This is a genomic window from Pseudomonas sp. efr-133-TYG-23, assembly GCF_030209215.1.
GTDB lineage: Bacteria > Pseudomonadota > Gammaproteobacteria > Pseudomonadales > Pseudomonadaceae > Aquipseudomonas > Aquipseudomonas rhodesiae.
Window position 1 is genome coordinate 57,672 of sequence record NZ_JARVSL010000041.1, and the last position, 57,671, is coordinate 115,342.

Consider the following 57,671-nt stretch of genomic DNA (forward strand, 5'->3'; position numbering starts at 1 on the left):
CGGCCAGGTCGGTTTCGGCACCGGCGGCTGGGACTCGGACTTCCCCAACTCGATGTTGGAGATCTTCCGCGTGGTGATGACCAACTGCGACGACCACCAGCACCTGGTGGTCGGCGGCGTGGCCCAAGTGCCCATGGGCATCTGGCGCCATGTGCCGGAACGTTGCGCCCACTGGCCGGCGGGCACCAGCCTCAGCACACTGCACCGTGGCGCGCCACGGGCTGGGGTTAAGCGTATCGCCCACGCCGCCAATGGCCGCTTTGCCGTCACCGACACCTACGGCGACACCCGCGAATACGCTGCCGTGCTGACCACCTGCCAGAGCTGGCTGCTGACTACCCAGATCGAGTGCGATGAAACCCTGTTCTCGCAAAAGATGTGGATGGCACTGGACCGCACTCGCTACATGCAGTCCTCGAAAACCTTCGTAATGGTCGACCGCCCGTTCTGGAAGGACAAAGATCCGGAAACCGGCCGCGACCTGATGAGCATGACCCTCACCGACCGCCTGACCCGGGGCACTTACCTGTTCGACAATGGCGACGACAAGCCTGGGGTGATCTGCCTGTCCTACTCGTGGATGAGCGATGCGCTGAAGATGCTGCCGCAGCCCATCGATAAACGGGTGAAACTGGCTCTGGACGCGTTGAGCAAGATCTACCCGAAAGTCGACATCAAGGCGCGCATCATCGGCGACCCGATCACCGTGTCCTGGGAGGCCGACCCGCATTTCCTCGGTGCTTTCAAAGGTGCGCTGCCTGGGCACTATCGTTATAACCAGCGCATGTATGCGCACTTTATGCAAAAGGACATGCCTGCCGAACAACGCGGGATCTTCATCGCCGGGGACGACGTGTCCTGGACACCCGCATGGGTGGAAGGCGCGGTGCAAACCTCACTGAATGCCGTATGGGGCATCATGAATCACTTTGGCGGTCGCACTCACCCCGAAAACCCGGGGCCAGGAGATGTGTTCGACGAGATCGGGCCAATCGCCCTCGCCGATTAAGGAGCCAGGCCATGCGTGTTGCGATCTACCAATGCCCACCGCTGCCGCTGGATGTGGCCGCGAACCTTAAACGCTTGCACACCGTGGCGCACGAGGCATCCGGCAGCGCCGATGTGCTGGTGCTGCCGGAGATGTTTCTGACCGGCTATAACATCGGGGCCAAAGCCGCCGGGGCGCTGGCCGAAGCGCCGGACGGGGACTCGGCGCAAGCGATTGCCAAGCTGGCGAAAAACGCCGGCCTGGCCATCCTGTATGGCTACCCGGAACGGGCCGATGACGGGCAGATCTACAACGCCGCGCAACTGATCGACGCCAACGGTCAGCGTCTGTGCAATTACCGCAAGACTCATTTGTTCGGCGATCTGGACCACTCGATGTTCAGTGCCGGGAACGATGATTTCCCGGTGGTGGAACTCAACGGCTGGAGGCTCGGGATACTGATCTGTTACGACTTGGAGTTCCCGGAAAACACCCGGCGCCTGGCCCTGGCCGGCGCCGAACTGATTCTGGTGCCCACCGCGAATATGGTGCCGTTCGATTTCGTCGCCGACGTAACCGTGCGTGCGCGGGCTTTCGAGAACCAGTGCTACGTGGCTTACGCCAACTATTGCGGGAACGAAGAGGACATTCACTATTGCGGGCAGAGCAGCCTGGCAGCACCGAATGGCGAGCGCATCGCCCTCGCAGGTCTGGATGAAGCCTTGATTGTCGGCACCGTTGATCACCAGGCAATCCTCAACGCGCGCATGGCCAATGACTATTTGCAGGACCGTCGCCCCGAGCTGTACGGCACGCTGCACAAGCCCTGATCCCGCAGGTTTGCTAGCATGAGCGCTTCCCACGCTTTGGAAGTGCCCATGCCCGCCCCGGCCTACCCTCACCCTGCCACCCTGACTCTGGCCAACGGCCTGCGTGTCACCCTGCACGCTGCACCCCATTTAAAGCGCTGCGCCGCTGTGGTGCGGGTGGCCGCCGGTAGCCATGACGCGCCCTTGGCGTGGCCGGGGTTGGCGCACTTTCTGGAACACCTGTTGTTCCTGGGGACCGAGCGCTTTCCGACGGGCGAAGGGCTGATGACCTACGTGCAGCAGCATGGCGGACAGGTCAACGCCAGCACCCGTGAACGCACCACCGAATTTTTCTTCGAACTGCCGGTGTCGAACGTTGCACAAGGGCTGGAGCGGTTGGCGGATATGCTGGCGCGCCCACGCCTGGCACTGGACGATCAGCTACGGGAGCGCGAAGTGCTGCAAGCGGAGTTCGTCGCCTGGTCCCTAGACGCCAAGGCCCAGCAGCAAGTGGCCTTGCTCGAAGGTGTGGCGAACGGCCATCCGCTGCGCGACTTCCATGCCGGCAACCGGGATAGCCTGCCGGTGGAAACCGAGGCCTTTCAGCAAGGCTTGAGAACATTTCACGCGCAGTTCTATCAGAGCGGGCAGATGACACTGAGCCTGGCCGGGCCCCAACCGCTGGATCAACTCCAAGCCCTGGCGCACCGTTTCGGCGAAATCATCATTCCCGGTTCCGGACACCCACAGGTGGCACCACCAGCCCTGATGCAAAGCCAGCCCCAGGCTTATCGCCATGTCGCCGGAAAGCATCTGCACCACGTCATCGCCTGCAACGCACCACGCGAAGCCCTGGAGTTCCTGTGCACCTGGCTCAACAACCCAGCGCCCGGCGGACTATTGGCTGAACTGCAAGCCCAAGGCCTGGCCACCGCGTTGCACGCCAGCGTGCTCTACCACTTCGCCGGGCAGGCGCTGTTGGACATCGACGTTACGCTCAGCCAGCCAGGCGAGCCGGCGGCTCAGGTTGAAGCGTTGCTGCACGACTGGCTGGGCTTTTTCGCACACAGTGATTGGACGTCACTGCGCGAAGAGTTCACCCGATTGACCGCGCGCCAGCGGCAGGTCCAGGGCGCATTGGCCCTGGCCCGCAACGACCGCGAAGCCCTGTCGGATCAGGACATCACCGCGCTGCACACGCTGCTGGATTCACTGCACCTGCCATCCGCTCGACACTTATGGCAACTGCCCCCCCACAACCCTTTCCTGCGCCCGCCGGTCAAAGACCAACGCGCCGGCTTGATTCGTGGCCAGACCAGCGCCCATCGCGGCTTGCGCACCTTTGCCCAGGACCGCTCGCGGGGCCGTAGGGACGCAGCCGCGCTGACCTTCAGCCAGGCCCTACCCATAGACAGCCAGGAAGGTGCGCTGTATTTGAACTGGCGATTTGACTCGCACGCGCCATCCGGGCTGGAAGGTGCGCTGCATGCTTTGAGCGAAAACGCTCGCCAAGCGGGGCTTGAGTTGACCGTTGAAACGATCGGTCATGATTGGCGGGTCAGTCTGGTCGGGCTTCACGCGCTCATGCCGACGGTACTTGAAGCGTTAGCGCAAAATCTGACGCAAGCACAGGAAACACCCGACACCACGCCGCCGCTGCTCGCCATTCGTACGCTGCTTAAAGCGCTGCCCGCCTGCTGCGCAGAGACCACGGCCGCAGATGCAAATAACACCGTGTCCTGGAGCACCGCGCGTTGGCATGGGCTGGGAGTAGGTTTGCCGCCGGCGTGCGAGGCGCTGATAAAGACAGCGGCCGCGCGACTGCCGGGGCAACCGACGAGCATTGAACGCCATACCCGTGACCTCAAAGGCCAACGCGTATGGCATGAGGTCAACACTGGCGCCAGCGAAGCGGCCCTGCTGCTGTTCTGTCCGACACCCAGCCCCTCCCTGGCGGATGAAGCCGCGTGGCGCCTGCTCGCTCATCGGGTCCAGGAGCCGTTTTACCAACGCCTGCGGGTGGAACAGCAGATCGGCTACGCCGTGTTCAGTGGTATCCGACAGATCAGCGGGCAGACCGGCCTGTTGTTTGGCGTGCAATCGCCCCATCTGTCGCTGGATGAAATTGTGCAGCACCTGCACAGTTTCCTGGCGCAGCTGCCTGGGCTGATCGAAGGCGACACCGACTTGGGCAACGCGGCCCTGGCGCAGCAGTTCGCTGTCGATACCCTTCCCACCGCACAGGCGGCGCAACTGATCTGGCACGCGCACCTGGCGGGCCATCCGTCGGATTACCTGGCGCTGCTTCAACAACACATCCGCGACTGTACGCCCCCAGACCTGCAGCACGCCGCCCAGCAGTTGAACCACGCCGTCGGTGGCTGGCACTGCGTAGCCAACGGCCCACACACGACGAACGCCTGGCCGCTCAAAAATTGATCATTGCCAACCCTGCAACAGCCTTTTTCCATCAAGACAGCGCTAACTTGAAAAGAATTAAGTAACATTCCCACGCACGCATCTGAACATCTCCGACAGGAGGTGGACTATATGTATTACTTGGTAGTAAACGTCCCATCACTTCGTAGGAGTAAGAATATGACCTGGTCCAAACCTGCTTACACTGATCTGCGCATCGGTTTCGAAGTCACCATGTACTTCGCCAGCCGTTAATCCGCTGGGTATTACAACGCCTCGGTTCGCCCGGGGCGTTTTTGTTTTGAGCTTTGTTTGATGGAGCGACCATGTTTGTCCAGATCCTAGGTTCCGCCGCCGGCGGCGGTTTCCCGCAGTGGAACTGCAATTGCGTGAACTGCGCAGGCTTTCGTGACGGTAGCCTGAGGGCCCACGCGCGCACCCAGTCGTCCATCGCGATTTCCGATGACGGCGTCAATTGGGTGCTGTGCAATGCCTCGCCGGATATTCGTGCGCAACTGCAAGGCTTCGCGCCCATGCAACCGGGCCGCGCCCTGCGTGACACCGGCATCAGCGCGATCATCCTGATGGACAGCCAGATCGACCACACCACCGGCCTGCTGAGCCTGCGCGAGGGCTGCCCGCACCAAGTGTGGTGCACCGACATGGTCCACGAGGACCTGAGCAGCGGCTTCCCGTTGTTCACCATGCTGACCCATTGGAACGGTGGCCTGGCCTGGAACCGTATCGAATTGGATGCCAGCTTCACCATCCCTGCTTGCCCCAACCTGCGTTTCACTCCGCTGCCCTTGCGCAGCGCGGCGCCGCCCTACTCGCCGCACCGCTTCGACCCACACCCGGGCGACAATATCGGTCTGATCGTCGAAGACCTGCGCACCGGCGGCAAACTCTTCTATGCCCCGGGCCTGGGCAAAGTCGATGCGCCATTGCTGGACATCATGGCCAGCAGCGATTGCCTGCTGGTGGACGGCACGATGTGGGACGACGATGAAATGCAGCGCCGTGGCGTCGGCACCCGTACCGGCCGCGAGATGGGCCACCTGGCACAGAACGGCCCCGGCGGCATGCTGGAAGTGCTTGAGCAGTTGCAACAGCAGCGCAAGGTGCTTATCCACATCAACAACACCAACCCAATCCTCGACGAAGATTCCCCCGAGCGGGCTGAGCTGGTACGGCGCAATGTGGAAGTGGCTTACGACGGCATGAGCATTGAATTGTAGGAGCAAGCGAAATGACTGATACACCGCTGACGCGCGAAGCATTCGAACAGGCCCTGCGGGCCAAGGGCGCCTTCTATCATATTCATCACCCCTACCATGTGGCGATGTACGAAGGCCGCGCCACCCGCGAGCAGATCCAGGGCTGGGTTGCCAACCGCTTCTACTACCAGGTGAACATTCCGCTGAAGGACGCCGCAATCCTGGCCAACTGTCCGGACCGTGAAATCCGTCGCGAGTGGATCCAGCGCCTGCTCGACCACGATGGAGCGCCCGGTGAAGACGGCGGCATCGAAGCCTGGCTGCGCCTGGGCCAGGCCGTGGGTCTGGACCCCGACCAACTGCGTTCCCAGGAACTGGTACTGCCCGGCGTGCGCTTTGCGGTGGACGCTTACGTCAACTTCGCCCGCCGCGCCAGCTGGCAGGAAGCGGCCAGCAGCTCGCTGACCGAACTGTTCGCGCCGCAGATCCACCAGTCGCGCCTCGACAGCTGGCCACAGCATTACCCATGGATCGACCCGGCCGGCTACGAATACTTCCGTACCCGTCTGGGCCAGGCTCGCCGCGATGTGGAACACGGTCTGGCGATTACCCTGCAGCACTACACCACCCGTGAAGGCCAGGAGCGCATGCTGGAAATTCTCCAGTTCAAACTGGACATTCTGTGGAGCATGCTGGACGCCATGAGCATGGCCTATGAACTGAACCGCCCGCCGTATCACAGCGTGACCGACCAGCGGGTGTGGCATAAAGGGATCACCCTATGAGCTTTGATCGCAGCAAGACACCCACCTGGCGTCCGGGTTATCGATTCCAATACGAGCCGGCGCAAAAGGGCCATGTGCTGCTCTATCCCGAGGGCATGATCAAGCTCAACGACAGCGCGGCGTTGATCGGGGGGTTGATCGACGGTGAGCGCGACGTCGCGGCGATCATCGCCGAGCTGGATAAACAGTTCCCCGGCGTGCCAGAGCTGGGTGACGACATCGAGCAATTCATGGAGGTCGCCCGTGCAGAGCACTGGATTACCCTTGCCTGAGAAACCGCCGATTGGTCTGCCGCTTTGGCTGTTGGCTGAGCTGACCTATCGTTGCCCGCTCCAATGTCCGTACTGCTCCAACCCGCTGGACTTCGCCGAGCAGGGCAAGGAGCTGAGCACTGAGCAATGGTTCAAGGTGTTTCGCGAAGCCCGCGAGATGGGCGCCGCGCAACTGGGTTTTTCCGGGGGCGAACCGCTGGTGCGCCAAGACCTTGCGGAGCTGATCGGCGAAGCGCGCAGGCTAGGGTTCTATACCAACCTCATCACCTCCGGCATCGGCCTGACCGAGCAGAAGATCAGCGACTTCAAGAAAGCCGGCCTGGATCATATCCAGATCAGCTTCCAGGCCAGCGACGAACAGGTGAACAACCTGCTGGCCGGCTCGAAAAAAGCCTTTGCGCAAAAGCTGGAAATGGCCCGCGCGGTAAAGGCACATGGCTATCCGATGGTGCTGAACTTCGTCACCCATCGGCACAATATCGACAAGATCGACCGCATTATCGAGCTGTGCATCGCCTTGGAAGCGGATTTCGTCGAACTCGCCACCTGCCAGTTCTACGGCTGGGCGCAGCTCAATCGTGTGGGGCTTTTGCCGACTCGGGAGCAACTGGTACGCGCCGAGCGCATTACCAATGAATACCGCGCCAAGCTCGAAGCCGAAGGCCATCCGTGCAAATTGATCTTCGTAACGCCGGACTACTATGAGGAGCGCCCGAAAGCCTGCATGAACGGCTGGGGCAGTATCTTTCTGACGGTGACGCCGGACGGCACTGCACTGCCTTGTCACGGCGCCCGACAAATGCCGGTGCAATTTCCCAATGTGCGCGACCACAGCATGCAGCACATCTGGTACGACTCTTTCGGTTTCAATCGCTTTCGCGGCTACGACTGGATGCCCGAGCCGTGTCGTTCATGCGATGAGAAGGAAAAAGACTTCGGTGGCTGCCGCTGCCAGGCGTTCATGCTCACGGGCGATGCCAGCAATGCCGACCCGGTGTGCAGCAAGTCCGAGCATCACGGCATCATCCTCAATGCACGGGAAGAAGCCGAACACGCCACCCAGACCATCGAGCAACTGGCCTTTCGCAACGAGCGCAACTCACGGCTCATCGCGAAAGGCTGAAGCCTCAACGCTTGGCGATGATATACACCGCATGGACGATGCCTGGGATGTAACCGCACAGGGTCAGCAGAATATTCAGCCAGAACGCGCCGCCGAAACCTACCTGCAGGAACACACCCAATGGCGGCAACAGAATGGCGATGATGATACGAATGAAATCCATGGGTCAGCTCCAATCAATCGGCTCGTGCGAGCCGTGTAGCTAATCGACCTTGGGTGTTCGTGAGGGTTCAGTGGATCTGGCACGAAGCCATGCGTTAACGATCAGGCAAAAAAACACCCCCAGCCAAAAGAATCAGGCTGGGGGCGTTGCGGATACCGCGAGACGGTTCAGGAATTGGGGTTAAACGGCAATGCCTTTGCGGCACTGCAATTGCGCGGTGCGCACGCGGGAGAAGGCGCGGGCCAGACGCAGGAGCATTTCGTCGATGTTGCTTTTGCTCACGGTCAGCGCGGGGGTGAAGCGCAGGCAGTCGGGCTGTGGCGCGGTGAGGATCAGTCCTTCATGCAATGCCGCGTTGACCACTGCATCCGCGGAGTCTTCCGACAACGTCAGCCCCCATAGCAGGCCTTGTCCGCGCAGGGCGCCATGGTTATAGCGGTAAGCCAGGCGAGCCAGGCCTTCGCTCAGATAGAGGCCGGTCTCACACACCTGCTCAAGAAAACCGTGTTCCAGCACGCTGTTGAGAACGGCGACACCGGCCGCCGCCATCAGCGCATTGCCATGATGGGTGCCTTCCAGCTCGCCGACGTCGAAGCAGCACGCGTTGCCACGCGCCAGCAGCGCCGCCAACGGCACACCGCCGCCCAAGCCCTTGCCCAGGGTGATGATGTCGGCGCGCACGCCATAACGCTGCTCGGCCAGTAATGTTCCGCAACGGCCGATGCCGGTTTGCACCTCGTCGAGGATCAGCAAAATCCCTAATTCCCGGCACAGCCGTTCGACGCCCTTGAGGTAGTGCTCGCTGGCGGGCACCACGCCGGCGCCCTGGATCGGCTCAAGCATGATCGCCACCGTCTGAGCGTCCACGGCCGCGTGCAACGCCGGCAAATCGTTAAATGGCACATGACTGAAGCCTGGCAATTGCGGCTCAAAGCGGTTTTCCTGGGCACCAGCCGAAGCGGCGAGTGCCGCAAAGCTGCGGCCATGTCGAGCGTTGCTCGCACTGATAATGCGATAGGCCCCGCCGCGGTGCAGTTGGCCCCACTTACGCGCCAGCTTGACGGCGGCTTCACACGCCTCCGCGCCGCTATTAAGCAGGTACGCCTGGTCGCTGCCAGTGCGATGGCACAAGCGTTCGACCAAATTGAGTTGCGCACGGTTGTGCAGGGCCATGCCGGGGTTGATCAATGCTTGGGTCTGGTCGGCCAGGGCGTTGATCAACACCTGTGGGCTGTGGCCGAGGCTGTTGGCGGCATTGCCCTGACTGAAATCCAGATAGGCGCGGTCGTCGCTGTCCCACAACCAAGAGCCCTGGCCGCGTACGAACACTTGCGGGGGCTTGGCAACGGTGGGCATCAGCGCATCACTGGACGATTCATCAGGCGCCGAATCCAGTACCAAGTCATCCAGGCTTGGCGCGGGCCGGCGCAAGGTAAACAGATTCACACTTCACCCCCGACAGCAAGCGGATATTGCCCACTCACGACTTGGATGTTTTTTGAGTTGCCTATGTAAACGCTATTAAAAAGAACGCTGCTCATTGCACGATCCGGCCCTGTAAGCCCTGCGAATAGGCGCTAGACTAGGCGCCCCGGCGGCCTTCGGCCATTTCGTTTTTCCAGCTTTTTCGATAAGCAAACCTTATGGATTTTAAGCAACTGCGTTATTTCGTCGCGGTGTATGAAGAAGGCCATGTGGGCCGAGCCGCAGAACGTCTCTCGATCTCTCAGCCGGCGCTGTCGCAGCAGATCCGCCATCTGGAACAGCACTTGGACGTAAGCCTGTTCGAACGCAGCAGCAAACGCCTGCTGCCGACGCTGGCGGCGCACACGCTGTATAACCATGCACTGCCGCTGATCGATGGCATGCAACACGCCGTCGAAGCGTTGCGCAACTTCAAAGGCCAGGCATTGCGCACGTTGGCCATCGGCGTGCTGCAAACCGTGCATACCAGCCTGGTGCCACAGATGCTCGAACGGGTGCGCAAGGCCCAACCGCATCTGGTGGTGCAAATCTACGAATTGACCGGGCTGGAGATTGAACGGCGACTGCTCAACGGCTCGCTGGACATAGGCATCAGCTACCTGCCGCCGCGTCAGCCGGGGTTGCAAGGCGTGTTGCTGTACGAAGATGAGCTGAAGATGGTGATCCCTGAGGATCATCCTTTGCGGGAATTCAAGAAAGTGTCGCTGAAACAGGCGGCTGAGTTGCCGATGTTGCTGCTGGGGGAAGAGTTTCAGATCCGACAAATCTGGCAAGGCCAACTTGCCAACCTCGGGCGGCGCCCGCAGGTACAGGCCGAACTCAATACCATGGTGGGGATTCTCGACAGCTTGCCGCACACCCGGTTGGCCACCGTGCTGCCGGGACGCTCCCAGGACGAACACAACAGTCAGTCACTGCTGTGGAAACCCTTGAGCGAACCAAGGGTGCCCTTGAAAGTCGGGCTGGTGTGTCGCGATGTGCAGCGCCAACAGGCAACGATGGCTTTGTTGCGCACCTTGCTTGAAGACGTGATGAACGCCCCGCAGACGCCCGCCTGACTTTTTCGCGGGCAAAAGAAAACCCCGCCGAAGCGGGGTTTTGCAGACTGTTTCCCTGACATCCATTTCACTCCGCCGTCCTGGCAGAATCCTACGTGTCCGTGTTGTTGCTTTGCGCTTCCTGCGCGACGTCCATGTGAAGTAGATTATCGATGGATCCAATGTGGCGATAGAGGACGATTAGCAGCACGTCATGTAAGAGATTGCTTACACGCCCTCCAAGCCTTTAGAACTGGGCTTCATCCAGCAAAAATAGCGATTCGCTACCGGCTTTTACCGACGCACACAACGAGTGGATACGCGGCAGCAGGCGCGCAAAGTAGAAGCGTGCTGTGCCCAATTTGCTGGCGTAGAAGTCGTCCTCGGTTTCCTTGCCCCATGCGGCCTTGGCCATGCGTGCCCACATATAGGCATAGGCCATGTAACCAAACGCATGCAAATACTCCACCGACGCCGCGCCGATTTCGTTCGGGTTGGTTTTGGCGCGATCGAGCACCCAGGCCGTCAGCTCATCCAGGTTATCCACCGCCGTATTCAACGGACGGATGAACTCGCCCAGCTCAGCCCCGGCGGTCGCGGTGAACTGGCGAACCTCGTCGGCGAACAAACGATAGAACGCGCCGCCGCTGCCAACGATCTTGCGCCCCATCAAGTCCAGGGCCTGGATGCCATTGGTGCCTTCGTAGATTTGGGTGATGCGCACATCGCGCACCAATTGTTCCTGGCCCCATTCGCGAATGTAGCCGTGGCCGCCAAACACTTGCTGACCCAGCACGGTGGTTTCCAGGCCCAAGTCGCTGAGGAACGCCTTGGCCACCGGCGTGAGCAAGGCCACCAGGTTGTCGGCGCGCTCGCGGGCGGCGGCATCGTCGCTGAACTTGGCGATATCCAATTGGGTGGCTACGTAGGTGGAGAACGCACGGCCACCTTCGTTCGACGCTTTCATGGTCAGTAGCATGCGGCGCACGTCGGGATGCACGATGATCGGGTCGGCCACTTTGTCTTTGGCCTGGGCGCCGGTCGGCGCACGGCTTTGCAAGCGGTCACGCGCGTACTCGATGGCGTTCTGGTAGGAACGCTCACCGGACGCCAACCCCTGAATACCTACCCCCAGACGCTCGTAGTTCATCATGGTGAACATCGCCGCCAGACCACGGTTCGGCTCGCCCACCAAATAACCCACGGCTTCGTCGAAGTTCATCACGCAGGTAGCGGACGCCTGGATGCCCATCTTGTGTTCGATGGAGCCGCAGCTCACTGGGTTACGCGCGCCCAGGCTGCCATCGGCATTGACCATGAACTTAGGCACCAGGAACAGCGAGATGCCCTTGGGACCGGCCGGCGCATCGGGCAACTTGGCCAACACCAGGTGGATGATGTTTTCGGTCAGGTCGTGCTCGCCGCCGGTGATAAAGATTTTGGTCCCGCTGACCTTGTAGGAACCGTCCGCCTGCGGCTCGGCCTTGGTGCGGATAATCCCCAGGTCGGTACCGGCATGGGCTTCGGTGAGGCACATGGAACCGGCCCACTCGCCGGAATACATCTTCGGCAGGTAGGTGGCTTTCAAGTCTTCGTTGGCGTGGGTCGCGATCGACACGCAGGCGCCGGAGGTCAGCATCGGGTACAGACCGAACGCCAGGCTCGACGAGTTGATCATCTCTTCAACCTGAGCCGACACCGCCTTGGGCATGCCCATGCCGCCAAACGCGGGGTCGCCACCCACGCCCACCCAACCGCCTTCGGCGTAGGTTTTATAGGCCTGTGGGAAACCATCCGGCGTCGATACCACCGTGTCCGCCCAGCGGCAACCTTGCTCATCACCGCCGCGGCTAAGCGGGGCAATGGATTTGGCGGTAACTTTGCCGGCTTCTTCGAGGATCGCCTCAACGGTTTCGGCATCTACGCTGTCTGCCAACGCCGGCAACTGAGCCCAGGTGTTGGCGACGTCGAACACTTCGTTGAGGACGAAGCGCATATCCCGCAGCGGCGCTTTGTAATCAGCCATGGCAAACCTCGTTAGAACGTAAAAGGTGATTCGGTAGGATCGGTTTTACAGGCCCCGAGTGTAACCGAACAACTTTTGAGACACATAGGGTCTACTTGTGACTGACAGGTATTTTTAAGTCACCCAAGCAAAAAAGCTTCCGCAGGCAGACTCATCAGGCAGTCACTCCCCGCCTCCACCGCCGCACGATGGGTGATGGTGCGCGGCAACAGGCGTTTGAAGTAGAACTCGCAGGTGGCCAACTTGGCCTTGGCGAACTCGCCGTCGCTGTGGGACTGCGCGGCAATGGCCATGCGTAGCCACAAGTAGGCGAGGATGATGTACCCGCTGTACATCAAGTAATCCACAGCCGCCGCGCCCACTTCGTCCGGGTTCTTCATCGCGGCCATGCCCACCTTGGTGGTTAACTCGCCCCATTCCTGGTTCAACTGATTGAGCTGCGCCACATACCCCTTGAGCTGCGGGTGCTCGGCATTCGCAGCGCAGAACTTATGCACGATCTTGGTAAACCCACGCAACAACTTACCTTGGCTGCCCAGCACCTTACGGCCCAGCAGGTCGAGGGCCTGGATGCCGTTGGTGCCTTCGTAGATCGGTGCGATCCGCGCATCCCGCGCCAATTGCTCCATGCCCCATTCGCGGATATAGCCGTGACCGCCGAAGATCTGCATGCCGAGGTTGGTCACCTCCAGCCCGGTATCGGTCATGAAGGCTTTGCAGATCGGCGTGAGGAAGGCCAACAGGTCTTCGGCCTCCTGGCGCTGGGCGGCGTCGTCGCCCAGGTGGGCGGTGTCCAGCAGTTGAGCGGTGAAATAGGCCAGCGCCCGATTGCCTTCGTTGAAGGCCTTCATGGTCAACAGCATGCGCCGCACGTCGGCGTGCACGATGATCGGGTCGGCAGGCTTGTCCGGGGCCTTGGGGCCGGTCAGAGAACGCATTTGCAGGCGGTCATTGGCGTACTTGATCGCGCCCTGGAAACTCGCCTCGCCATTGCACAGCCCCTGCATGCCGGTGCCCAGGCGCGCGTGGTTCATCATGGTGAACATGCAGTTGAGGCCTTTGTTGGCCTCGCCGATCAGAAAGCCTTTGGCGCCGTCGAAGTTCAGCACGCACGTAGCCGAGGCCTTGATGCCCATTTTGTGTTCGATGGAGCCGCAGTGCACCGCATTGCGCTCGCCGGAATCAGCGTGGAACTTGGGCACGATAAACAACGAAATACCTTTGGTACCTGCCGGTGCGTCCGGCAGTTTGGCCAGCACCAGGTGGATGATATTGGCGCTCAGATCGTGCTCGCCGGCCGAGATGAAAATCTTGCTGCCGGTGACGGCGTAGCTGCCGTCCGCCTGGGGCACGGCGCGGGTCTTGATCAGGCCCAGGTCGGTGCCGCAGTGGGCTTCGGTCAGGCACATGGTGCCGGTCCATTCGCCGGCGGTGAGTTTGCTCAGGTAGGTGTCTTTCTGTTCGGCGGTGCCATGGGCGTGGATCGCCGACATGGCGCCGTGAGTCAGGCCGGGGTACATGCCCCACGACGTATTGCTGGAGCCGATCATCTCGCTGAGCACCAGGCCCAGTGATTGCGGCAAGCCTTGACCGCCGTAGGCCGGGTCGGCCGCGACACCGTGCCAGCCACCTTCCACATACTGGGCGAACGCTTCTTTGAAGCCCTTGGGTGTGGTCACAACGCCATTGTCGAAATGGCAGCCCTCTTCATCACCGCTACGGTTGAGCGGCGAGAGCACGTTCTCGCAGAATTTCGCACCTTCTTCGAGGATTGCACTGACCATGTCCGGACTGGCGTCCGTCGCGCCCAATGCCGCGTAGTGACCGTGGAAATCAAACACGTTGTCGATCAGAAAGCGCATGTCGCGCAGGGGAGCTTTGTACTCAGGCATGGCGATGTCTCCGGCGGCAGATCGCTCCAACCTACCGCCGGCCGGCACGCCGTTCAATCACTGTAGGGCCGCTGAATACACCGCCATCACTCAACCGGCAGCGCTCTGGGTGCGTACCGCGCCACGGCGGTTCTGGCCGGCCGCGATCACACAGTTACGTCCCGCGCCCTTGGCCGCGTACAGCGCCTGGTCGGCGGATTTGAGCACTTCTTCCGGCGTGCGCTGCTCCATCTGACGCTCGGCCACACCGATGCTGACCGTCACCGAGACACTCGACGCCCCGCTACCCGCCCGACGTTGACGGCCCTGTTGGTCATCCTGCGGGCGGTCCGAGTTGCGCAGCTTGATATCGTAGTTGGCGACGATCTCGCGGATTTCCTCCAGGTGCGGCATGCACTCATCCAGGGTCTTGCCGGCGAATACCACGGCAAACTCTTCCCCGCCGTAACGGTACGCGCGCCCGCCGCCGTTGACCTTGGACAGCTTGCTCGCCACCAGGCGCAACACCTGATCGCCCACATCATGGCCGTGGGTGTCGTTGAAGCGCTTGAAGTGATCGACGTCGGTCATCGCCAGCACATAGTTGCGCCCTAGGCGCTGCATGCGCTCGTTGAGGGCCCGCCGCCCGGGTAGGCCGGTCAACTCGTCACGGAACGCCATTTGATACGCCTCATGGGCCACGCCGGCGGCGATCATCAACATGACCTGGCTGCACATGATGTTCAGGGTGAACGGCAGGATGAACGTTTGCGGCAGCATCCAGAACAACCCCATCACACCCACCAATTGCGCCGCATGCAGCGGACGCGGCTGGTACCAGTACTGCGCGGCAAGGGTGACGAAACCAATCAGAAACATCGGGTATGACAGTTGAATCAAGCTCATCCAGTTGCCATGCAGCGCCGGCCAGCGAATTTCCGCCAGCCAGTTCAGCAGCGCCTGGGGATAACTTTGCTCCAAGGCCAGCGCGACACTGCCGACGGCCAGCAGCACGGCGCAGCGTGCGACAAAGTCGCGGAACAGATGGGTTTTTTCCTGCCACAGCGCATAAATGCTGAACAGCAACGGCAACAACAGGCAGCACAGATGAAACACCACCGCCGCGTCTTCACGCACGCGGCCGTTATCGCGGTAGTAATCGGTCTGGGTATCGAGCAGGAAGTAAGCGACGTACACCGTGATCATCAGAAACAGTTCGCGCTGACGGCGGTACACCGCGCAATACGAGCCGCCGAGCAACAGCACCAGGGTCGGCAACACGTTGAACAACGACGTGAAGAACACGTTGAGGTCCTTGACGTACGCAGCCGAGAGCCCGGCCAGTAAAAGCAGCAACGAAGGAAGGAAATGGCTGAAACGTACAGCGGACACGCGTGACAAGGGTAAAGCTCCGACCCGCAAAAAGTAATGGCACTTTGCCGTAGCGCAAACAGTTAAGCACACCTTGCGCGGGATGCGTCACATTGCCATCACTGTAACGGCAGCCAGGCGCAATCCCTGAGCGCTGAGCTGCGTTTTTTAACCGTCGAAAAAAAACCGCCGCAGCCTGTGGGCTGCGGCGGTTTCCAAGAAACCCGGTAAGGCTTAGTAAGCCAGGCCGAAGTTTTCTTCTTTCATATCCATCAGGTTGCTGGCGCCCGACAGCATGGTAGCCACATGAGTACGAGTACGCGGCAGGATGCGCTGGAAGTAGAAGCGCGCGGTCTGCAACTTGGCGGTGTAGAACGCCTCGTCGGTAGTCCCGGCGGCCAGCTTTTCAGCGGCAACCCGTGCCATATCGGCCCAGAAGTAAGCCAGGCAGGCGTAGCCGGAGTACATCAGGTAGTCCACCGACGCGGCCCCGACTTCTTCACGGTCTTTCATCGCCGCCATGCCGACCTTCATGGTCAGTTCGCCCCACTCTTTGTTCAAAGCCGCCAGCGGTGCGACAAACTCGCTGACCGCTTCGTTGCCTTCGTTGGCCTGGCAGAACTTGTGCACGATCTTGGTAAAGCCCTTGAGCGCTTCGCCTTGAGTCATCAGCACTTTACGACCCAGCAGGTCCAGGGCCTGGATGCCGGTGGTGCCTTCGTACAGCATCGAAATGCGGCTGTCGCGAACGTTCTGCTCCATGCCCCACTCGGCGATGAAGCCGTGGCCGCCGTAGATCTGCACACCGTGGTTGGCGGATTCAAAACCGACTTCGGTCATGAACGCCTTGGCGATCGGGGTCATAAAGGCCAGCAGGCCATCGGCCTGTTTCTTGGCTTCGTCGTCGGTGCCGTACTTGACGATGTCCACTTGCTTGGCGGTGAAGTACACCATCGCACGGTTGCCTTCGGCGAAGGCTTTCATGGTCAGCAGCATGCGACGAACGTCAGGGTGCACGATGATCGGATCAGCGGCCTTGTCCGGCGCTTTCGGGCCCGTCAGGGAACGCATTTGCAGGCGATCGCGAGCGTATTTCAGGCCGCCCTGGAAGCCGATCTCGGCGTGGGCCAGGCCTTGCAGCGCGGTGCCCAGGCGAGCGGTGTTCATAAAGGTGAACATGCAGTTCAGACCTTTGTTCGCCGGGCCGATCAGGAAACCGGTGGCCGCGTCGAAGTTCATCACGCAAGTGGCGTTACCGTGGATGCCCATCTTGTGTTCCAGGGAACCACAGCTCACCGCGTTGCGCTGGCCGATGGTGCCATCGGCATTCGGCAGGAACTTGGGCACGATAAACAGCGAGATGCCTTTGGTGCCGGCCGGCGCGTCCGGCAGGCGGGCCAGCACGATGTGCACGATGTTATCGGCCATGTCGTGTTCACCAGCCGAGATGAAGATCTTGGTGCCAGAGACTTTGTAGGAGCCGTCGGCCTGTGGCTCGGCCTTGGTGCGCAGCATGCCCAGGTCGGTGCCGCAGTGCGGCTCGGTCAGGCACATGGTGCCGGTCCATTCGCCCGACACCAGCTTGGTCAGGTACGCCTCTTGTTGCTCGGGCGTGCCGTGCTCGGAAATGGTGTTCATGGCGCCATGCGACAGGCCTGGGTACATGCCCCACGACCAGTTGGCTTCGCCGACCATCTCGCTGACTGCCAGGCCCAGGGATTCCGGCAAGCCTTGGCCGCCGTGCTCCACGTCGTGGGCCAGGCTTGGCCAGCCGCCTTCGACGAACTGTTTGTAGGCTTCTTTGAAACCGGTTGGGGTTTTAACGCCCGACTCACTCCAGGTGCACCCTTCCAGGTCGCCCACGCGGTTCAGCGGTGCCAGCACTTGCTCACAAAACTTGGCGCCTTCTTCAAGGATGGCGTCGACCATGTCCGGGGTAGCGTCCTGGCAAGCCGGCAGGCTCTGATAGTGCGCTTCATAGCCAAGCAGTTCGTCACGAACGAAGCGAATATCACGCAAGGGGGCCTTGTAGTCAGGCATAGCGATAAACCTCTGCTGATGTATCTGGAATGAACAACCGCGTGGATGAACTGTGGCGGTCAAACAGGTGTTTGAAACATACGTTTACGACCTGGGGATGTCAAGCACCGCTCGGATGCCGTTTGTCATGACGGGCATCAATGCCACGCACGGCAATGCTTGCGGCACGACGCCACAGGGGGTGAGTGTAGGAAATCATTAAGAAAGACGCGCGGTAAGCGAACTCATGCGCGTGGGACTGAGGGCAGTCACGAGTGTGACCGCCTCACTAGATCGGGAGAGATTAGGTATTCAGATGTCGGGCTGCTACGCAGGCCCGCTCAACAGCAAAAGTGCGGGCTAAGCGTAGGTGTCGATCAACGTACCGAGCATTTCATCCGAAGCCTTGGCAACTTTGACACCCAGCTCCACCTGAAACTTACCCTCGGCCATTTCGACCATATTGCTCGCCGAGTTGGACGGCTGGGCCCGGTCGTTGGCGCGCAGCCGGTCAACCTGTGCATCCGACGGCTGAGTCGTTGCGGCGCTGGCGATTTTACCGGCGGCCTGGTCGACGCGGTTCTGCCCCGTCTGAATGGTGCTCAGGCCCGAATAAAACGCACTGCTTCCTGAGATTTCCATGGCGTTAACCTGCCTTTAGAGAATCGTGAGCCCCGATTGAACCAGAGATCGTGGCAAAACACCCGTCAATAACACTAATGGCACAATGCCTTGCTGATAGCCAAAATCAGTCAAGCAGGTCCAATTGCAGGTAGTCGGCTACTGCCTCAGCCGTGGCCTGCTTGAGCTTGGGCACGCGCCCCAGGCATGGCGCGGGCAAGCGTTCGGCGAGGGTGGCAAGGTTTTCTTCCAGACGGGAGGTCTTGGGGTCGATGATATTGGCCACCCATCCCGCCAGCGGCAAACCGTCCCGCGCAATGGCTTCGGCGGTTAGCAAGGCATGGCTGATACAGCCCAGGCGTACGCCGACCACCAGGATCACCGGCAGCTTGAGCGCAATGGCCAGATCCGACAGGTTGGCCTGGTCGGTCAATGGCACGCGCCAGCCGCCCGCTCCTTCGATCAAGGTGAAATCGGCCTGCCGCGCCAAAACCTGTTGCATGGGTTTGAGCAGCGATTGCACCGTCAGCGCAACGCCCGCCTCCCGCGCGGCCAAATGCGGAGCGATGGCCGGTTCGAACGCCAGTGGGTTGACCTCGGCGTAACTCAGCGGCACCGAGCACTCGGCCAATAGCGCCAACGCATCGGCATTGCGCAAGCCCTTGCTTGTCACGCTACACCCGGACGCCACCGGCTTGCCCGCCGCCGTGCTCTTGCCGGCCTGCCGGGCCGCGTGTAGCAGGCCGGCGGCGATGGTGGTCTTGCCGACATCGGTATCGGTGCCGGTAATGAAATAAGCGGCGCTCATAGAGGTTTCTCCAGTACGGCATACACCACTTGGTAAGTCGCCGGCAGGCCCTGGGCCTGACGGAACTGCTCATACGCCTGGATCAGTGCAGCAACGCGCGCGCGGCCCGTCAAGCCGCCTGGCCGACCGGGGTTCAGATTGTGCGCACCGAGCGCCTTGAGTTCGTGGGTCAGGCTGCGCACGTCCGGGTAGTGCAGCACGTGGGGCTGGCGTTCCAGACACCGCACACGCAAACCGCTGGCGTCGCACAGTTGCCGATACGTGTCGAAGGTACGGAATCGATTGACGTGCACCAGACCATCGGCGGCGCGCCAGCTTTCGCGCAGTTCCTCCAAGGTCCCCACGCACAGACTCGCGAACGCCAGCACCCCGCCCGGCTGCAACACGCGGTGGGCCTCGCTGAGCACCGCATCGAAATGGGCACACCATTGCACCGCCAGGCTGGAGAAGATCAGGTCGCAGCTTTCATTCTTCAGCGGCAGCCGTTCGGCATCTCCGGCGATGAAGTGCGCCGCGCCGCCCAATGGCCGCGCGTGATTGAGCATACCTTCTGCGATATCCAACGCCACGCCGTGGCTGTCGGGCAACCGCTCACCCAACGCTCGACTGAAATAACCGGTGCCGCAGCCCATATCCAGCCAACGCGCTGGCGCGATACCGGCCGGCAAACGCGCCAGTAATTCGCCGCCCACCGCCCGTTGCAACTCGGCAACGCTGTCGTAACTGGCCGCCGCGCGCGAGAAAGACGCCGCCACCTGGCGTTTGTCCGGCAAAGTGCCGGGCAGCGGGGGAAGGGATAAATCAGTCATCTACGCACTCATGCAAAAAAGCCTGGATGGCCGCCGCAACACCGTGGGGGTCTTCCAGAAGAAAAGCGTGGCCGGCCTGTTCAATCAGGCCGATTTCAACATCGGGCAGCAGGGCCAGCAGTTCGCTGGCGGCTTCGGCGGGCACCAACTCGTCCAGGCCGCCAAACAGGTGCAATTGCGGCCCGCGATAAGCCAGCAACGCATCGCGGGTGTCCAATTGCGCGAGCAGCTCAAGGCCGGTCATCAATACGGTGGAAGGCGTAATCGGCGCACCACTGACCAACAAGCGCGCCAGACCGCGCGGGTCGTCGGCGCCCTTGGCACACAACAAGCCGAAGCGTTTGAGGGTGACCTGGGAGTCGGCGTGGCAACCGGCGAGGAAGGCATCGAACGTTTCAGCGGGCATCGCGCTGGGCCAGTGGTCATGGGCGACAAAACAAGGGTTGCTCGCCAGCGTCAGGAGCCCGCAGCAACGCGTGCCGCGCCGCGCGGCCAGCTCGGCGGCGAGCATTCCACCGAGGGACCAACCGCCCAGCCAGGCGTTGTCCGGCAGCGTGGCGTCGAGCTCGTCGAGCCACTCATTCAGGTCGCTGGAGTCCAGCGCAGGCAGCGGTTCGATATGCACCTGCAAGTGCTCATCCAAGCCACGCAAGGCAGCGGCCAACGGCTCCAGCGGTGAAACGCCGAGGCCCCAGCCCGGCAGCAAGATCAATCGATCACGCACGGTCGGGCTCCCGCAAACAGGCTTGCAACGCCTCTAACAATTGCTGCACCTGCGCCGCGGTGTGGGCGGCGGTCAGCGTCACACGCAAACGCGCACTGCCGGCGGGCACGGTGGGCGGGCGGATCGCGGTGACCATCAGGCCGCGCTCGCGCAGCATCCGGGACAAGCGCATCGCCCTGGCGCTGTCGCCGATCAGGATCGGCTGGATCGGCGTAAAGCTGGGCATCAAGTCCAAACCTAGCTGCTCGGCCCCCGCGCGGAATTGACGGATCAGTGAGTCAAGGTGCTCGCGGCGCCAGTGTTCGGTGCGCAGCAGCTCCAGGCTTTTCAACGTGGCGCAGGCCAGCGCGGGCGGTTGGCTGGTGGTGTAGATGTACGGCCGGGCGAACTGGATCAGGCTCTCGATCAGGTCATCACTGCCCGCCACAAACGCACCGGCGGTGCCGAACGCTTTGCCCAGGGTGCCGACCAGTACCGGCACATCGTCCTGGCTCAGGCCGAAATGCTCGACAATCCCGCCGCCGTTGGCGCCCAGCGGGCCGAAGCCGTGGGCGTCATCCACCATCAGCCAGGCGCCTTTGGCTCTGGCGGCGCGGGCCAGTGCGGGCAGGTCCGCGAGATCGCCGTCCATGCTGAACACGCCGTCGGTCACCACCAGGGTGTTGCCGGTGGCTTTTTCCAGGCGCGTGGCCAGGCTGGAGGCGTCGTTATGCAGGTAACGATTGAACCGCGCCCCGGACAACAGCCCCGCATCCAGCAACGACGCATGGTTGAGGCGGTCTTCAAGCACGGTATCGCCCTGCCCCACCAGCGCCGTAACCGCGCCGAGGTTGGCCATGTAGCCGGTGGTAAACAGCAGCGCCCGTGGGCGACCGGTCAGGTCGGCCAGGGCCTCTTCCAGTTCATGGTGCGGCGTGGCATGGCCGACCACCAAGTGCGAAGCGCCACCGCCTACGCCCCAGCGTGCCGCACCAGCGCGCCAGGCTTCGATCACCTGCGGGTGATTGGCCAGGCCCAGGTAATCGTTGTTACAGAACGCAAGCAAGGGTTGGCCGTCTACCACCACCTGCGGGCCTTGAGGGCTGGCAAGCAACGGCCGTTGGCGATAAAGGTGTTGGGCACGGCGGGCAGCGAGGCGCGCGGCGAGTTCGAAAGACATGCTGGCCTCGGTTTGGCAGGTTTAACTCGGTCAAAATGTGAGAGGGCGCTTGCTCCCGATGAGGGTGTGCCAGCCAGTGCATGTAATGACTGACCCACCGCTATCGGGGGCAAGCCCCCTTCCACATTTGGATCGCACTTCAATTAAACGACGGCGTTGTAGAACTGCTCGCTGCTTTTCTGCTCCACCAATGCCTGTTCGATCGCCGCCTGATGCACCTCATCGGCGTGCTCTTCGCGAGCCTCCGGCTGGATGCCCAGGCGCGCGAACAGTTGCATGTCCTTGTCAGCCTGCGGGTTGGCGGTGGTCAGCAGTTTGTCGCCGTAGAAGATCGAGTTGGCGCCGGCGAAAAACGCCAGGGCCTGCATCTGCTCGTTCATGGCTTCGCGGCCGGCCGACAAGCGCACATGGGATGTAGGCATCAGGATGCGCGCCACCGCCAGCATGCGAATAAAGTCGAACGGGTCGATGTCATCGGCATTTTCCAGCGGCGTACCGGCCACCTTCACCAGCATGTTGATCGGCACCGACTCGGGATGCTCTGGCAGGTTGGCCAGTTGGATCAGCAGGTTGGCGCGGTCGTCGAGGGACTCGCCCATGCCGAGAATGCCGCCGGAACAGATCTTCATCCCCGACTCGCGCACGTAGGCCAGGGTCTGCAGACGCTCGCTGTAGGTGCGGGTGGTGATGATCGAGCCGTAGAACTCCGGCGAGGTGTCGAGGTTGTGGTTGTAATAGTCGAGGCCCGCCTCGGCCAACGCGGCGGTCTGGTCCTGATCGAGCCGACCGAGGGTCATGCAGGTCTCCAGGCCCATGGCCTTGACGCCTTTGACCATCTGCAGCACGTAGGGCATGTCTTTGGCCGATGGGTGCTTCCACGCGGCGCCCATGCAGAACCGGGTCGAGCCGATGGCCTTGGCGCGCGCGGCCTCTTCGAGGACCTTCTGCACTTCCATCAGCTTTTCTTTTTCCAGGCCGGTGTTGTAGTGGCCCGACTGCGGACAATATTTGCAATCTTCCGGGCAGGCGCCGGTTTTGATCGACAGCAGGGTCGACACCTGCACGCGGTTAGCGTCGAAATGCGCGCGGTGCACGGTCTGCGCCTGGAACAACAGGTCATTGAAGGGCTGTACGAACAGCGCTTTGACTTCGGCTAACGACCAGTCGTGACGCAGGTGGGCGGTGGTGCTGGCGCTCATGGGCGGTTCCTTGATTATGCTTTGGCAAACGCTGCGGGCATGCAATACCCACAGGCACGACACGGATGCTCGGCATATTTAAGGAAGATTCATGCGCTGTCAACTTGGATACAAACACCAGGTTTACAACTGGTTAAAAAACGAACATAGCTGTTTAATCTGCGATGAAACCACCGAATCAGCGCTTTGTGTGTGCAACGTCTGCGAAACCGAATTGCCGTGGCTGCTGGACCAGTGCGATGTCTGCGCCCTGCCCTTGCCGATGGAAGGGCTGACCTGCGGTCAATGCCAGAAAAAGCCGCCTGCGTTTAAACAGGTGATCGCGCCCTGGTCCTACAGCTTTCCGGTCGACAGCCTGATCAGCCGCTTCAAGCACCAGGCACGCTGGCCGTTGGGGCACATGCTCGCACGACTGCTCGCGCAGCATGTGCAGCACCGCTTCGACAACACTGACCTGACGCGCCCCGACTACCTGCTGCCAGTGCCCCTGGCCCGCAAGCGCTTGCGCGAACGGGGCTACAACCAGGCATTGATGCTTGCGCGCTGGCTCAGCCAAGACCTGGGCATCGCCCACGATGAACAGCTGTTGCTACGCCCCCATGAAACCCTTGCGCAACAGGCCCTCGACGCCAAAACCCGCCAGCGCAATCTGCGCGGCGCATTTGCCCTTTGCGCCAATGCGCAGGTGCAGGGCCGCCATTTTGCCCTGGTGGACGACGTGCTCACCACCGGCGCGACGGCCCATAGCCTGAGCCGCCTGTTGATCAGTGCCGGCGCCCGCCAGGTCGATGTGTATTGCCTGGCCCGCACGCCAAAGCCCGGCGGCTGACTTGACGGCGCTCGGTCTTGCCCGCAACGTTCGGTCGATCCCACTCAAGCGTATTGCCATGCCTTTGCCGACGCCCCTCAGCCAGCACATCATCCGCCGCCCCCAACGCATCGCGTTGCTGGCCCATATTGCCGAACAAGGCTCGATCACACGCGCCGCCAAAAGCGCCGGTCTGAGCTACAAGGCCGCGTGGGACGCCATCGATGAACTGAATAACCTCGCGCAAAAGCCCTTGGTTGAACGCAATGTCGGCGGCAAAGGCGGTGGCGGCGCCAAGCTGACCGTGGAGGGCGAAAGAGTGTTGCGCCTATATCAGCGCCTGCAAGCGCTACAGGCCCAAGTGCTGGCCTCGGACGAAGCCGCCAGTGACTTCAACCTGCTCGGCCGCCTGATGCTGCGCACCAGCGCGCGCAACCAGTTGCATGGCCGGGTGGAAGCCATTGAGGCCCAGGGCCGCAATGACCTGATCCACCTGCGTCTGGCCGGCGGTGTGACAGTGAAAGCGCAAATCACCCACGACAGCACGCAACGGCTGGAACTGGAACCGGGCGTGGAAACCGTCGCCTTGATCAAGGCCGGCTGGCTGGAACTGCTTGCGGCCGATCAACCCGCAACACCTGGAAACAATTGCCTGAGCGGCTTGATCGACAATGTTCTCGACGCCGACGACGGCCCCAGCGAAGTGCGCATCAGCCTGCCCAATGGCCTGGTGCTCTGCGCTTTAGCGCAGACCACCGCACTTGCCGCATTGGGCGCCACGGTCGGCCAACCGATCCAGGTGCAATTCGCACCGAGCCAGGTGTTGCTGGGGACGCCGGTGTAAGCGGCAGCTTTCTTCAAACTGCAACAATTTCGTCACGGCGGCTGCTTAAGGTGTTGGCAAAAAGCACTCAAGGAGCCCGAGATGAGCCTATTAGAAGAGAACCAAGCCACCGACCTCGAACAGATGGTCGGCCTGACCCGCCGCCGCTTTATCGGGGCCGGCGCCCTGTGCGGCGCCGCAATGTTCCTGGGCGGCAACCTGCTCAGCCGCAGCGCCCTGGCGGTCAATGCCGCCAACGCCAGCCCACTGCTGGGGTTCGACAGCATCGCCGCCGCCACCAGCGACACCATCAGCCTGCCGCCAGGCTACAGCGCCTCGGTGCTGATCAGTTGGGGCCAGCCGCTGCACAAAAATGCGCCGGCCTTCGACCCGTCCGGCAACGGCACAGCAGTGGCGCAGGAGCAGCAGTTCGGCGACCACAACGACGGCATGAGCCTGTTCCCGTTCCCCGGCGACAACAACCGCGCGCTGATGGCGATCAATAACGAATACACCAACTATCGCTATCTCTACGCCCACGGCGGCGCGCCGCAATCGGCCGAAGAGGTGCGCAAGGCCCAGGCCAGCGAAGGCGTGTCGGTGATCGAAATTCGGCGCAAGGGCGACACCTGGCAGTTCGTTCAGGACTCACGCTACAACCGCCGCATCCACGGCAACACGCCGATCCGCCTGAGCGGCCCCGCCGCCGGCCATGACTGGTTGAAGACCAGCGCCGACAAGTCCGGCAAGAAAGCCCTCGGCACCTTCCAGAACTGCGCCAACGGCATGACCCCCTGGGGCACCTACCTGACCTGCGAAGAAAACTTCACCGATTGCTTCGGTAGCAGCAACCCGCAGCAAGCCTTTGACGCCGGGCAGAAGCGCTACGGCGTGGTGGCGGCCAGCAAGGACATCAACTGGCACCTGCACGACCCGCGCTTCGACATGGCCAAGAACCCCAACGAACTCAATCGCCATGGCTGGGTGGTGGAAATCGACCCTTTCGACCCGCAATCCACCCCGGCCAAACGCACCGCCCTCGGCCGTTTCAAGCACGAGAACGCGGCGCTGGCGCAGACCCGCGACGGTCGTGCTGTGGTGTACATGGGCGACGACGAGCGCGGTGAATTCATCTACAAGTTCATCAGCCGCGACAAGATCAATCACAAGAACCCCAAGGCCAACAAGGACTTGCTCGACCACGGCACGCTGTACGTGGCGATCTTCGACGCGGGCGACGGCAACGCCGATCATCCTCGCGGCAAGGGCCAGTGGGTCGAGTTGACCCACGGCAAAAACGGCATCGACGCCAGCAGCGGGTTTGCCAGCCAGGCTGAAGTGCTGATCCACGCGCGCCTGGCCGCCAGTGTGGTCAAGGCTACGCGCATGGACCGTCCGGAATGGATCGTGGTCAGCCCCACCGACGGCCAGGTCTATTGCACCCTGACCAACAACGCCAAACGCGGCGAGGACGGCCAGCCGGTGGGCGGGCCTAACCCGCGCGAGAAAAACGTCTACGGCCAGATCCTGCGCTGGAAGGCCAATGCCGACGACCACGGCGCCGACGACTTCAGTTGGGACCTGTTCGTGGTGGCCGGTAACCCAGCGGTACATGCCGGCGCACCCAAGGGCGGCTCGTCGAATATCAACCCGCAGAACATGTTCAACAGCCCCGACGGCCTGGGCTTCGATAAGGCTGGGCGTCTGTGGATTCTCACCGACGGCGACTACAGCAACAGCGGCGACTTCGCCGGCATGGGCAACAACCAGATGCTCTGTGCCGATCCAAACACTGGGGAAATCCGTCGTTTCATGGTGGGGCCGGTGGCGTGTGAAGTGACCGGCATCAGCTTCGCGCCGGACCAGAAAACCCTGTTCGTGGGCATTCAGCATCCGGGCGAAACCGGTGGCTCGACCTGGCCGGAGCACTTGCCCAACGGTAAGCCGCGTTCGTCGGTGCTGGCCATTCGGCGCGATGACGGCGGGATCGTCGGCGCCTGACACGGCCTTATCGGGGGCAAGCCCCCTCCCACATTTTGACCGGTGATTACCTTCAAAGGTGGGGGGAGCTTGCCCCCGATGACAATGGCACAGTCGCCCCCTATCTCCAGCCGCGTGCGTTACCATACCCGGCCGGACGCGGCGCCCTGCTGCGCGCAGGAGTTCGCATGGCCCACCCGTTTGAAACACTCACCCCCGATCTGGTGCTCGACGCCGTCGAAAGCATCGGTTTCCTCAGCGACGCCCGCGTGCTGGCGCTCAACAGCTACGAAAACCGCGTCTATCAAGTGGGCATCGAAGACTCCGAGCCGCTGATCGCCAAGTTCTACCGGCCCCAGCGCTGGACCAACGAAGCGATTCTTGAAGAACACCGTTTCACCTTTGAATTGGCCGAGTGCGACGTGCCGGTGGTGGCGCCGCTGATCCATAACGGCGAGAGCCTGTTCGAACACGCGGGGTTCCGCTTTACCTTGTTCCCCCGTCGTGGCGGCCGTGCGCCGGAGCCGGGCAATCTGGATCAACTCTATCGGCTGGGGCAGTTGCTGGGGCGTTTGCATGCCGTGGGCTCCACGCGACCGTTCGAACACCGCGAAGCGCTGGGAGTGAAGAACTTCGGGCACGATTCGCTGACCACGCTGCTTGAGGGCAACTTCATTCCCAAGAGCCTGTTGCCGGCCTACGAGTCGGTAGCGCGCGACCTGCTCAAACGGGTGGAGGAGGTATACAAGGCCACCCCACACACGAACATCCGCATGCACGGCGATTGCCACCCGGGCAACATGATGTGCCGCGACGAGATGTTCCATATCGTCGACCTGGACGATTGCCGCATGGGCCCAGCGGTGCAGGACCTATGGATGATGCTCGCCGGCGATCGTCAGGAATGCCTGGGGCAACTGTCGGAATTGATGGACGGCTATCAGGAATTCCACGACTTCGACCCGCGCGAACTGGCCCTGATCGAACCCCTGCGCGCCTTGCGCCTGATGCACTACAGCGCCTGGCTGGCACGGCGCTGGGACGACCCGGCGTTCCCCCACAGTTTTCCGTGGTTCGGCACCGAGCGGTATTGGGGCGATCAGGTCCTGGCCCTGCGTGAGCAACTCTCGGCCCTCAACGAAGAGCCGCTGAAACTCTTCTGAGTGCTTTTAATGTGGGAGAGGGCCTGCCCCCTCCCACACAAAGCAAACCTCGTGACCAAGTCAGTCCCATTGGTTGACAAATATCCTTACAATCGCGCTTTGTTAGCTGCCTAAGCAAGGATTCCGCATGCACGCCGCCAACCCCCGCAAAGGGTACATTCTGGGCCTGAGCGCCTATGTCATCTGGGGCCTGTTCCCGCTCTACTTCAAAGCCATCGCCAGCGTGCCCGCCGCCGAGATTATCGTGCATCGGGTGCTGTGGTCGGCGCTGTTCGGGGGCTTGCTGCTGATGGTGTGGAAGCACCCCGGCTGGTTCCGCGAGCTGCGCGACAACCCCAAGCGCCTGGCGATTCTGGCACTGAGCGGTTCGCTGATTGCGGCCAATTGGCTGACCTATGTGTGGTCGGTCAACAGCGGGCGCATGCTCGAAGCGAGCTTGGGTTACTACATCAACCCGCTGGTGAACGTGCTGCTGGGCATGCTGTTGCTGGGCGAACGTCTGCGCCGCTTACAGTGGGTCGCCGTGATATTGGCCGCCGTGGGTGTGGCGCAACAGGTGTGGCAAGTGGGCAGCTTGCCGTGGGTTTCGTTGGCGCTGGCGTTGACCTTCGGTTTCTACGGATTGATCCGCAAGCAGGCACCGGTCAAAGCATTGCCGGGGCTGGTGGTGGAAACCTGGATGCTGGTGCCGATCGCGGTGGCGTGGCTGCTGTTCAACCCCAGCGCACATAGCGCGCAACTGGCATTCTGGAGCACCTCCGAAGCCTGGTGGCTGGTGGCCGCAGGCCCGGTGACGCTGATCCCGCTGGTGTGTTTCAACGCCGCCGCGCGGCATTTGCCTTACACCGCATTGGGCTTTTTGCAGTACGTGGCACCCACATTGGTGTTGCTGGAAGCGGTGCTGCTGTTCGGCGAACACTTGGCGCCGAGCACGCTGCTGGCGTTCGCTTTTATCTGGGCCGGCCTGGTGGTGTACAGCGTGGATGCCTGGCTGAGCGTGCGCAAACGCTGATCAAATAACGTACAAACCTCTGCAAGCCACAGCCTGGGTGGCTTGCAGCCATTCACCCCAAGGTTATCCACAACCTGGTCCCCGCCATTTGTGCACAAGCCATTGAAACTGCTCGTTTTTTGCTCAGCTGAGCAAGAGCCACGGCGGACGTGGCCTGGCGAGGGGTCTCTACAGGTTATCCACAGGCCCATGCAAGATTTCCATGGATAACCCTGTGGCGATTACTCCTCGTGATGCAGCTCGACCATCAGGTCGTCGGCCAAGGTTTCCAGGGAGGCTTGCAACGTCTCAAGGGGCAAGCTCGAAGGCACCTGCAACAACGCCTCGGCGTTGAACAACAGGTCTCCGCTCATCGGTGCTGGAGTTACGCCGGTACTCAGGCTTTCCAGGTTGACCCCCTGGCGGCTCAACAACGCGGTGATCTCACGCACTATCCCCGCGCGATCATTGCCCACCAACGTCATCACGATGGGTTTGGACGCCGGCGCCTGCGCGGTGCTGCCCTCGCCCACCAGCACGCGAATGCCGTGTGTGGATAAGTCCTCCAACGCCCCCACCAACGCCTGACGATTGTCTGCCGGCACACTTACCCGCAGGATCCCGGCGAACTGCCCGGCCATATGGGCCATGCGGCTGTCCAGCCAGTTGCCGCCCTGGGCGGCGATGGTCTGCGCGATACGTTCAACCAGGCCGGGTTTGTCGGCGGCGATAATTGTGAGTACAAGATGGTCCATGGCGAAGCCCTCTGGAAGTCAGCCTACAAGGTGGACCCAGGGTGCCGCGAAAACAAATCGTGTACCATTTTTATATTTATCTGGAACAATCCTGTAACTTTTTGAGAACATACCGTTCTCCGCTGTGACCGTACGACCAAAGTGGGTCGCTAAACGACGTATTTAGTCTAATTTTCACAACCGCAAGTCATCATGTAGTATGCCCATCCGAGCACTACATAATGAAAATCCGAAACAGCGCATAAGCTCCGCAGAGTGAGGCAAGCAATGACTGAACACGTTCAAGTCGGTGGCCTGCAGGTCGCCAAAGTCCTGTTCGACTTCGTGAACAACGAAGCCATTCCCGGCACCGGCATCACTGCCGATCAGTTCTGGGCCGGTGCCGATAAGGTCATTCACGACCTGGCGCCGAAGAACAAAGCCCTACTCGCCAAACGCGATGATTTCCAAGCACGGATCGATACCTGGCACCAGACCCATGCCGGCCAGGCCCACGACCCGGTGGCCTACAAAGCCTTCCTGCAAGACATCGGATACCTGCTGCCAGAAGCCGCAGACTTCCAAGCCTCGACCCAAAACGTCGATGACGAAATCGCGCGCATGGCCGGCCCGCAGTTGGTGGTGCCGGTAATGAATGCCCGCTTCGCCCTCAACGCATCCAACGCCCGTTGGGGTTCGCTGTACGACGCGCTGTACGGCACCGACGCCATCAGCGAAGCCGACGGCGCCGAGAAGGGCAAAGGCTACAACAAGGTGCGCGGCGACAAGGTCATCGCCTTCGCCCGCGCCTTCCTCGACGAAGCCGCGCCGCTCAGCGCCGGCAGCCATGTCGACTCCACCGGCTACAAGATTGTCGACGGCAAGCTGATCGTCAGCCTTAAAGGTGGCAGCAACAGCGGCCTGCGCGACGACAGTCAATTGATCGGCTTCCAGGGCGACAGCGCCCAACCGATTGCGATCCTGCTCAAGCACAACGGCCTGCACTTCGAAATCCAGATCGACGCCAGCACCCCGGTCGGCCAGACCGATGCCGCCGGTGTCAAAGACGTGCTGATGGAAGCCGCGCTGACCACCATCATGGACTGCGAAGATTCCGTCGCCGCCGTGGATGCCGACGACAAAGTGGTGATCTACCGCAACTGGCTCGGCCTGATGAAGGGCGACCTGGCCGAAGAAGTGGCCAAGGGCGGCAAGACCTTCACCCGCACCATGAACCCCGATCGCGTTTACACCGGCGTGAATGGCCAGGACGTGACCCTGCACGGTCGTTCGCTGCTGTTCGTGCGTAACGTTGGCCACTTGATGACCATCGACGCGATCCTGGATAAAGACGGCAACGAAGTGCCGGAAGGCATTCTCGATGGTCTGATCACCAGCCTGGCGGCAATCCACAGCCTCAACGGCAATACCAGCCGCAAGAACAGCCGCACCGGTTCGGTGTACATCGTTAAACCGAAAATGCACGGCCCGGAAGAAGCGGCATTCACCAATGAGCTGTTCGGCCGCGTCGAAGACGTGCTGAACCTGCCGCGCAATACCCTCAAAGTCGGGATCATGGACGAGGAGCGCCGCACCACGGTCAACCTCAAAGCCTGCATCAAGGCCGCCAGTGAGCGCGTGGTGTTTATTAACACCGGTTTCCTCGACCGCACTGGCGACGAGATCCACACCTCCATGGAAGCCGGCGCGATGGTGCGCAAGGCGGCGATGAAGTCGGAAAAGTGGATCGCAGCGTATGAAAACTGGAACGTCGATATCGGCTTGAGCACCGGCCTGCAAGGTCGTGCGCAGATCGGTAAAGGCATGTGGGCGATGCCCGACCTGATGGCGGCGATGTTGGAACAGAAAATCGCTCACCCGCTGGCCGGCGCCAACACCGCATGGGTACCTTCGCCAACGGCCGCCGCGTTGCACGCACTGCACTACCACAAGGTCGACGTGTTCGCGCGTCAGGCCGAACTGGCCAAGCGCGAACGCGCCTCGGTGGACGATATCCTGACCATTCCCCTGGCCAGCAATACCGACTGGTCCGAAGAGGAAATCCGCAACGAGCTGGACAACAACGCCCAGGGCATCCTCGGCTATGTAGTGCGCTGGATCGACCAGGGCGTCGGCTGCTCGAAGGTGCCGGACATCAACGACGTCGGCCTGATGGAAGACCGCGCGACCCTGCGCATCTCCAGCCAGCACATCGCCAACTGGCTGCGCCACGGCATCGTCAATCAAGCGCAGGTGATGGAAAGCCTCAAGCGCATGGCGCCGGTGGTGGACCGTCAAAATGCCGGGGATGCGTTGTATCGCCCGCTGGCACCGGATTTCGACAGCAACATCGCCTTCCAGGCGGCGGTGGAACTGGTGATTGAAGGGACCAAACAGCCTAACGGGTACACCGAGCCGGTGTTGCATCGTCGGCGTCGGGAATTCAAGGCTAAGAACGGCCTGTAAAAAGAAAAGCCCTGATCGTGAGATCAGGGCTTTTTCTTTGAGGCCTGGGCTGACCGCAATGGCGCCATCGGAAGCAAGCGCCCTCCCAGCGTGGGCGGATGTAAGGAGAAATCAGGACGCCATCCCCAACTCCCGCTTCACCAACCTCGCCAGTTTCACGCTATCAATCGGCTTGAGCAAAAAATCCACCACGCTCAAATGCATGGCATCAATGACATCCGGCGCTTCGGCGTCCCCGGACATGATGATGATCGGCAGCGCCGCGCGGGTGGATTCGCGCACTTGCTTGATCAGTTCCAGCCCGTTGCTGGGTTGCATGCGCAGGTCGGTAATCAACAAGCCGATGGAGCTGCTGGATTTCAACAAGTCCCACGCGCGCTCGCCACTGTCGGCGGTCATGCAGCGAATACCGTCCAGGCCCAGGATTTCCGCCAGCAACTCGCGCGCGTCCTTGTCGTCGTCGACAATCAACACGCGTTGTGGCGGCAGATCGGGCTCCAGCATCACGGCGCTGAGCGCCTCGCGCTCGGCATCACTCAAAATATCGTGGTCGGACATACGGTTCTCAGCGGTTCTAATCAATCTCCCAGCACTCGTCAGACATCTGCGGAGGGGCGAACAATGTGCACTTCGTCGGAAAGTTTGCCTAGTGGGCGTTTTACGGGGTTCGGACGATAAACATGTAGGGTTTTTCCCTAGCTCAGCGTCTTTTACACCGACCTAGACTTACGTCCAATGGGCACCCGCCACGGAGGAGTCGACCATGCAGCTCGATAACGACAAAAAAACTGCGGTCACTGTTATGAGTAAAGCTGATGCCTTCGCCCAGGCGGGGAAAACTGCCGTGCTGCAAAATATCCAAGGCACGCTGCAGTTTCTACAACGCTTCCCGCCCTTCAACCAGATGGAAAACGCGCACCTGGCGTTTCTGGTGGAACAATGCCAATTACGTTTTTATGCCCCCGGTGACAGCATCCTCAAACCGTCGGGCGGGCCGGTCGAGCATTTCTACATCGTCAAACAAGGCCGCGTGATCGGCGAACGACCGGACACCACCGAGACCACCTTCGAAATCACCACCGGCGAATGCTTCCCCCTGGCCGCGCTGCTGGGCGAACGCGCCACGCGCACCGAGCACAAGGCCGCCGAAGACACGTTCTGCCTGCAACTGAACAAACCGGCCTTTATCAAGTTGTTCGCCCTTTCCAGCCCGTTCCGCGACTTCGCCCTGCGCGGCGTCAGCAGCCTGCTGGATCAGGTCAACCAGCAGGTGCAGCAAAAGGCCGTGGAAACCCTCGGCACCCAATACTCCCTCAACACGCGCCTGGGTGAATTAGCCATGCGCCACCCGGTCACCTGCAGCCCGCATACGCCCTTGCGCGAAGCAGTCACGCTGATGCACGAGCAGCAAGTGGGCAGCATTGTCATCGTCGACGACAACAAGGCGCCCTTGGGGATTTTTACCCTGCGCGACTTACGCCATGTGGTGGCCGGCGGTGTCAGCGATTTCAGCCAGGCCATCGACGCGCACATGACCCAGGCACCGTTCTTTTTGACGCCGGACCACAGCGCCTTCGACGCCGCCATCGCCATGACCGAGCGGCATATCGCCCATGTGTGCCTGGTCAAGGACCAGCGCCTGTGCGGCGTGGTGTCCGAGCGCGATCTGTTTTCCCTGCAACGGGTGGACCTGGTGCACCTGGCCCGTACCATTCGCAACGCCCCGCGCATCGACAACCTGGTGGCGATTCGCGGCGAGATCGGCCAGTTGGTCGAGCGCATGCTGGCCCACGGCGCGTCGTCCACCCAGATCACCCACATCATCACCCTGCTCAACGATCACACTGTGTGCCGGGTGATCGAGCTGAGCCTCGCCGAAAAAGGTGACCCTGGGGTGCCGTTCAGTTGGCTGTGCTTCGGCAGCGAAGGCCGTCGCGAGCAGACGCTGTACACCGATCAGGACAACGGCATTCTGTTCGAGGCCAAGGACGCCGCCGAGGCCGCCGCGATCCGTGGCCGTCTGCTGCCCCTGGCCCAACACATCAACCAGAGCCTGGCGCTGTGCGGTTTCAGCCTGTGCAAAGGCAATATCATGGCCGGCAACCCGGAGCTGTGCCTGTCGCGGGCCGAATGGGCGCGGCGTTTTGCGGCGTTCATCCGCGAGGCGACGCCGGAGAACCTGTTGGGTTCGAGTATTTATTTTGACTTGCGCGTGGTGTGGGGCGACGAGCAAGGCTGCGAGGTATTGCGCCAGGGCATTCTCGATCAGGTCGCGGATAACCGTCTGTTCCAACGCATGCTGGCCGAGAATGCGCTGCGCCAGCGCCCCCCGGTTGGGCGTTTCCGTGACTTTGTGCTAACCCGCAAAGGTGGCGAAAAAGCCACCCTGGATCTCAAGGTGCAGGGTCTCACGCCTTTCGTCGACGGCGCGCGCCTGCTGGCCCTGGCCAACGGCATTCACGCTAACAACACCCTGGAGCGCCTGCGCCAACTGGTGGTCAAGGAGGTCATCGAACCGCTGGACGGCGCGGCGTATGAGGAGGCCTATCACTTTATTCAGCAGACCCGCATGCAGCAGCACCAACTGCAAAGTCGCGAAAACCAGCCGTATTCCAACCGCGTCGATCCCGACAGCCTCAACCACCTGGACCGGCGCATCCTGCGCGAATCCCTGCGCCAAGCCCAACGCCTGCAAAGCAGCCTGACCCTGCGGTATCAACTGTGAGCCTGTTCGCCTGGCTGCGCGCAGCCAAACCCCAGCTCGATGCAACCCAACAACGGCGCTTGGCGCAACTGCCCAAACCCGCGCCGCTGAGCGAAGGCGCCTTGCGCAGCCAACGCTGGGTGGTGGTGGACCTGGAAACCAGCGGCCTGAACCTCAACCGCGACCAAGTGCTGTCCATCGGCGCGGTGGTGATCGAGGATGGCGCGGTGGACTTCTCCCAGTTGTTCGAGCGCACCCTGCAACGCCCCGAAACCAAACTCAGCCCCAGTGTGCTGATCCACGGCCTGGGGCCCAGCGCCATTGCCGCCGGCAGCGATCCGGTAGAAGCCTTGTTGGACTTTATGGAGTACGTCGGCGACAGCCCACTGCTCGCGTTCCACGCGCCGTTCGATCAACACATGCTGAGCCGCGCGCTCAAGGACAGCCTGGGTTATCGCCTGACCCACCCGTTTCTGGATGTGGCCGACATCGCCCCCCTGCTGTGCCCTGAGGCGCCAATCCGTGAGGCAGGGCTGGACGATTGGGTCAAACACTTCCACCTGGAAGTCGGCGAACGCCATCACGCCAGCGCCGACGCCCTGGCCACGGCGGAGCTGATGCTGATTTTGTTCAGCCGTGCGCGCCAGCAGTCAATCGATACACCGCTCGCGCTGCACACGCGGTTGAGCCAATGGAAACGCCGGCAACAGGCGCCATCGTTTTAATCTCATCTCCCCGACAGACGCCAATTGCGCCTATTCCACGCCTCTGACACAATCGCGAATAATTCTCGTTAGTTTAAACCTCTTGTTTATTCGGTGATGCCTTGTCGTCGGTCCAGAACCCTCACAGTGAGCGGGTTGGTGCGTTGTATCGCGACCATCGCGGCTGGCTGCTGGCCTGGCTGCGGCGCAACGTGGCGTGCCCGAGCCGGGCCGAAGACCTGAGCCAGGACACGTTCATGCGCCTGTTGGGGCGCGACACGTTGCCGGAACCGCGCGAGCCAAGGGCATTTCTGGTGGCCATCGCCAAGGGCCTGTTGTTCGACTATTTCCGGCGCGCGGCATTGGAGCAGGCTTACCTGGCCGAATTGATGCTGATCCCGGAAAGCGAACACCCCTCCCCCGAAGCCCAGCAACTGATCCTCGAAGACCTCAAAGCCATCGACCGATTGCTCGGCACGTTGTCGAGCAAGGCCCGCGCGGCGTTTCTCTACAGTCGTCTCGACGGCCTGGGCCACGCGCAGATCGCCCAACGCCTCGGCGTATCGGTGCCCCGCGTGCGCCAGTACCTGGCCCAGGGCATTCGCCAGTGCTATATCGCACTGTATGGCGAGCCGACATGAGTGCAGTCGGCGCCAAACCGGTCTCGGCCCGCGTGCTGGATGCGGCGATTGCCTGGCAGTTGTCCCTGGATTCGGGCGACGGCAGCGCGGTCGAGCGTGAAGAGTTCAGCAAATGGCTGGCCAGCGATGAGGAACACGCCCGCGCCTGGCGCCAGTTGGGCATGCTCGACCAACGTTTCAGCATCGCCTCGGGCCCTGCGCGCGCCGCGTTGTTGCAGTCCCGTCAGGCCATCCGTCAACGGGTACGCAAGCTCGGCAGCGGCCTGGCGAGCATTGCGCTTATCTGCGGCCTGGGGTTGCTGGTGGGCGAACGCTATGTGCCGATCCACTATTGGCTGGCCGACCAACGCACCGCCACCGGCGAGCAGCGCACGCTGAAACTGGCGGACGGTACCCAGATCAACCTCAACACCCACAGCGCCATCGACGTGCGCTTCGATGAAAAGCGCCGGCTGATCGTGTTGCAGGACGGTGAAATCCTCGTCGAAACCGGCCATAACGATGCGCGCCCGTTCTACGTGCAGACCCGCGACGGCCGCCTGCGGGCGCTGGGTACGCGGTTTATCGTCAAGCGCGAAGACGACGCCACGCGCCTGAGCGTGCTGCAGTCCGCCGTTGCGGCGCAGCCGGAGGCGCTGCCTCAGGAACAGGTGTTCAAAGCAGGCCAGCAAGTGCTGATGCGCAGCGACGGCCTCGGCCCGTCCCTGGCCGTCACCCCCGCCACGGATGCCTGGACGCGCGGCATGCTGGTGGTGGACAACGCGCGCCTGGGCGACGTGGTCGAGGAATTGAGTCGCTACCGCCCAGGCTATCTAGGCGTGGATAAAGACGTGGCCGACTTGCGCATCACCGGCAGTTTCCCGCTGCACGACACCACGCTGGCGCTCAATGCGCTGCTGCCGACGTTGCCGGTGCAAATCAGGCAGCACACGCCGTGGTGGGTGACGGTGGGTGCCAAGCGTTAGGCATCAGTTAGGCCTGGGTTGAGGCTATCGGGGGCAAGCCCCCTCCCACATTGACCTGAACAAAACCCGATCAGCTGTGGGAGGGGGCTTGCCCCCGATAGGCCTGCAAACACACCGAAAAATCCCCGGCAAAAAATATTTTCATCCAGCCCTATCACTTTTCGAATCTCGCTCGGCACATAGGCAATTGCGAATTACTTCCATTCAGGAGCCGCCCTATGTCCCGCACGCTAGACACCCTGCTGCGCCCCAGTCTGTTGGCCGTGGCCATTGCCCTCAGCACACCGCTGATCACGCCTCAGCTATTGGCGGCCGAACAGGCCTCCAGCGTACGTGCCTATAACTTGCCGGCGGCGCCTCTGGCCAGCACGCTCAACCAGATCGCCAGCCAGGCCGGCCTGGCGCTGACCCTCGATCCGGCCCTGGCCGCCGGTAAAACCTCCGCCCCCGTAAACGGCCAGTTCGATGCCCAGAGCGCGCTGCGCCAGGCACTGCGCGGCACGGGGTTGCAGCTGGAACAGAGCAGCGCCGGAACCTTCACCTTGGTGGCGATTCCGGACGGCGTAGTGGCATTGCCGGAAACCAACATCACCGGGCAAGGCAGTTATGAAAGCGCATGGGGCCCGGCCCAAGGCTACCTGGCGACACGCACCGCCGCCGGCACCAAGACCGACACCGCCCTGGTGGAAGCGCCGCGCTCGATCTCCGTCGCCACCCGCCAGCAGATGCAGGATCGCAGCGTTCATACCCTCGACGACGCGGTGAAATACATGCCCGGCATCGTGTCCGCCAGCTACGGCAGCGACACGCGCTACGACTGGATGCGCGTACGCGGCTTTGAGCCGACGCAATTTCTCGACGGCCTGCCGTTGCCGCGTGGCGTGTATGCCAACCCGAAAGCCGAGACCTGGAACCTCGATCGCCTGGCCCTGCTGCGCGGACCGGCCTCGTCGGTGTATGGCCAGACTCCACCGGGGGGCCTGCTGGACATGGTCAGCAGCCGTCCCAGCGAGCAGGCCAGCCACGCGGTGCAAGTGCAGTACGGCAGCGACAATCACCGCCAGATCAACTTCGCCAGCACCGGCAAGATCGACGACGACGGCCAGTTTCTCTATGGCCTGAGCGGCGTGGTGCGCGACTCCGGCACCCAGGTCGATCACATCGACAACAAGCGCTACAACATCGCCCCCAGCCTGACCTGGAACATCGACCCCGACACCCGGCTGACCTTGCTGTCGCAGTTCACCCGCGACGATACCGGCACCACCAGCCAGTTCCTGCCGATCCAGGGCACCAAGATCAAATCGCCGCTGGGGGAGGTGTCCCACCACAAGAACCTCAGCGATCCGGACTATGAGTTCTACGACCGTACCTACTACGCGCTGGGCTATGCCTTCGAGCATCGCCTCAACGATACCTGGCAATTCAAGCAGAACCTGCGTTACACCAAGTCTGAGCTGTCGTTCCAGCAACTGACCGTGGGCTCCTACGCCTTCTCGCCGGCCGACGCGGCGGGCAATATCAGCCGGTCCACCACCAATGTGGACGAGAACATCGGCCAGTTCGCCGTGGACAACAACTTCCAGGCCGACTTTGCCACGAGGGACATCACCCACACCCTGCTGCTGGGCCTGGATCATCAGCGTACCGACACGTCCTATCTGTCGATCTTCGGTCTGGCCTCGGGCACCAATATTTTCAACCCGAGCTACGGGGGCCCGACCGTCCGTCCTGCGCGCTCCACAGCGTTCTATGACTACAACCAGAAAACCGTGCAAACCGGGCTATACGTCCAGGACCAGATGGCGTTGGACAACTGGCGCCTGACCTTGGGCGGCCGTGAAGACTGGGTGCACCAGGGCACCACCTACTTCAACAAGAACGACGCGACCAACACTGACCGCAGCAAGAACTTCAGCGGCAACGCGGCCTTGAGCTACGTGTTCGACTCCGGTTTCGTGCCGTACTTGTCCTACGCCGAGTCGTTCCAGCCGGCGAGCAACGCCAGCGTTGACCCCGTGAAGTCGTATAAACCCACCGAAGGCAAGCAATGGGAACTGGGGGTCAAATACCAGCCGCCCGGCTCCAACACCCTGCTGAGCGCGGCGGTCTATGACCTGACCCAAAAGAACGTGCTGGTGACCAGCTTCCAGGCCGGCGGCGTTTCCGTCACCGACCAGACCGGCGAAGTGAAGGTCAAGGGCCTGGAATTGGAAGCGGTGTCTGACGTGACCGATAACCTCAAGGTGATCGCCGCCTACACCCTGGCCAAATCCGAGGTGCAAAAAGGCCAATACAAAGGCAACCGCCTGCAACTGATGCCCAACCAGCAAGCGTCGCTGTGGACCGACTACACCTGGCACACCGGGGTGCTCGATGGCTTCGGCATCGGCTTTGGCGCGCGTTACACCGGCAACACCTACGGCGACCAGGCCAACACCTGGCTGGGTAAGGCCAACGCCTACACCGTGTTCGATGGCGCGGTGCATTACGACCTCGGTCGCCTGGACAACAGCCTCAAAGGCGCGTCGCTGAAGGTGAACGCCACCAACCTGTTCAACAAGGACTACCTGTCCACCTGCGATGGCAACTACTGCTACTTCGGCGACCAACGCAGCGTCGTCGCCAGCGCCACGTACCAATGGTGATCGGCGCAGAGGCTGCAGGCTGAAACATGAAAAGCACAACCATCCGCCGCTGGTCCTTCGTCCACACCTGGACCAGCCTGATCTGCACGGTGTTCCTGCTGCTGCTCGCCCTCACCGGCCTGCCGCTGGTGTTTCACCACGAGATCGACCATCTGCTGGGCAACGAACCTCAGCTCCAGCAGATGCCGGCCGATACGCCGCGATTGAACCTGGAACAACTGGTGAACAAGGCCCTGGCCCATCGCCCCGGAGAGGCCCTGCAATACCTGGCCTGGGATGAAGACGACCCGAACGGTGTGATCGCGATCATGGCCGCCACCGCCGGCACGGAGCCAAACGCGTCCCACACCTTCATGCTCGATGCGCGCAGCGGCGACGCGCTGGAGATGCCCTCAGCCAATGGCGGTTTCACCTTGTTTTTGCTGCGCCTGCATGTGGATATGTTCGCCGGTCTGCCGGGCAAGCTGCTGCTGGCGTTTATGGGTGTGCTGTTTATGTTGGCGATCATTTCCGGCACGGTGCTGTACCTGCCGTTCATGCGCCGGCTGAAATTCGCCAGTGTGCGCCGGGACAAAACCACCCGCCTGCGCTGGCTCGACCTGCATAACCTGATCGGCGTGGTTACGCTGACCTGGGCCCTGGTGGTGGGCGTGACCGGCGTGATCAGCGCCTGCGCCGACCTGCTCATCGCCGCCTGGCGCCAGGACAGCCTTACGGCCCTGATCGAACCGTACAAGGACGCGCCGCCGCTGACCTTACGCGCCCCAGCCAGCGAGTTGCTGAGCATCGCCGCACGCGCCGCACCCGGTATGCAGCCGGACTTTATCGCCTTCCCCGGCACGCGGTTCTCCAGCGAGCACCACTATGCGGTGTTTATGAAGGGCAGCACGCACCTGACTTCGCACCTGCTCACCCCGGTGCTGATCGACGCCAGCACCCTGCAAGTCACGGCGATTGCCGAACGGCCGTGGTACATGGACGCCATGGGCATGTCCCAGCCGCTGCACTTTGGCGACTATGGCGGCATGCCGATGAAGATCCTGTGGGCGCTGCTGGATGGGCTGACCATCATCGTGCTGATCAGCGGAATTTACCTGTGGATCGCCAAACGCAGGGCGGGCAAGGCATGAGGCCGCGCCAGTCGAGTTTCTGGAAGGTGTTCGGCATTCCGTTGGGAATCGGCCTGCTCAGCGCCGCCGGGCTGTTTGCGGCGTTACTGGGGGATGGCGGGTGGGATGCGTTGAGTTGGGTGGGGTTGGGTATACCAGCGGCCATTGGTAGTTGGGGGTTGTTCAAGGGGCGTGGCTGAGGGCCTCATCGGGGGCAAGCCCCCTCCCACACTTTGAATGTGTTCACAAATCAAAAATGGGGCTTGCCCCCGATGAGGCCCTCAACCTGCCCCTCGCCAGCCACCGCACGACCCTCTAGGCTAGCCACAGTCAATCCAGAGGAATACCCATGTCCACGCCCAGCATGACCTTGTTCCACAACCCTGCATCGCCGTTCGTTCGCAAAGTCCGCGTGCTGCTGCTCGAAACCGGCCAGCAGGACCGCGTGGCCCTGCACGCCTGCATGCCGACCCCGGTCAACCCCGATGCGCAGTTGGTCGACGGCAACCCGGTGGGCAAGATCCCGGCGTTGCGTCTGGCTGACGGCTCGGTGCTGCACGACAGCCGGGTGATCCTCGATTACTTCGACCACCAGCACGTCGGCAACCCGCTGATCCCTCGCGACGGCTCCGCACGCTGGCGCCGCCTCACATTGGCCTCGATGGCCGACGGCATCATGGATGCCGCCGTGCTGGTGCGCTACGAAACCGCCCTGCGCCCGGTAGAGAAGCACTGGGATCAGTGGCTCGACGAGCAGCGCAACAAAATCCGCCGCACCCTCGCCGAGCTGGAACAGAATGCCATCGCCGAACTGGCCAGCCACTTCGACATTGCCGCGATCAGCGTGGCCTGTGCCCTGGGTTATCTGGATTTTCGCCATCCGGATATGCAATGGCCCGTGGACAACCCACAGCTTGCCGCCTGGTATGCCGACGTCAGCCAGCGGCCTTCGATGCAGCAGACCCAGCCACCGGCCTGACCTGCACACCGACCCAATGTGGGAGCGGGCTTGCCCGCGACTGCGGTATGTCATTCAGCACATCGGTTTCTGAACCACCGCTATCGCAGGCAAGCCCAATGCCACAGTGGGCAGTGGTGACAGCAAGGAATGTGGCGATCCTTGTGGCTAACTGCGCGCCTACTTGTCGATCCTCGCGCAAGCCGATCATTGCACCGCCTCCAGATCAAACTGCAGCGGCTCGCTCGCCTTGCGCTTGCCCACCCCGTACCAGTCCAATTTGCGCGTGAGCACCATCACCGTACCCAGCAGGCCGAACAACAGCAGCGAACCCATCAGCAGCGCGTAATCCTCCGCACTCAACAACCCGTACAACAAGCCATACAACGCCGCGAGCCCCGCTGAGAACCCCAGGCCGTGGGCGACGCTGCGCAGCACATGGCACACATAGAAACCGATCAACACCACACACGCACTCGCCGAGATCAGATACGCCAGGGCAAACCCCAGGTGCTCGGACAGCGACAACAACAGCAGATAAAAGAACGCCAGCGCCACCCCCACCAGGGCGTATTGAATCGGGTGCACCGCCAGGCTCTTGAGCACTTCGAACAGAAAGAAACCGGCAAAGGTCAGGGCGATAAACAGCAGCGCGTATTTGATCGCACGATCGCTCTTGAGGTACTGGTCCACCGGGTCGATGAAGTTCACGCCGAAGCTGCGGTTGTTGAAGTCGTCACAGCCTTCACGGTCCAGGCAGGTTTGCAGGGCCTGTTCGAGGTTGGTGGAGAAGAATGAGGTCTGCCAATTGGCGGTGAAGCCTTTGTCGGTGATGTCACGCTGGGCCGGCAGGAAGTTGCCGATAAAGCTGGGGTGCGGCCAATTGGACGCCAGCGATACCTGACTGGTCTTGCCCACCGGCACCACTTGCAGTTGTTCGGTGCCTTGCAGGCGCAGGTCGAAGGCGAAGTCCACCACCGCCGGTTTTTTACTGTCCTGCTCCGGCAGCGTGACATGGACGCCCTCCCCCAGCCAATCCACTTGGGTGCCCGGCGAGAACTCCAGGCGTTGGCTGCCTAGCTCCAGCTTCAGGGCGTTTTCGATGCCACGGATATCGCTGATGCCCACCGCCAGAAACGCCGGTTCGAAGCGGTAGTCTGCGAAATTTTCGTTGATGCCCAACTGCGCGGGCAGCTCGAAGCGCCCACTGATGCGGCTATCGGCATGGAACAGCCGTGCCTGGTAAATCCCCCGAGCGCGCAGTTCGGTCTGCACCTGGCCGTCGAGTTCAAAACGGTCCGGCAGGAAATACAGGCGCCCGCGTTCTTCACGGGTTTCCTCGTAGCGCTTGTTGAGTTTTTCGTTGAGTTTCCATTCACGCACGGTCTTGCGATACGGCACCACCATGACCGGGCCGGTCAGGCGCTGGGCGAAGCTGGAACTGCGGGCGATGTCCATCACGACACCGTCGCGCAGTTGCTGGCGGTCACTGATGATGCCGTTGATCATCAACAACGGAATCAGTAACAGCAGGATCAGTAGCGCAATGGCGCCAAGTTTGAAAAGCAGGCTGCGGTTCATGGGGCTCTCCCTGTTTTGATGGGCAGAGCGTGAGCCGCGCGCGTGGGGGTTTTATGTGGGTACTGTGGAGACTGTGTGGAGATGCAGCACCACCTGCACTCCACCCGGCACATTGCCGATCAGCAACGCACCGCCGTGCAGCTTCATCACTTCTTCAACGAAGTTCAAACCCAGGCCCGTGCTCTTGCGCCCACTGGCCGGACGCGGCAATGAATAGAACCGCTCACTCAAACGCGGCAAGGCATAGTCGGGAATCGGCGCGGCCTGGTTGAACAGGGTCATCTGCACATCGTTGTGCTGGCGGCTCGCACTGAAGCGCAACGTGCCACCCGGCGGGGTGAAATCCAACGCGTTATCCAGCAAGTTGCCCAGCGCCTGGCGCAACAGGAACGGCTCGCCAAACACGTTCACATCCGCCGCAATCCCTTGCTCGACGTGTAACCCAGCGCCTTCGATGCGCGCGCATTGGGCATTGAGCACATCGCTCACCAGGGCCGCCAGCGGGATGCTCACCTGCTCTTCCAGGCCCTGGCGTTGTTCGACCTGTGCCAGGTTCAACAGGCGTTCGATCAACTGCTGCAAGCGTGCGCTTTCGCTGTCGATATTGCCGACAAAACGCTGCTGTTGCTCGCGGGTCATGTCGCCCTGCAACAGCTCCGCCGCGCCGCGAATGGCCGCCAGCGGGCTTTTCAGTTCGTGGGTCAGGGTGTGTACGTAATGTTCTACGTAGGCTTTGCCTTCCAGCTGTGTGCGCATGTGCTCCACAGCGGTGGACAGTTGCTTGAGTTCGCCGCCACGGTAGTGCGGCAGCTCGGCGCGGCGGCCCTCGCTGACGGCTTCGGCATAGGCGGTCAGACGGCGCAGGGCGGCGCTCACCCACCACGACAACAGCGCGCCGAGCAGCAAACCGAGGATGACCAGCCCGGCGCCGTACCAAAGCAGGCGCCGCTCGGTACGGTCGACATAGGGCTGCAACGAGCTGTTGGGCTTGGCCACAGTGACCACGCCGATGATCTGGCCGTTATCGCGGATCGGCGCGCCCACATGCATCACCGACGAGGTGGCGTCCTGCGGGTTACTGCGGGTGGAACGCGCGCCGTATTCGCCGCGCAGGGTCAGGTAAACGTCGTTCCACTTCGAATAGTCCTGGCCCACCGCCACGCCGCTGGAGTCGAGCAACACGGTGCCGTTGGCGTCGGTGACGTAAATTCGATGGTTAACCTGGTTTTTCGGTAGCCCCCAGATGGTCGCGCCCGGCTGACGATTGCCGTAAGCCTTGAGCAGCGCGGGCCAGTGGCTCTGGCCGAGGGTGCCGTTTTTGACGTCATCGCGCAGGATCTCGGCCAGCAGGTTGGCGGTGTCCACCAGGGTTTCTTCGGTGGATTGGCGCACGCCGGGGCGGATTTCCTTCATCACGGTGCTGAGCACGAAATAGCCGGTCAGGCCGATAAACAGCGCGTACACCAGGAACATCCGCAGCCCCAGGCGCATCAGCTGTGGCTCGGGCTGTAGCTGTAGCCGAGGCCGCGGTGGGTCTGGATCGGTTCGGCTTGGGCGGCAATGCCGCGCAATTTGCTGCGCAGGCTTTTGATATGGCTGTCGATATTGCGCTCGTAGCCGGCATCGGCAGGCACGCCCACGGCGTCGAGCAACTGTTCGCGGCTGAACACCCGCTCCGGTTGTTCCAACAGGCTCTGCAGCAGACGAAACTCATGGCGCGTCAGGCTCAAGGGCTGGCCGCGATAGGCGATCTGCATGCGCTCCAGATCCACCTGAAACAGCGCCGGCGCCACACCAGGGCCGACGCGCTTGAGGATCGCCTTGACCCGCGCCGCCACTTCCCTTGGGCTGAACGGCTTGACCACGTAATCGTCGGCGCCGATCTCCAGCCCCACGACCCGGTCGATCTCACCGTCGCGGGCACTGAGGAACATCACCGGCACTTCGCTGAAGCGGCGCAATTGCTTGCAGGTTTCAAAACCACTGATGTCCGGCAGGCCGATGTCGAGGATGATCAGGTCGGCCGGGGTCTTGCGCTGATGCTCCAGCGCCGCCTGGCCCAGGCTCAGCCAGGTGGTGCCGAAGCCCTCGCCTTGCAGGGCGAATATCAGCGTGTCGGCAATCGCCGCTTCGTCTTCGACAATCAGGATGTGGGGCATGGCAGTCCGTCAGCAGTCCGGTTTGTCGGCAGTGTACCGACGGGCCGGGTTCACCGCAGCGCCGAATTCACGCAGGGCCTTGGCACCGATCAGCAACGGGTAATTGAAGCTGCTGCGGTCGGTGAGGTTGACCTCGACGGTACGCTTGACGTTGCCCAGGCACATTTCCAGATCGATCACTGGGCGCTTGGCCACGCTGGCTTCATCTTTTTCGTCGTCTTCGTCGGCGCGGCTCTTGATCTTGCTGATGCGCGAGACTTTGTGTTCGAAGACCTTATCGGATGCGTCCTTGCCGCCCAGGCGGAAACGAACCCAGTCATCACCATCGCGGGTGAAGGTTTCGATGTCGCGGGCCGACAGCGAGGCAGTCAGCGCGCCGGTGTCCATCTTGGCCTTGAAGGTTTCGCCGATCTCCGGCAACTGGATGTATTCGTAGCGACCGTAGAGGGTCGGTTCGGCGGCCATGACCGGCAGGGCAACCAGGGCGAGGGAGGCAAGGAGCAGTTTCACGAAGTGATTCCTCGGAAAAGAAGTAGGCGGATTCTAGACCGCATAAGCGCTACTTAGTTAGATCACCCGGCGTTTTGTGATTTGGCCTCTAGACTCAAGCTGCTTATCATGGCCCGCCCACACAATTCCAAGAGTTGCTTATGCGCCGCCTGCTCACCGGCTGTTTGGTTACATTGCTGCTGTTACTCAATACGCTGGTCCTGATCGGACCGCTGATGGTGTTCGCCCTGCTCAAACTGGTGGCGCCTGGCCGCTCTCGGGACTACATGTCCTGGGCGGTGATGTGGATCGCCGAGACCTGGGCCGAGATCGACAAACTGATCTTCGCCCTGTGCATTCCGACCCAGTGGGATATCCGCGGCGGCGATGAGCTGCGCCGTGACACGTCGTACCTGGTCATCAGCAACCATCAATCGTGGGTGGATATTCCCGCGCTGATCCAGGCCCTCAACCGTCGCACGCCGTTCTTCAAGTTCTTCCTGAAAAAAGAGCTGATCTGGGTGCCCTTCCTCGGCCTGGCCTGGTGGGCGCTGGATTACCCGTTCATGAAGCGCTACACCAAAGCCTTCCTGGCCAAACACCCGGAATTGGCGGGCCAGGATTTGAAGATCACCAAACAGGCGTGCGAGCTGTTCAAGCGCCAGCCGGTGACAGTGGTCAATTACCTGGAAGGCACGCGCTTCAGCCAGGCCAAACATGCGCAGCAGGCTTCACCGTTCAAGCGGCTGCTCAAGCCCAAGGCGGGCGGTGTGGCGTTTGTGCTGGCGGCAATGGGCGAACAGCTGGATGCGATTCTCGACGTGACCGTGGTGTACCCGTCGCAGAAGATCCCGGGGTTCTGGGACTTGATCAGCGGCGCGGTGCCGAAGGTGATCATCGATATCCAGACCCGCGAGCTGGACCCGGCGTTGTGGCAGGGGGATTACGAGAACGATCCGGCCTTTCGCCAGACCGTCCAGAGCTGGGTGAACCAGCTCTGGAACGAGAAGGATGCGCGTATTGACGAACTTATCCAGTGACCTGTCGGCACCAACAACTGACGCGTGGCCGACTCACTCGGTCAGAACGAAATTGACGCATCATTATCTGCGCTAAAACCCAAGCTCCCAACGCTCCCGGAAGCTTGCGCGCCGGCGGAAACCCCAACACCGCCCTCCCCAGCTTGGCCGCTGTTTTTCATGTCAGCGAACGTCATGAAACTATCACCCTCGGCTGGCTTGTCGCAGCCGCAACCTTGTGCCGACCCGTATGTAGAAAAGGAATTAAACATGTTCTGCAGTACATTGAACTCGCTCATCGAACGGTCTCCAGAAGTGGTTGGACGTCTACCCTGATACGCCACATTCGAACGTACCAGACAGCATCGATAAGTGGATAAAGCCTTGCCGCCAGTTCCTAGCTCGGCCGAATTATCGATAGATCAAAAGGCCGCCCAACAAGGGAACGGGTCGCAAGGCGACATAAAATCAGAGCCTTTCAGTTGTCAGTGCCCCAAGCCGAGGCCAGCTTGCCCAGCACCGAACTGTTGGCGCCCTGGCTGCCCAGAAATTGCAGAATCACCGGGGCAAACTGGCCGACCATGCCACTGTCCATGCCCAAGGCGCTGAAGGCGGTGTTGAGGTCGTTGGTGTTTTTTACATTGCCGAGCAGGCCGTCCAGGCCGCTGGTCTTGCTGCCGCCGGTCTGGCCGAGCATGCCGCTCAAGGCTCCAAGGCTGCCGAGGGCATTGTTGCCCGACAACTGGTCAAGCCCTGGCACGCTCTGGCCCAACTGCGAATAATCTTTGCCGCTCAACTGATTGCGCGCCAGGCCGAGCATCGCGCCGGTGCCGCCGATGGCTTGCTCCGGGGTAACGTTCAACTGCGAGGTCAGGGTGCTCAGCAGGTCGGCCGTCTGGGACGACGGTGCGGCAGCAGCGGCTTTGTTGTTACCACCCTGCATACCCGCAATGGCATTGGCCGCGTCGCCCAGGCTGAAGCCTGCGGCCAGTGCGGGCCCGGCGGCCAACGTCATCAGGCAGGACAGGGCGAAACCGCGTGAAATCTTCATGGATACAACCTCAGGATGTAGGGGCGAAAGCAGGTTTTTGACTGGGTAACCGGTCGGTTGTTCCGAGCCAGGGAGGAACCGATCCGGCCTAAGCGAGTCCATGAACTGACTACAAAATTTGTCAGGAAGAGACTTATGACTGCGATCAAACCCCAAGTGATTGAGCACAAGCCTCCATTCTGGAGCCGCCCTCGCCTGTTCATCGGTGCCTGTGTCGTGGTGGTTGCCGGTATCGGCGGCGCGATCTACACCCAGGACAGCGTCAAATCCGCTGCCACCCTGGTGACCACCACCCAGCAGCCGGCCGCGCAAATCATGGCGCACAAAGACTACCTGGAAGTGCAACCCATCGCCGCCGCCGCCGCAGAGCCGGACAAGAGCCTGGAACTGTGGGCGATTCCCAAAGACGGCACGCCGATCTCCCTGGGCCTGTTGCCGGAGGACGGCAAAGGCATTATCGGCCTGAACCCACGCCAGCAAGCGTCCATCAGCAAACCGGTGGAGTTGATGGTGAGTTCGGAAACCAAAGGCGGCTCGGTGAGCAAACAACCGACCGGGCCCACTGTCTATCAGGGCGCACTGGCCAACCGCTGATATCCCAATACCACAAGCCAATGTGAGAGGGGGCTCGCCCCCGATGGCGTCGATTCAGTCACCTGTTTACTGACTGAATCAATACCATCGGGGGCAAGCCCCCTCCCACATTTGGCTCTTGCTGTGCCTGGGTTTTACGCCGCGCTGAACAACTTGTGCGGATCAATCACAAACTTCTTCGGCACGCCCGCATCGAACTCGCCGTAGCCCCGTGGTGCGTCGTCCAGGCTGATCACCTGCACGCCGACGATCTCGGCGATGTTGATGCGGTCCCACATGATCGCCTGCATCAGCTGGCGGTTGTACTTCATCACCGGGGTCTGGCCGGTGTGGAAGCTGTGGGATTTGGCCCAACCCAGGCCGAAACGGATGCTCAGGCTGCCCATTTTCGCGGCGGCGTCGACGGCACCCGGATCTTCGGTGACGTACAGGCCTGGGATACCGATCTTGCCCGCTACGCGCACTACGCCCATCAACGAGTTGAGTACGGTGGCCGGGGCCTCTGCCTTGACGCCATCGTGGCCATGGCCGCGCGCTTCAAAGCCCACGCAGTCGACCGCGCAGTCCACTTCCGGCTCGCCCAGCAACGCGGCGATCTGTTCGTGCAGCGGCGTATCGGTGGACAGGTCCACTACTTCAAAACCCTGGGCCTTGGCGTGGGCCAGGCGGATGGAGTTGACGTCACCGACGATCACCACTGCCGCACCCAGCAGACGCGCCGACGCAGCAGCGGCCAGGCCAACCGGGCCGGCACCAGCGATGTACACAGTGCTGCCTGGGCCAACGCCGGCCGTCACCGCGCCGTGGTAGCCCGTCGGCAGAATGTCGGAGAGGCAGGTCAGGTCGCGGATTTTCTCCATGGCCTTGTCGCGGTCCGGCAGTTTGAGCAGGTTGAAGTCGGCGTACGGCACCAGCACGTACTCGGCCTGGCCGCCAGTCCAGTCGCCCATGTCGACGTAGCCATAGGCGCCACCGGCACGGGCCGGGTTGACGGTCAGGCACACGCCGGTGTGTTGCTCTTTGCAGGAACGGCAGCGCCCGCAAGCCACGTTGAAGGGGACGGAAACCAAGTCGCCGATTTTCAGGTTTTCGACGTCGCTGCCCTTCTCGATCACTTCACCGGTGATTTCGTGACCGAGCACCAGGCCGGTCTGGGCAGTGGTACGGCCGCGCACCATGTGTTGGTCGGAGCCGCAGATATTGGTGGAGACCACGCGCAGGATGACGCCGTGCTCGATCTTCCTGCCACGGGGGTCCTGCATTTTGGGATAGTCGATTTTCTGTACTTCGACCTTGCCGTTGCCGAGATACACGACACCACGATTACCAGACATGTCAGTCACCTCTATATTTATCGTTGTTGAGAGAGTGGAGCGAGCTTCAAGCGGCAAGCTACCAGCCGCAAGAAGTGTGCAGTGCCGCTTTTTCCTGCGGCTTGAAGCTTGCAACTTGCCACTAAAGAACGACCGTCCTGTTAGCGTTCAAGAACACACGTTTTTCGATGTGATACCCAACCGCCCGGGCCAGTGTCAGCCCTTCGATATCGCGGCCCTTGGCAATCAAATCCTCGGGATAGTGGCTGTGATCCACCACCTCCACGCCCTGGGCGATGATCGGGCCTTCGTCCAGGTCGTTGTTGATGTAATGCGCAGTGGCGCCCACCAGTTTCACGCCCTTGTTGTACGCCTGGTGATACGGCTTGGCGCCCTTGAACCCCGGCAGCAATGAGTGGTGAATGTTGATGGCCTTGCCATCGAGCTTGCGGCACAGCTCCGGCGACAGCACTTGCATATAGCGCGCAAGAATCACCAGTTCGGCACCGGTGTCTTCCACCACTTGCCACACCTGACGCTCCTGGGACGGTTTGTCGTTGGGGTCGAGGGGGAAATGGTAGTAGGGAATCTGATGCCAGTCGGCCAATGGCTTGAGATCGGGGTGGTTTGACACCACCGCCACCACGTCCATCGACAATTGGCCGATACGCTGGCGGTACAGCAGATCGTTCAAGCAGTGATCGGCCTTGGACACCATGATCACTACCTTTGGCCGGTAGTTCGGTGCCGTCAGCTCGAAGATCATGCCAAACGCTTCGCCCCGCGCAGCCAGCCCATCGCGAAAGGCTTGCTCGTCGAACCCGTCGGGCTGGCGGAATTCCACGCGAATGAAAAACCGGCCCGAGAGGCGGTCATCGAACGAATGGTGCTCGGTGACGTAGCAGCCCTGCTCGAACAGGTAGCGGGTGACCGCGTCCACCGTGCCGAGCACGCTGGGGCAGTCGGCGGTCAAAATCCATGTATCGGGTGCGCGGCTCATGGGTTATTCCTCAGGCTTGGACACTCAGGCCGAATTCCGCCGAGGCATCCTGCAACCACAGCCACCAGTAATCCGAGAAGCTGCGACGGATCACCAGCTCCCAGGTGTCTTCGGCGGTATGGCGGATCACCAGTTGCGACTTGGCGAACACCGTGCCTACCGCTTTGCCCACTGGGAAATTATTGGGGTGCACGTCGTAGCTGGTGGATTTCATCAGCACATCGCGCACGTTCGGGCCGCTGAGTTCGAGGATCTGCTGGCCGCCGCTGACGTTGACCACCTGAATATGCAGGTCGCCCAGCGCGGCACGCAGGTTCTGCTCTGCGGCGAATTCCTCACCGCTCGGCACCACCAACAGCCACTCATCCGGGCCGAGCCATTGCAGGCTGGTTTCGCCTTTGACAATAACTTGCAGGGCGCCAGGCAATTCGATGCCCAGGGCCTTATGCACGCCGGCGGCGAACGCGGCATCGTGGCCATCGCCACGAATGGTCAGGTGGCCGAGCAGTTTCTTTTCGCGCACGGTCACACCGGCGTTCTTGCGGCCCTTACCGACCAGGCTGGCGAGGTCGGCATGGTGCAGCGACGACTCGGCCTTGGCACCGGTAGTGGGGCGTTGTTGGTACACATTGGCTGCTGTCATAAAGCACCTGTTCTGAATTCTGTTGTGTGGCTACTGGCGTCATCGGGAGCAAGCCCCCTCCCACAGGGGAATGCATTCCAAATGTGGGAGGGGGCTTGCTCCCGATGGCCGCGCCTCGGTCTATCAAATGTTCTGGCGATCACCTTTCGGGTCGAAGAACACCGAAGACACAATCTCAGCCTCGATCACGCTGCCATCGGCCTGGGGCGAGAACACCCGTTCGCCGATGCGCTTCAAGCCGCCTTTCACCACGCCCATGGCAAACGAATAGCCCAGGGAGTTGTGCGCGTAGCTGGAGGTGACGTGACCAACCATCTTCATCGGGATCGACTGCTTCGGATCGAGCACCAGTTGCGCGCCCTCCGGCAGCCACACCTTAGGATCAATCGGCTTGAGGCCCACCAGTTGCTTGCGCTCTTCGCGCACGCAGTCTTCACGGTTCATGCCGCGCCAGCCGATCCACGAGAACGGTTTGGTACGGCCAACGCACCAGCCCATGTTGAGGTCGTCCGGGGTCATCGAGCCGTCGGTATCCTGGCCGACGATGATGAAGCCCTTCTCGGCCCGCAGTACGTGCATGGTTTCGGTGCCGTACGGAGTCAGGTTGTACTTCTTGCCGGCGGCGACAATCTGTTCCAGCACGCCCATGGCGTAGTCGGCCTGCACGTTGACTTCGTACGACAGCTCACCGGTAAACGAAATGCGGAACACCCGCGCCGGCACACCGCCCACCAAACCTTCTTTCCAGGTCATGAACGGGAAGCCGTCCTTGTCCAGGTCGATGTCGGTGACTTCCGCCAGCAGCTTGCGGCTGTTGGGGCCGGACAGGGTCATGGTTGCCCAGTGGTCGGTGACCGAGGTGAAGTACACCTTGAGGTCCGGCCATTCGGTTTGCTGATAGATTTCCAGCCACTGCAGCACGCGGGCGGCGCCGCCGGTGGTGGTGGTCATCAGGAAGTGGTTGTCGGCCAGGCACGCGGTCACGCCGTCGTCGAAGACCATGCCGTCTTCCTTGCACATCAGGCCGTAGCGCGCCTTGCCCACGTCGAGCTTGGTCCAGGCGTTGGTGTAGATGCGGTTGAGGAACTCACGGGCGTCCGGGCCCTGGATGTCGATCTTGCCGAGGGTGGACGCATCCAACAGGCCGACGCTGTCGCGCACGGCCAGGCATTCGCGTTTCACCGCGGCGTGCAGGTCTTCACCGTTGCGCGGGAAGTACCAAGGACGTTTCCACTGGCCGACGTCTTCGAACTCGGCGCCATTCTTGACGTGCCACGCGTGCAGCGCGGTGTAGCGCACGGGTTCGAAGATATGCCCACAGTGCCGGCCCGCTACGGCGCCGAAGGTGACGGGCGTGTAGTTGGGGCGGAACATGGTGGTGCCCATCTGCGGGATGGTCACGTTCAGCGAGCGCGCAGCGATAGCCAGGCCGTTAACGTTGCCCAACTTGCCCTGGTCGGTGCCGAAGCCCAGCGCGGTGTAGCGCTTGACGTGCTCGACCGACTCGAAGCCTTCGCGGGTGGCCAGTTCGATGGCGGCAGCGGTAACGTCGTTCTGCAGGTCGACGAATTGCTTCGGCGCCCGTGCGGTCGCTTTGTCGTGCGGCACCTGGTAGATCGCCAGGGTAGGTTCTTCCAGACGGCTCAGGGCCTTTGGCAGAGTGCCTTCCACCGGCGCGAAACCGGCTTCGCTGGCGGCGCGCACGCCCCCTTCGAAACCATCGGCCAGGGAATCGCCGAGGCCGTAGACGCCGTTGATACCACCGACGCACACGCGTTTCTGCGGCGCTTCGCCAGGGACGAAACCAAGAATGTCTTCACGCCAGATCGGCTTGCCGCCCAGGTGCGAAGCCAGGTGAACCACCGGGCTGTAGCCGCCGGAGCTGGCCACCAGGTCGCAGTCCAGCCACTCGCCGGGGCTGGTGACTTTATGCGCCTTGACGTCAATCGCGGCGACACGCGCAGCGGTCACGCGCTTGGTGCCACGGGCTTCGACCACGGCGCTGCCGGTGAGGATGCGGATACCTTTGGCGCGAGCTTCTTCCACCAGCGCACCGCGTGGGTTGTGGCGCACATCGGCGACGGCCACCACGGCCAGGCCGGCGTCGAACCAGTCCAAGGCCACGCGGTAGGCGTGATCGTTGTTGGTCGACAGCACCAATTTTTTACCCGGTGCCACGCCGTAACGGCGCACGTATGTGGAGACCGCACCGGCGAGCATGTTGCCCGGCACGTCGTTGTTGCCGTACACCAGCGGACGCTCGCACGCGCCGGTGGCCAACACCACGCGTTTGGCACGCACACGGTGAATGCGCTGGCGCACCACGCCGATCGGCGCACGGTCGCCGAGGTGATCGGTGAGGCGCTCGTGAATGGTCAGGAAGTTATGGTCGTGGTAGCCGTTGACCGTGGCGCGGGGCAGCAGCACCACGTCCGGCAGGCTTTTCAATTCGGCGATCACACTGGCGACCCACTCGCTGGCGGGCTTGCCGTCCAGGCTTTCGCGGGAGTCGAGCAACGAACCACCGAACTCTTCCTGCTCATCGGCGAGGATCACGCGGGCGCCGCTACGCGCAGCCGCCAGCGCCGCCGCCAGCCCGGCAGGGCCTGCGCCCACCACCAGCACGTCACAGTGACGGTTGAAGTTGTCGTAGGTGTCCGGATCGTTCTCGGTCGGCGAGCGGCCCAGGCCGGCGGCCTTGCGGATGTACTTCTCGTAGGTCATCCAGAACGATTGCGGGTACATGAAGGTTTTGTAGTAGAAACCCGGCGGCATCAGCTTGCCGCCGACCTTGCCGAGAATGCCCATCATGTCGTTGTTGACGCTCGGCCAGCCGTTGGTGCTGGTGGCGACCAAACCTTGATACAGCGCCTGTTGTGTGGCGCGTACGTTAGGAATCTGGGTGGCTTCGGTCGCGCCGATCTGCAGCACTGCGTTCGGCTCTTCGGCACCGGCGGCAAAGATGCCGCGAGGGCGCGAGTACTTGAAGCTGCGGCCAATGATATCGACGCCGTTGGCCAGCAACGCGGCGGCCAGGGTGTCGCCTTCGAAGCCTTTGTAGGTCTGGCCGTTGAAGCTGAAGGTCAGGACCTTGTTACGGTCGATCCGGCCACCGTTGGACAGGCGATTGATCTGGCTCATACCTTCTCTCCAGAAGCCTTGGCGGTGAATTGCGGCTTCTCGCCAATCTTGTAGGTTTCAAGAATTTCGTAGGTCACGGTGTCGCGGGTCGCGTTGAAATACTGGCGGCACCCGGCGGCGTGAATCCACAACTCGTGGTGCAGGCCACGGGGGTTGTCGCGGAAGAACATGTAGTCGCCCCACTGCTCGTCGGTGCAGGCGTTCGGGTCTAGCGGGCGCGGGATGTGCGCTTGGCCGGACGCGTGGAATTCCTCTTCGGAGCGCAGTTCGCCACAGTGAGGACAGAAGATATGCAACATAGGGAATTTCTCCTGTTAGTGGGCGACGGCGGCAGCGCCGTGTTCGTCGATCAACGCACCGTTGTGGAAACGGTCGATGGAAAAAGGTGCCGCCAATGGGTGCATTTCACCCTTGGCGAGGCTGGCGGCAAACACGTTGCCTGAGCCCGGCGTGGCCTTGAAGCCACCGGTGCCCCAACCGCAGTTGAAGAACATGTTTGGCACCGGGGTCTTGGAGATGATCGGGCACGCATCCGGGGTGGTGTCGACGATGCCGCCCCACTGGCGGTTCATGCGTACGCGCGACAGCACTGGGAACATCTCGACGATGGCCTGGATGGTGTGCTCGATCACCGGGTACGAACCGCGCTGGCCGTAGCCGTTGTAACCGTCGATACCGGCACCGATCACCAGGTCGCCCTTGTCGGACTGGCTGATGTAACCGTGTACGGCGTTGGACATGATCACGCTGTCGATAATTGGCTTGATCGGCTCCGACACCAGCGCTTGCAGCGGGTGGGATTCGATTGGCAGGCGGAAACCGGCGAGCGAAGCCATGTGACCGGAGTTACCGGCAGTGACCACACCAACGCGCTTGGCGCCGATAAAGCCCTTGTTGGTTTCCACACCGATGCACACGCCGTTTTCCTTGCGGAAGCCGATCACCTCGGTTTGCTGGATCAAGTCCACACCGAGGGCATCGGCGGCGCGGGCGAAGCCCCAGGCCACGGCATCGTGACGGGCCACGCCGCCACGCCGTTGCACGGTGGCGCCGAGCACCGGGTAGCGGGTGTTTTTCGAGCAGTCCAGGTACGGAATCTCGTCGGCTACTTGCTTGGCATTCAGCAGTTCGCCATCCACGCCATTGAGGCGGTTGGCGCTGACGCGGCGCTCTGAGTCACGGATGTCCTGCAGGGTGTGGCACAGGTTATAGACGCCACGCTGGGAGAACATCACGTTGTAGTTCAGGTCCTGGGACAGGCCTTCCCACAGTTTCATCGCGTGTTCGTACAGGTGCGCCGACTCGTCCCACAGGTAGTTGGAACGCACGATGGTGGTGTTGCGCGCGGTGTTACCGCCGCCCAGCCAACCTTTCTCGACCACGGCCACATTGGTGATGCCGTGTTCCTTGGCCAGGTAGTAAGCGGTCGCCAGACCATGCCCGCCGCCGCCGACGATGACCACGTCGTACACCTTTTTAGGGGTCGGCGTGCGCCACATCTTCTGCCAGTTTTCGTGATGGCTGAGTGAGTGCTTGAAGAGGCCGAAGCCCGAGTAGCGTTGCATAGTCATTACTCCAATACCGCGCTCAGCGATAAACCGGGAAATCAGCGCACAGGGCAGACACGTGCTTGGCCACGTTGGCCTCGACATCGGCGTCGCCGAGGTTGTCGAGGATGTCGCAGATCCAGCCAGCCAACTCGATGCACTGCGGCACTTTGAAACCACGCGTGGTCACCGCCGGGGTGCCGATGCGCAGGCCCGAGGTCACGAACGGCGACTGCGGGTCATTCGGCACGGCGTTCTTGTTGACGGTGATATGGGCGCGACCGAGGGCGGCATCCGCCTCTTTGCCGGTCAGGCCCTGACGGATCAGGCTGACCAGGAACAGGTGGTTATCGGTACCGCCGGACACTACATCGTAGCCGCGTTTGATAAACACGCTGGCCATGGCCTGGGCGTTGTCGATCACTTGCTGTTGGTAAGCCTTGAAACCCGGCTCCAGCGCTTCCTTGAAGCACACCGCTTTGCCGGCGATCACATGCATCAGCGGGCCGCCCTGGGCGCCAGGGAACACGGCGGCGTTGAGCTTCTTCTCGATCTCTTCGTTGGCCTTAGCCAGGATCAAACCGCCACGCGGACCGCGCAGGGTTTTGTGGGTAGTGGTGGTGACCACATCGGCGTAAGGCAGCGGGTTCGGGTACAGACCGGCGGCAACCAGGCCGGCGACGTGGGCCATATCGACGAACAGCAGCGCGCCCACCTTGTCGGCGATCTGACGGAAACGAGGGAAATCCAGAGTCTTGGAGTAGGCGGAGAAACCGGCCACCACCATCTTCGGCTTGTGCTCCACCGCCAGGCGCTCGACTTCGTCGTAGTCGATCAGGCCGGTGTCGGTGTTGATGCCGTATTGCACCGCGTTGTACAGCTTGCCCGAGGACGACACTTTGGCGCCGTGGGTCAGGTGACCGCCGTGGGCCAGGCTCATGCCGAGGATGGTGTCGCCGGCATTGATCAGCGCCAGGTACACCGCGCTGTTGGCGGACGAACCGGAGTGCGGCTGCACGTTGGCGTAATCGGCACCGAACAGTTGCTTGGCGCGCTCGATGGCCAGGGCCTCGACTTTATCCACATGCTCGCAGCCACCGTAGTAGCGCTTGCCTGGGTAGCCTTCGGCGTATTTGTTGGTGAGGCCGCTGCCTTGGGCTTCCATCACCCGCTTGCTGGTGTAGTTCTCTGACGCGATCAGCTCGATATGATCTTCCTGGCGCTGCTCCTCGGCATTCATCGCCGCCAGCAGTGCGTCGTCATATCCCTGAATCTGGTCTTGTTTGCTGAACATCGCGTCTCTCCCAGCCTTTCGTATTGTTAAGGCCCTCGCAGGGCCCTTTGATGCGATGGTAGGGCTGGCGTAGACAGGTCAAATGCCTGCGCACGCCACGCAAAGGTGCGTTTACGACATTACCGAATCAACACCAAATAAATGTGGGAGGGGTTAGGCAATGATGTGGCGCAGGAGTAGCAGCAGGAGGAAGTGCGTGGGATACAGGGCGTAGGCCCAGCGGCGCATTGCTGGCGGCGAGG

Annotated in this window: 53 protein-coding genes (2 of these 53 cut by a window edge); 25 read left to right on the top strand and 28 right to left on the bottom strand. The window is 61.9% G+C overall.

What is annotated here, in order from left to right; all coding sequences use genetic code 11:
• From QRN41_RS24295 to pqqE, 8 genes are all read left to right on the top strand, one after another.
• On the top strand, nt 1-1,009 hold the 3' portion of the coding sequence (locus QRN41_RS24295; protein ID WP_034101758.1) for a flavin monoamine oxidase family protein. The gene continues 674 nt to the left of window position 1, outside the view; only the last 1,009 of its 1,683 coding nucleotides appear in the window; the start codon falls outside the window, past its left edge; the stop codon is at nt 1,007-1,009.
• Between the two features lie 11 nt (nt 1,010-1,020).
• Nucleotides 1,021-1,818, top strand: coding sequence for a carbon-nitrogen hydrolase family protein (locus QRN41_RS24300; protein WP_167417631.1), 798 nt, complete (start codon nt 1,021-1,023; stop codon nt 1,816-1,818).
• A gap of 48 nt (nt 1,819-1,866) precedes the next feature.
• Nucleotides 1,867-4,236 (top strand): pyrroloquinoline quinone biosynthesis protein PqqF, encoded by a 2,370-nt coding sequence (gene pqqF / locus QRN41_RS24305; RefSeq protein WP_285422222.1) that lies wholly within the window; start codon nt 1,867-1,869, stop codon nt 4,234-4,236.
• 159 nt (nt 4,237-4,395) lie between these two features.
• On the top strand, nt 4,396-4,470 hold the full coding sequence (gene pqqA, locus QRN41_RS24310) for a pyrroloquinoline quinone precursor peptide PqqA (RefSeq protein WP_003194766.1): 75 nt from the start codon (nt 4,396-4,398) through the stop codon (nt 4,468-4,470).
• Nucleotides 4,471-4,541: 71 nt separating this feature from the next.
• On the top strand, nt 4,542-5,453 hold the full coding sequence (pqqB, locus tag QRN41_RS24315) for a pyrroloquinoline quinone biosynthesis protein PqqB (RefSeq protein ID WP_167417632.1): 912 nt from the start codon (nt 4,542-4,544) through the stop codon (nt 5,451-5,453).
• Nucleotides 5,454-5,464: 11 nt separating this feature from the next.
• Entirely contained in the window at nt 5,465-6,217 is a 753-nt protein-coding gene (pqqC, locus tag QRN41_RS24320) for a pyrroloquinoline-quinone synthase PqqC (protein ID WP_034139565.1), read from the top strand.
• A complete protein-coding gene (gene pqqD / locus QRN41_RS24325; protein WP_034101097.1) occupies nt 6,214-6,489 on the top strand; it encodes a pyrroloquinoline quinone biosynthesis peptide chaperone PqqD in 276 nt (91 codons plus the stop codon). Before pqqC ends, pqqD begins: the two co-directional genes overlap by 4 nt.
• The gene (gene pqqE / locus QRN41_RS24330; RefSeq protein WP_034115288.1) at nt 6,482-7,612 is read left to right on the top strand and encodes a pyrroloquinoline quinone biosynthesis protein PqqE; all 1,131 of its coding nucleotides are present in this window, start codon (nt 6,482-6,484) and stop codon (nt 7,610-7,612) included. The genes pqqD and pqqE overlap by 8 nt, the downstream gene beginning before the upstream one ends.
• 4 nt (nt 7,613-7,616) lie before the next feature.
• Here the strand turns inward: pqqE and QRN41_RS24335 are convergent, their stop codons facing one another.
• Together QRN41_RS24335 and QRN41_RS24340 are read right to left on the bottom strand one after the other, a co-directional pair.
• Nucleotides 7,617-7,775 carry a YqaE/Pmp3 family membrane protein gene (locus tag QRN41_RS24335; RefSeq protein WP_003228885.1) on the bottom strand — a complete coding sequence of 53 codons (159 nt, stop codon included), beginning with the start codon at nt 7,773-7,775 and terminating at the stop codon, nt 7,617-7,619.
• Nucleotides 7,776-7,955: 180 nt separating this feature from the next.
• The gene (locus QRN41_RS24340) at nt 7,956-9,221 is read right to left on the bottom strand and encodes an aspartate aminotransferase family protein (protein ID WP_167417633.1); all 1,266 of its coding nucleotides are present in this window, start codon (nt 9,219-9,221) and stop codon (nt 7,956-7,958) included.
• Between the two features lie 197 nt (nt 9,222-9,418).
• Between QRN41_RS24340 and QRN41_RS24345 the strand changes: the two genes are divergently transcribed.
• On the top strand, nt 9,419-10,318 hold the full coding sequence (locus QRN41_RS24345) for a LysR family transcriptional regulator (protein ID WP_167417634.1): 900 nt from the start codon (nt 9,419-9,421) through the stop codon (nt 10,316-10,318).
• A gap of 226 nt (nt 10,319-10,544) precedes the next feature.
• On the opposite strand, the gene QRN41_RS24350 is transcribed toward QRN41_RS24345, so the two are convergent.
• From QRN41_RS24350 to bioB, 10 genes are all read right to left on the bottom strand, one after another.
• Nucleotides 10,545-12,323, bottom strand: coding sequence for an acyl-CoA dehydrogenase C-terminal domain-containing protein (locus tag QRN41_RS24350; RefSeq protein WP_094064221.1), 1,779 nt, complete (start codon nt 12,321-12,323; stop codon nt 10,545-10,547).
• Nucleotides 12,324-12,442: 119 nt separating this feature from the next.
• Entirely contained in the window at nt 12,443-14,215 is a 1,773-nt protein-coding gene (locus QRN41_RS24355; protein WP_123479331.1) for an acyl-CoA dehydrogenase C-terminal domain-containing protein, read from the bottom strand.
• Between the two features lie 90 nt (nt 14,216-14,305).
• Nucleotides 14,306-15,595: a GGDEF domain-containing protein gene (locus QRN41_RS24360; RefSeq protein ID WP_167417636.1), complete on the bottom strand. Its 1,290-nt coding sequence runs from the start codon at nt 15,593-15,595 to the stop codon at nt 14,306-14,308.
• Between the two features lie 204 nt (nt 15,596-15,799).
• Nucleotides 15,800-17,605, bottom strand: coding sequence for a phenylacyl-CoA dehydrogenase (locus QRN41_RS24365; RefSeq protein ID WP_034101105.1), 1,806 nt, complete (start codon nt 17,603-17,605; stop codon nt 15,800-15,802).
• A gap of 339 nt (nt 17,606-17,944) precedes the next feature.
• Nucleotides 17,945-18,226: a hypothetical protein gene (locus QRN41_RS24370; protein ID WP_034101107.1), complete on the bottom strand. Its 282-nt coding sequence runs from the start codon at nt 18,224-18,226 to the stop codon at nt 17,945-17,947.
• A gap of 106 nt (nt 18,227-18,332) precedes the next feature.
• Nucleotides 18,333-19,013 (bottom strand): dethiobiotin synthase, encoded by a 681-nt coding sequence (bioD, locus tag QRN41_RS24375; RefSeq protein WP_167417637.1) that lies wholly within the window; start codon nt 19,011-19,013, stop codon nt 18,333-18,335.
• Nucleotides 19,010-19,822, bottom strand: coding sequence for a malonyl-ACP O-methyltransferase BioC (bioC, locus tag QRN41_RS24380; protein ID WP_094064226.1), 813 nt, complete (start codon nt 19,820-19,822; stop codon nt 19,010-19,012). The genes bioD and bioC overlap by 4 nt, the downstream gene beginning before the upstream one ends.
• Nucleotides 19,815-20,546: an alpha/beta fold hydrolase gene (locus QRN41_RS24385; protein ID WP_167417638.1), complete on the bottom strand. Its 732-nt coding sequence runs from the start codon at nt 20,544-20,546 to the stop codon at nt 19,815-19,817. Before QRN41_RS24385 ends, bioC begins: the two co-directional genes overlap by 8 nt.
• Complete coding sequence (gene bioF, locus QRN41_RS24390; RefSeq protein ID WP_167417639.1) at nt 20,539-21,705, bottom strand: 8-amino-7-oxononanoate synthase; 1,167 nt, start codon at nt 21,703-21,705, stop codon at nt 20,539-20,541. The genes QRN41_RS24385 and bioF overlap by 8 nt, the downstream gene beginning before the upstream one ends.
• Nucleotides 21,706-21,848: 143 nt before the next feature.
• Nucleotides 21,849-22,904, bottom strand: coding sequence for a biotin synthase BioB (bioB, locus tag QRN41_RS24395; RefSeq protein ID WP_034101112.1), 1,056 nt, complete (start codon nt 22,902-22,904; stop codon nt 21,849-21,851).
• A gap of 91 nt (nt 22,905-22,995) precedes the next feature.
• On the opposite strand from bioB, the gene QRN41_RS24400 reads away from it, so the two are divergent.
• The 5 genes from QRN41_RS24400 (at nt 22,996) to rarD (ending at nt 28,690) form a co-directional block, all read left to right on the top strand.
• Nucleotides 22,996-23,733: a ComFC family protein gene (locus tag QRN41_RS24400; protein ID WP_167417640.1), complete on the top strand. Its 738-nt coding sequence runs from the start codon at nt 22,996-22,998 to the stop codon at nt 23,731-23,733.
• 58 nt (nt 23,734-23,791) lie between these two features.
• Nucleotides 23,792-24,556, top strand: a complete 765-nt coding sequence (locus QRN41_RS24405) for a TOBE domain-containing protein (RefSeq protein WP_167417641.1) — start codon at nt 23,792-23,794, stop codon at nt 24,554-24,556.
• Between the two features lie 81 nt (nt 24,557-24,637).
• Nucleotides 24,638-26,536, top strand: a complete 1,899-nt coding sequence (locus tag QRN41_RS24410; protein WP_167417642.1) for a PhoX family protein — start codon at nt 24,638-24,640, stop codon at nt 26,534-26,536.
• A 167-nt stretch (nt 26,537-26,703) separates the two neighbouring features.
• Nucleotides 26,704-27,678 carry a serine/threonine protein kinase gene (locus QRN41_RS24415; protein ID WP_094064230.1) on the top strand — a complete coding sequence of 325 codons (975 nt, stop codon included), beginning with the start codon at nt 26,704-26,706 and terminating at the stop codon, nt 27,676-27,678.
• 127 nt (nt 27,679-27,805) lie between these two features.
• Nucleotides 27,806-28,690 (top strand): EamA family transporter RarD, encoded by an 885-nt coding sequence (gene rarD, locus QRN41_RS24420; RefSeq protein WP_034101117.1) that lies wholly within the window; start codon nt 27,806-27,808, stop codon nt 28,688-28,690.
• 221 nt (nt 28,691-28,911) lie between these two features.
• On the opposite strand, the gene QRN41_RS24425 is transcribed toward rarD, so the two are convergent.
• Nucleotides 28,912-29,424, bottom strand: coding sequence for a glycine cleavage system transcriptional repressor (locus QRN41_RS24425; RefSeq protein WP_094064232.1), 513 nt, complete (start codon nt 29,422-29,424; stop codon nt 28,912-28,914).
• A gap of 267 nt (nt 29,425-29,691) precedes the next feature.
• Here QRN41_RS24425 and QRN41_RS24430 point away from each other — a divergent pair, with 267 nt between their 5' ends.
• A complete protein-coding gene (locus QRN41_RS24430) occupies nt 29,692-31,869 on the top strand; it encodes a malate synthase G (protein WP_034101119.1) in 2,178 nt (725 codons plus the stop codon).
• A 111-nt stretch (nt 31,870-31,980) separates the two neighbouring features.
• On the opposite strand, the gene QRN41_RS24435 is transcribed toward QRN41_RS24430, so the two are convergent.
• A complete protein-coding gene (locus tag QRN41_RS24435) occupies nt 31,981-32,427 on the bottom strand; it encodes a response regulator (protein ID WP_034115298.1) in 447 nt (148 codons plus the stop codon).
• A gap of 244 nt (nt 32,428-32,671) precedes the next feature.
• Here QRN41_RS24435 and QRN41_RS24440 point away from each other — a divergent pair, with 244 nt between their 5' ends.
• The 8 genes from QRN41_RS24440 (at nt 32,672) to QRN41_RS24475 (ending at nt 41,619) form a co-directional block, all read left to right on the top strand.
• Nucleotides 32,672-34,594 carry a putative nucleotidyltransferase substrate binding domain-containing protein gene (locus QRN41_RS24440; RefSeq protein WP_348750617.1) on the top strand — a complete coding sequence of 641 codons (1,923 nt, stop codon included), beginning with the start codon at nt 32,672-32,674 and terminating at the stop codon, nt 34,592-34,594.
• Nucleotides 34,591-35,298 carry a 3'-5' exonuclease gene (locus tag QRN41_RS24445; protein ID WP_123479319.1) on the top strand — a complete coding sequence of 236 codons (708 nt, stop codon included), beginning with the start codon at nt 34,591-34,593 and terminating at the stop codon, nt 35,296-35,298. The genes QRN41_RS24440 and QRN41_RS24445 overlap by 4 nt, the downstream gene beginning before the upstream one ends.
• Before the next feature lie 101 nt (nt 35,299-35,399).
• Nucleotides 35,400-35,918 carry an RNA polymerase sigma factor gene (locus QRN41_RS24450; RefSeq protein WP_034101123.1) on the top strand — a complete coding sequence of 173 codons (519 nt, stop codon included), beginning with the start codon at nt 35,400-35,402 and terminating at the stop codon, nt 35,916-35,918.
• Nucleotides 35,915-36,883 carry a FecR domain-containing protein gene (locus tag QRN41_RS24455; protein WP_167417645.1) on the top strand — a complete coding sequence of 323 codons (969 nt, stop codon included), beginning with the start codon at nt 35,915-35,917 and terminating at the stop codon, nt 36,881-36,883. The genes QRN41_RS24450 and QRN41_RS24455 overlap by 4 nt, the downstream gene beginning before the upstream one ends.
• Before the next feature lie 218 nt (nt 36,884-37,101).
• Nucleotides 37,102-39,531, top strand: a complete 2,430-nt coding sequence (locus QRN41_RS24460; RefSeq protein WP_167417646.1) for a TonB-dependent siderophore receptor — start codon at nt 37,102-37,104, stop codon at nt 39,529-39,531.
• Between the two features lie 26 nt (nt 39,532-39,557).
• Nucleotides 39,558-40,661 (top strand): PepSY-associated TM helix domain-containing protein, encoded by a 1,104-nt coding sequence (locus tag QRN41_RS24465; RefSeq protein ID WP_167417647.1) that lies wholly within the window; start codon nt 39,558-39,560, stop codon nt 40,659-40,661.
• Nucleotides 40,658-40,840, top strand: coding sequence for a hypothetical protein (locus QRN41_RS24470; protein WP_034101129.1), 183 nt, complete (start codon nt 40,658-40,660; stop codon nt 40,838-40,840). Before QRN41_RS24465 ends, QRN41_RS24470 begins: the two co-directional genes overlap by 4 nt.
• A gap of 149 nt (nt 40,841-40,989) precedes the next feature.
• Nucleotides 40,990-41,619, top strand: coding sequence for a glutathione S-transferase N-terminal domain-containing protein (locus QRN41_RS24475; protein WP_167417648.1), 630 nt, complete (start codon nt 40,990-40,992; stop codon nt 41,617-41,619).
• A 186-nt stretch (nt 41,620-41,805) separates the two neighbouring features.
• Here the strand turns inward: QRN41_RS24475 and creD are convergent, their stop codons facing one another.
• From creD to rloA2, 4 genes are read right to left on the bottom strand one after another with little or no spacing between them, the layout of a single operon-like run.
• Nucleotides 41,806-43,179, bottom strand: coding sequence for a cell envelope integrity protein CreD (gene creD / locus QRN41_RS24480; protein ID WP_034101132.1), 1,374 nt, complete (start codon nt 43,177-43,179; stop codon nt 41,806-41,808).
• 51 nt (nt 43,180-43,230) lie between these two features.
• Nucleotides 43,231-44,670: a two-component system sensor histidine kinase CreC gene (gene creC / locus QRN41_RS24485; RefSeq protein ID WP_167417649.1), complete on the bottom strand. Its 1,440-nt coding sequence runs from the start codon at nt 44,668-44,670 to the stop codon at nt 43,231-43,233.
• A complete protein-coding gene (creB, locus tag QRN41_RS24490) occupies nt 44,670-45,338 on the bottom strand; it encodes a two-component system response regulator CreB (RefSeq protein WP_034101136.1) in 669 nt (222 codons plus the stop codon). The genes creC and creB overlap by 1 nt, the downstream gene beginning before the upstream one ends.
• A 9-nt stretch (nt 45,339-45,347) precedes the next feature.
• Nucleotides 45,348-45,848 (bottom strand): retropepsin-like aspartic peptidase RloA2, encoded by a 501-nt coding sequence (gene rloA2, locus QRN41_RS24495; RefSeq protein WP_034101138.1) that lies wholly within the window; start codon nt 45,846-45,848, stop codon nt 45,348-45,350.
• Between the two features lie 140 nt (nt 45,849-45,988).
• On the opposite strand from rloA2, the gene yihG reads away from it, so the two are divergent.
• Nucleotides 45,989-46,867 carry a 1-acylglycerol-3-phosphate O-acyltransferase, YihG family gene (gene yihG, locus QRN41_RS24500; RefSeq protein ID WP_034139590.1) on the top strand — a complete coding sequence of 293 codons (879 nt, stop codon included), beginning with the start codon at nt 45,989-45,991 and terminating at the stop codon, nt 46,865-46,867.
• 41 nt (nt 46,868-46,908) lie between these two features.
• Here yihG and QRN41_RS24505 read toward each other — a convergent pair whose 3' ends face one another.
• On the bottom strand, nt 46,909-47,145 hold the full coding sequence (locus tag QRN41_RS24505; protein WP_123479312.1) for a hypothetical protein: 237 nt from the start codon (nt 47,143-47,145) through the stop codon (nt 46,909-46,911).
• A gap of 179 nt (nt 47,146-47,324) precedes the next feature.
• On the bottom strand, nt 47,325-47,897 hold the full coding sequence (locus QRN41_RS24510; RefSeq protein WP_167417650.1) for a DUF2780 domain-containing protein: 573 nt from the start codon (nt 47,895-47,897) through the stop codon (nt 47,325-47,327).
• A 135-nt stretch (nt 47,898-48,032) separates the two neighbouring features.
• On the opposite strand from QRN41_RS24510, the gene QRN41_RS24515 reads away from it, so the two are divergent.
• The gene (locus QRN41_RS24515) at nt 48,033-48,491 is read left to right on the top strand and encodes an anti-sigma factor (RefSeq protein ID WP_034139593.1); all 459 of its coding nucleotides are present in this window, start codon (nt 48,033-48,035) and stop codon (nt 48,489-48,491) included.
• A gap of 134 nt (nt 48,492-48,625) precedes the next feature.
• Here QRN41_RS24515 and fdhA read toward each other — a convergent pair whose 3' ends face one another.
• From fdhA to QRN41_RS24555, 8 genes are all read right to left on the bottom strand, one after another.
• The gene (fdhA, locus tag QRN41_RS24520; protein WP_017530750.1) at nt 48,626-49,825 is read right to left on the bottom strand and encodes a formaldehyde dehydrogenase, glutathione-independent; all 1,200 of its coding nucleotides are present in this window, start codon (nt 49,823-49,825) and stop codon (nt 48,626-48,628) included.
• Nucleotides 49,826-49,946: 121 nt separating this feature from the next.
• On the bottom strand, nt 49,947-50,804 hold the full coding sequence (gene purU, locus QRN41_RS24525; RefSeq protein WP_167417651.1) for a formyltetrahydrofolate deformylase: 858 nt from the start codon (nt 50,802-50,804) through the stop codon (nt 49,947-49,949).
• A gap of 10 nt (nt 50,805-50,814) precedes the next feature.
• Entirely contained in the window at nt 50,815-51,447 is a 633-nt protein-coding gene (locus QRN41_RS24530; RefSeq protein WP_024077781.1) for a sarcosine oxidase subunit gamma, read from the bottom strand.
• Between the two features lie 123 nt (nt 51,448-51,570).
• Nucleotides 51,571-54,588 carry a sarcosine oxidase subunit alpha gene (locus QRN41_RS24535; protein ID WP_034101146.1) on the bottom strand — a complete coding sequence of 1,006 codons (3,018 nt, stop codon included), beginning with the start codon at nt 54,586-54,588 and terminating at the stop codon, nt 51,571-51,573.
• Entirely contained in the window at nt 54,585-54,887 is a 303-nt protein-coding gene (locus QRN41_RS24540) for a sarcosine oxidase subunit delta (protein ID WP_003194855.1), read from the bottom strand. Before QRN41_RS24540 ends, QRN41_RS24535 begins: the two co-directional genes overlap by 4 nt.
• A gap of 15 nt (nt 54,888-54,902) precedes the next feature.
• A complete protein-coding gene (locus tag QRN41_RS24545; RefSeq protein ID WP_010207084.1) occupies nt 54,903-56,153 on the bottom strand; it encodes a sarcosine oxidase subunit beta in 1,251 nt (416 codons plus the stop codon).
• A gap of 22 nt (nt 56,154-56,175) precedes the next feature.
• Entirely contained in the window at nt 56,176-57,429 is a 1,254-nt protein-coding gene (gene glyA / locus QRN41_RS24550) for a serine hydroxymethyltransferase (RefSeq protein WP_034101149.1), read from the bottom strand.
• A gap of 153 nt (nt 57,430-57,582) precedes the next feature.
• Nucleotides 57,583-57,671: the final stretch of a TraX family protein gene (locus QRN41_RS24555; RefSeq protein WP_094064245.1), read on the bottom strand. It continues 640 nt past the right edge of the window; the window shows 89 of its 729 coding nt (coding positions 641-729); its start codon lies beyond the right edge, outside the window; the stop codon is at nt 57,583-57,585.

Coding starts and splice junctions, on each gene's coding strand:
- QRN41_RS24505 (WP_123479312.1), bottom strand. CDS start 47,145: ATGAGCGAGTTCAATGTACTGCAGAACATGTTTAATTCCTTTTCTACA.
- QRN41_RS24455 (WP_167417645.1), top strand. CDS start 35,915: ATGAGTGCAGTCGGCGCCAAACCGGTCTCGGCCCGCGTGCTGGATGCG.
- QRN41_RS24540 (WP_003194855.1), bottom strand. CDS start 54,887: ATGTTGCATATCTTCTGTCCTCACTGTGGCGAACTGCGCTCCGAAGAG.
- QRN41_RS24510 (WP_167417650.1), bottom strand. CDS start 47,897: ATGAAGATTTCACGCGGTTTCGCCCTGTCCTGCCTGATGACGTTGGCC.
- QRN41_RS24345 (WP_167417634.1), top strand. CDS start 9,419: ATGGATTTTAAGCAACTGCGTTATTTCGTCGCGGTGTATGAAGAAGGC.
- QRN41_RS24400 (WP_167417640.1), top strand. CDS start 22,996: ATGCGCTGTCAACTTGGATACAAACACCAGGTTTACAACTGGTTAAAA.
- rarD (WP_034101117.1), top strand. CDS start 27,806: ATGCACGCCGCCAACCCCCGCAAAGGGTACATTCTGGGCCTGAGCGCC.
- QRN41_RS24475 (WP_167417648.1), top strand. CDS start 40,990: ATGTCCACGCCCAGCATGACCTTGTTCCACAACCCTGCATCGCCGTTC.
- QRN41_RS24335 (WP_003228885.1), bottom strand. CDS start 7,775: ATGGATTTCATTCGTATCATCATCGCCATTCTGTTGCCGCCATTGGGT.
- QRN41_RS24545 (WP_010207084.1), bottom strand. CDS start 56,153: ATGCAACGCTACTCGGGCTTCGGCCTCTTCAAGCACTCACTCAGCCAT.
- QRN41_RS24350 (WP_094064221.1), bottom strand. CDS start 12,323: ATGGCTGATTACAAAGCGCCGCTGCGGGATATGCGCTTCGTCCTCAAC.
- creD (WP_034101132.1), bottom strand. CDS start 43,179: ATGAACCGCAGCCTGCTTTTCAAACTTGGCGCCATTGCGCTACTGATC.
- yihG (WP_034139590.1), top strand. CDS start 45,989: ATGCGCCGCCTGCTCACCGGCTGTTTGGTTACATTGCTGCTGTTACTC.
- purU (WP_167417651.1), bottom strand. CDS start 50,804: ATGAGCCGCGCACCCGATACATGGATTTTGACCGCCGACTGCCCCAGC.
- glyA (WP_034101149.1), bottom strand. CDS start 57,429: ATGTTCAGCAAACAAGACCAGATTCAGGGATATGACGACGCACTGCTG.
- bioC (WP_094064226.1), bottom strand. CDS start 19,822: ATGACTGATTTATCCCTTCCCCCGCTGCCCGGCACTTTGCCGGACAAA.
- QRN41_RS24440 (WP_348750617.1), top strand. CDS start 32,672: ATGAGTAAAGCTGATGCCTTCGCCCAGGCGGGGAAAACTGCCGTGCTG.
- QRN41_RS24365 (WP_034101105.1), bottom strand. CDS start 17,605: ATGCCTGACTACAAGGCCCCCTTGCGTGATATTCGCTTCGTTCGTGAC.
- QRN41_RS24465 (WP_167417647.1), top strand. CDS start 39,558: ATGAAAAGCACAACCATCCGCCGCTGGTCCTTCGTCCACACCTGGACC.
- QRN41_RS24425 (WP_094064232.1), bottom strand. CDS start 29,424: ATGGACCATCTTGTACTCACAATTATCGCCGCCGACAAACCCGGCCTG.
- pqqC (WP_034139565.1), top strand. CDS start 5,465: ATGACTGATACACCGCTGACGCGCGAAGCATTCGAACAGGCCCTGCGG.
- QRN41_RS24370 (WP_034101107.1), bottom strand. CDS start 18,226: ATGGAAATCTCAGGAAGCAGTGCGTTTTATTCGGGCCTGAGCACCATT.
- QRN41_RS24410 (WP_167417642.1), top strand. CDS start 24,638: ATGAGCCTATTAGAAGAGAACCAAGCCACCGACCTCGAACAGATGGTC.
- pqqD (WP_034101097.1), top strand. CDS start 6,214: ATGAGCTTTGATCGCAGCAAGACACCCACCTGGCGTCCGGGTTATCGA.
- QRN41_RS24430 (WP_034101119.1), top strand. CDS start 29,692: ATGACTGAACACGTTCAAGTCGGTGGCCTGCAGGTCGCCAAAGTCCTG.
- bioF (WP_167417639.1), bottom strand. CDS start 21,705: ATGTCTTTCGAACTCGCCGCGCGCCTCGCTGCCCGCCGTGCCCAACAC.
- QRN41_RS24460 (WP_167417646.1), top strand. CDS start 37,102: ATGTCCCGCACGCTAGACACCCTGCTGCGCCCCAGTCTGTTGGCCGTG.
- QRN41_RS24355 (WP_123479331.1), bottom strand. CDS start 14,215: ATGCCTGAGTACAAAGCTCCCCTGCGCGACATGCGCTTTCTGATCGAC.
- creB (WP_034101136.1), bottom strand. CDS start 45,338: ATGCCCCACATCCTGATTGTCGAAGACGAAGCGGCGATTGCCGACACG.
- bioD (WP_167417637.1), bottom strand. CDS start 19,013: ATGAGCGCCGCTTATTTCATTACCGGCACCGATACCGATGTCGGCAAG.
- QRN41_RS24535 (WP_034101146.1), bottom strand. CDS start 54,588: ATGAGCCAGATCAATCGCCTGTCCAACGGTGGCCGGATCGACCGTAAC.
- QRN41_RS24530 (WP_024077781.1), bottom strand. CDS start 51,447: ATGACAGCAGCCAATGTGTACCAACAACGCCCCACTACCGGTGCCAAG.
- bioB (WP_034101112.1), bottom strand. CDS start 22,904: ATGAGCGCCAGCACCACCGCCCACCTGCGTCACGACTGGTCGTTAGCC.
- pqqB (WP_167417632.1), top strand. CDS start 4,542: ATGTTTGTCCAGATCCTAGGTTCCGCCGCCGGCGGCGGTTTCCCGCAG.
- QRN41_RS24515 (WP_034139593.1), top strand. CDS start 48,033: ATGACTGCGATCAAACCCCAAGTGATTGAGCACAAGCCTCCATTCTGG.
- fdhA (WP_017530750.1), bottom strand. CDS start 49,825: ATGTCTGGTAATCGTGGTGTCGTGTATCTCGGCAACGGCAAGGTCGAA.
- QRN41_RS24300 (WP_167417631.1), top strand. CDS start 1,021: ATGCGTGTTGCGATCTACCAATGCCCACCGCTGCCGCTGGATGTGGCC.
- creC (WP_167417649.1), bottom strand. CDS start 44,670: ATGCGCCTGGGGCTGCGGATGTTCCTGGTGTACGCGCTGTTTATCGGC.
- QRN41_RS24470 (WP_034101129.1), top strand. CDS start 40,658: ATGAGGCCGCGCCAGTCGAGTTTCTGGAAGGTGTTCGGCATTCCGTTG.
- QRN41_RS24435 (WP_034115298.1), bottom strand. CDS start 32,427: ATGTCCGACCACGATATTTTGAGTGATGCCGAGCGCGAGGCGCTCAGC.
- pqqF (WP_285422222.1), top strand. CDS start 1,867: ATGCCCGCCCCGGCCTACCCTCACCCTGCCACCCTGACTCTGGCCAAC.
- QRN41_RS24405 (WP_167417641.1), top strand. CDS start 23,792: ATGCCTTTGCCGACGCCCCTCAGCCAGCACATCATCCGCCGCCCCCAA.
- QRN41_RS24415 (WP_094064230.1), top strand. CDS start 26,704: ATGGCCCACCCGTTTGAAACACTCACCCCCGATCTGGTGCTCGACGCC.